Annotated in this window: 50 protein-coding genes and 5 pseudogenes (1 of these 55 cut by a window edge); 29 read left to right on the forward strand and 26 right to left on the reverse strand. The window is 67.9% G+C overall.

Annotated features, from left to right (window positions below; translation table 11 throughout):
- Positions 1–264, reverse strand: partial view of a GntR family transcriptional regulator gene (locus tag WBK50_RS34425; RefSeq protein ID WP_341339929.1) — the 5' end (the start) only. The gene continues 489 nt to the left of window position 1, outside the view; the window shows 264 of its 753 coding nt (coding positions 1–264); the start codon lies at positions 262–264; the stop codon falls past the left edge of the window.
- A gap of 1,356 nt (positions 265–1,620) precedes the next feature.
- Between WBK50_RS34425 and WBK50_RS34430 the strand changes: the two genes are divergently transcribed.
- The 16 genes from WBK50_RS34430 to WBK50_RS34505 all read left to right on the forward strand — a co-directional run bounded on the left by WBK50_RS34430 (position 1,621) and on the right by WBK50_RS34505 (position 19,121).
- The gene (locus WBK50_RS34430; RefSeq protein WP_341339930.1) at positions 1,621–2,481 is read left to right on the forward strand and encodes a VOC family protein; all 861 of its coding nucleotides are present in this window, start codon (positions 1,621–1,623) and stop codon (positions 2,479–2,481) included.
- Between the two features lie 581 nt (positions 2,482–3,062).
- The gene (locus WBK50_RS34435) at positions 3,063–4,259 is read left to right on the forward strand and encodes an FAD-dependent monooxygenase (RefSeq protein WP_341339931.1); all 1,197 of its coding nucleotides are present in this window, start codon (positions 3,063–3,065) and stop codon (positions 4,257–4,259) included.
- 52 nt (positions 4,260–4,311) lie between these two features.
- Positions 4,312–5,352 (forward strand): VOC family protein, encoded by a 1,041-nt coding sequence (locus WBK50_RS34440; protein WP_341339932.1) that lies wholly within the window; start codon positions 4,312–4,314, stop codon positions 5,350–5,352.
- A gap of 446 nt (positions 5,353–5,798) precedes the next feature.
- The gene (locus WBK50_RS34445) at positions 5,799–6,092 is read left to right on the forward strand and encodes a YciI family protein (RefSeq protein WP_341339933.1); all 294 of its coding nucleotides are present in this window, start codon (positions 5,799–5,801) and stop codon (positions 6,090–6,092) included.
- Between the two features lie 314 nt (positions 6,093–6,406).
- Positions 6,407–7,114, forward strand: a complete 708-nt coding sequence (locus WBK50_RS34450) for an MlaE family ABC transporter permease (protein WP_341339934.1) — start codon at positions 6,407–6,409, stop codon at positions 7,112–7,114.
- 12 nt (positions 7,115–7,126) lie between these two features.
- On the forward strand, positions 7,127–7,972 hold the full coding sequence (locus WBK50_RS34455) for an MlaE family ABC transporter permease (protein ID WP_341339935.1): 846 nt from the start codon (positions 7,127–7,129) through the stop codon (positions 7,970–7,972).
- 36 nt (positions 7,973–8,008) lie between these two features.
- Complete coding sequence (locus WBK50_RS34460; protein ID WP_341339936.1) at positions 8,009–9,178, forward strand: MCE family protein; 1,170 nt, start codon at positions 8,009–8,011, stop codon at positions 9,176–9,178.
- The gene (locus WBK50_RS34465) at positions 9,175–10,206 is read left to right on the forward strand and encodes an MCE family protein (protein WP_341339937.1); all 1,032 of its coding nucleotides are present in this window, start codon (positions 9,175–9,177) and stop codon (positions 10,204–10,206) included. The genes WBK50_RS34460 and WBK50_RS34465 overlap by 4 nt, the downstream gene beginning before the upstream one ends.
- A complete protein-coding gene (locus WBK50_RS34470) occupies positions 10,203–11,219 on the forward strand; it encodes an MCE family protein (protein ID WP_341339938.1) in 1,017 nt (338 codons plus the stop codon). Before WBK50_RS34465 ends, WBK50_RS34470 begins: the two co-directional genes overlap by 4 nt.
- Positions 11,216–12,448, forward strand: coding sequence for an MCE family protein (locus WBK50_RS34475; protein ID WP_341339939.1), 1,233 nt, complete (start codon positions 11,216–11,218; stop codon positions 12,446–12,448). The genes WBK50_RS34470 and WBK50_RS34475 overlap by 4 nt, the downstream gene beginning before the upstream one ends.
- Positions 12,445–13,722, forward strand: coding sequence for an MCE family protein (locus WBK50_RS34480; RefSeq protein WP_341339940.1), 1,278 nt, complete (start codon positions 12,445–12,447; stop codon positions 13,720–13,722). The genes WBK50_RS34475 and WBK50_RS34480 overlap by 4 nt, the downstream gene beginning before the upstream one ends.
- Complete coding sequence (locus tag WBK50_RS34485; RefSeq protein ID WP_341339941.1) at positions 13,719–15,107, forward strand: MlaD family protein; 1,389 nt, start codon at positions 13,719–13,721, stop codon at positions 15,105–15,107. The genes WBK50_RS34480 and WBK50_RS34485 overlap by 4 nt, the downstream gene beginning before the upstream one ends.
- A gap of 136 nt (positions 15,108–15,243) precedes the next feature.
- Entirely contained in the window at positions 15,244–15,720 is a 477-nt protein-coding gene (locus tag WBK50_RS34490; RefSeq protein WP_341339942.1) for a hypothetical protein, read from the forward strand.
- Between the two features lie 251 nt (positions 15,721–15,971).
- Positions 15,972–16,529 carry a hypothetical protein gene (locus WBK50_RS34495; protein ID WP_341339943.1) on the forward strand — a complete coding sequence of 186 codons (558 nt, stop codon included), beginning with the start codon at positions 15,972–15,974 and terminating at the stop codon, positions 16,527–16,529.
- Positions 16,530–16,539: 10 nt separating this feature from the next.
- Positions 16,540–17,541, forward strand: a complete 1,002-nt coding sequence (locus WBK50_RS34500; protein ID WP_341339944.1) for an ABC transporter ATP-binding protein — start codon at positions 16,540–16,542, stop codon at positions 17,539–17,541.
- An 860-nt stretch (positions 17,542–18,401) separates the two neighbouring features.
- Positions 18,402–19,121, forward strand: coding sequence for an SDR family oxidoreductase (locus tag WBK50_RS34505; protein WP_341339945.1), 720 nt, complete (start codon positions 18,402–18,404; stop codon positions 19,119–19,121).
- A 501-nt stretch (positions 19,122–19,622) separates the two neighbouring features.
- Here the strand turns inward: WBK50_RS34505 and WBK50_RS34510 are convergent.
- The 3 genes and pseudogenes from WBK50_RS34510 to WBK50_RS34520 all read right to left on the reverse strand — a co-directional run bounded on the left by WBK50_RS34510 (position 19,623) and on the right by WBK50_RS34520 (position 22,720).
- Positions 19,623–20,890 (reverse strand): annotated as a pseudogene (locus WBK50_RS34510) (IS3 family transposase).
- A 47-nt stretch (positions 20,891–20,937) separates the two neighbouring features.
- Positions 20,938–22,038: a hypothetical protein gene (locus WBK50_RS34515; RefSeq protein ID WP_341339946.1), complete on the reverse strand. Its 1,101-nt coding sequence runs from the start codon at positions 22,036–22,038 to the stop codon at positions 20,938–20,940.
- Positions 22,039–22,474: 436 nt separating this feature from the next.
- Positions 22,475–22,720, reverse strand: coding sequence for a hypothetical protein (locus WBK50_RS34520; protein WP_341339947.1), 246 nt, complete (start codon positions 22,718–22,720; stop codon positions 22,475–22,477).
- Between the two features lie 1,644 nt (positions 22,721–24,364).
- Here WBK50_RS34520 and WBK50_RS34525 point away from each other — a divergent pair.
- Complete coding sequence (locus WBK50_RS34525) at positions 24,365–25,822, forward strand: aldehyde dehydrogenase (RefSeq protein ID WP_341339948.1); 1,458 nt, start codon at positions 24,365–24,367, stop codon at positions 25,820–25,822.
- Between the two features lie 189 nt (positions 25,823–26,011).
- On the opposite strand, the gene WBK50_RS34530 is transcribed toward WBK50_RS34525, so the two are convergent.
- From WBK50_RS34530 to WBK50_RS34570, 9 genes and pseudogenes are all read right to left on the reverse strand, one after another.
- Complete coding sequence (locus WBK50_RS34530) at positions 26,012–26,518, reverse strand: hypothetical protein (protein WP_341339949.1); 507 nt, start codon at positions 26,516–26,518, stop codon at positions 26,012–26,014.
- On the reverse strand, positions 26,469–27,140 hold the full coding sequence (locus WBK50_RS34535) for a transposase (RefSeq protein WP_445942428.1): 672 nt from the start codon (positions 27,138–27,140) through the stop codon (positions 26,469–26,471). Before WBK50_RS34535 ends, WBK50_RS34530 begins: the two co-directional genes overlap by 50 nt.
- Positions 27,114–27,945: pseudogene (locus WBK50_RS34540) on the reverse strand (IS5 family transposase); the annotation flags it as partial. The gene WBK50_RS34535 and the pseudogene WBK50_RS34540, both read right to left, overlap by 27 nt.
- A gap of 168 nt (positions 27,946–28,113) precedes the next feature.
- Entirely contained in the window at positions 28,114–28,368 is a 255-nt protein-coding gene (locus WBK50_RS34545; RefSeq protein WP_341339950.1) for a Txe/YoeB family addiction module toxin, read from the reverse strand.
- Positions 28,365–28,628, reverse strand: coding sequence for a type II toxin-antitoxin system Phd/YefM family antitoxin (locus WBK50_RS34550; protein WP_341340014.1), 264 nt, complete (start codon positions 28,626–28,628; stop codon positions 28,365–28,367). Before WBK50_RS34550 ends, WBK50_RS34545 begins: the two co-directional genes overlap by 4 nt.
- A 167-nt stretch (positions 28,629–28,795) precedes the next feature.
- Entirely contained in the window at positions 28,796–29,140 is a 345-nt protein-coding gene (locus WBK50_RS34555) for a hypothetical protein (RefSeq protein ID WP_341339951.1), read from the reverse strand.
- A gap of 136 nt (positions 29,141–29,276) precedes the next feature.
- Complete coding sequence (locus WBK50_RS34560) at positions 29,277–29,747, reverse strand: hypothetical protein (protein ID WP_341339952.1); 471 nt, start codon at positions 29,745–29,747, stop codon at positions 29,277–29,279.
- 211 nt (positions 29,748–29,958) lie between these two features.
- Positions 29,959–30,963, reverse strand: a complete 1,005-nt coding sequence (locus tag WBK50_RS34565; protein WP_341339953.1) for a ParA family protein — start codon at positions 30,961–30,963, stop codon at positions 29,959–29,961.
- Positions 30,964–31,815: 852 nt separating this feature from the next.
- Entirely contained in the window at positions 31,816–32,658 is an 843-nt protein-coding gene (locus WBK50_RS34570) for a site-specific integrase (protein ID WP_341339954.1), read from the reverse strand.
- Positions 32,659–33,251: 593 nt separating this feature from the next.
- Between WBK50_RS34570 and WBK50_RS34575 the strand changes: the two genes are divergently transcribed.
- The gene (locus WBK50_RS34575; protein ID WP_341339955.1) at positions 33,252–34,031 is read left to right on the forward strand and encodes a hypothetical protein; all 780 of its coding nucleotides are present in this window, start codon (positions 33,252–33,254) and stop codon (positions 34,029–34,031) included.
- 37 nt (positions 34,032–34,068) lie between these two features.
- Here the strand turns inward: WBK50_RS34575 and WBK50_RS34580 are convergent, their stop codons facing one another.
- From WBK50_RS34580 to WBK50_RS34595, 4 genes are read right to left on the reverse strand one after another with little or no spacing between them, the layout of a single operon-like run.
- Positions 34,069–34,812 (reverse strand): 3,4-dihydroxy-2-butanone-4-phosphate synthase, encoded by a 744-nt coding sequence (locus WBK50_RS34580; protein WP_341339956.1) that lies wholly within the window; start codon positions 34,810–34,812, stop codon positions 34,069–34,071.
- The gene (locus WBK50_RS34585) at positions 34,809–35,258 is read right to left on the reverse strand and encodes a class I adenylate-forming enzyme family protein (protein WP_341339957.1); all 450 of its coding nucleotides are present in this window, start codon (positions 35,256–35,258) and stop codon (positions 34,809–34,811) included. Before WBK50_RS34585 ends, WBK50_RS34580 begins: the two co-directional genes overlap by 4 nt.
- A gap of 29 nt (positions 35,259–35,287) precedes the next feature.
- Positions 35,288–36,415 (reverse strand): AMP-binding protein, encoded by a 1,128-nt coding sequence (locus WBK50_RS34590; protein ID WP_341339958.1) that lies wholly within the window; start codon positions 36,413–36,415, stop codon positions 35,288–35,290.
- A gap of 29 nt (positions 36,416–36,444) precedes the next feature.
- Positions 36,445–37,485 carry a fumarylacetoacetate hydrolase family protein gene (locus WBK50_RS34595; protein ID WP_341339959.1) on the reverse strand — a complete coding sequence of 347 codons (1,041 nt, stop codon included), beginning with the start codon at positions 37,483–37,485 and terminating at the stop codon, positions 36,445–36,447.
- Between the two features lie 253 nt (positions 37,486–37,738).
- Here WBK50_RS34595 and WBK50_RS34600 point away from each other — a divergent pair, with 253 nt between their 5' ends.
- From WBK50_RS34600 to WBK50_RS34610, 3 genes are all read left to right on the forward strand, one after another.
- Complete coding sequence (locus WBK50_RS34600; protein ID WP_341339960.1) at positions 37,739–38,983, forward strand: LLM class flavin-dependent oxidoreductase; 1,245 nt, start codon at positions 37,739–37,741, stop codon at positions 38,981–38,983.
- Positions 38,984–39,021: 38 nt separating this feature from the next.
- Positions 39,022–39,567: a cupin domain-containing protein gene (locus WBK50_RS34605; protein ID WP_341339961.1), complete on the forward strand. Its 546-nt coding sequence runs from the start codon at positions 39,022–39,024 to the stop codon at positions 39,565–39,567.
- Positions 39,568–40,366: 799 nt separating this feature from the next.
- Complete coding sequence (locus WBK50_RS34610; RefSeq protein ID WP_341339962.1) at positions 40,367–40,957, forward strand: TetR/AcrR family transcriptional regulator; 591 nt, start codon at positions 40,367–40,369, stop codon at positions 40,955–40,957.
- Between the two features lie 79 nt (positions 40,958–41,036).
- Here the strand turns inward: WBK50_RS34610 and WBK50_RS34615 are convergent, their stop codons facing one another.
- Both WBK50_RS34615 and WBK50_RS34620 read right to left on the reverse strand, forming a co-directional pair.
- Entirely contained in the window at positions 41,037–42,086 is a 1,050-nt protein-coding gene (locus tag WBK50_RS34615) for a hypothetical protein (RefSeq protein WP_341339963.1), read from the reverse strand.
- A gap of 482 nt (positions 42,087–42,568) precedes the next feature.
- Entirely contained in the window at positions 42,569–42,748 is a 180-nt protein-coding gene (locus WBK50_RS34620) for a hypothetical protein (protein ID WP_341339964.1), read from the reverse strand.
- Positions 42,749–43,064: 316 nt separating this feature from the next.
- Here WBK50_RS34620 and WBK50_RS34625 point away from each other — a divergent pair, with 316 nt between their 5' ends.
- Positions 43,065–43,289, forward strand: coding sequence for a DUF2905 domain-containing protein (locus WBK50_RS34625; protein WP_341339965.1), 225 nt, complete (start codon positions 43,065–43,067; stop codon positions 43,287–43,289).
- A 529-nt stretch (positions 43,290–43,818) separates the two neighbouring features.
- Here WBK50_RS34625 and WBK50_RS34630 read toward each other — a convergent pair.
- A complete protein-coding gene (locus WBK50_RS34630; protein ID WP_341339966.1) occupies positions 43,819–44,331 on the reverse strand; it encodes a hypothetical protein in 513 nt (170 codons plus the stop codon).
- Between the two features lie 67 nt (positions 44,332–44,398).
- On the opposite strand from WBK50_RS34630, the gene WBK50_RS34635 reads away from it, so the two are divergent.
- Entirely contained in the window at positions 44,399–44,962 is a 564-nt protein-coding gene (locus WBK50_RS34635; protein ID WP_341339967.1) for a hypothetical protein, read from the forward strand.
- 58 nt (positions 44,963–45,020) lie between these two features.
- Here the strand turns inward: WBK50_RS34635 and WBK50_RS34640 are convergent.
- Positions 45,021–45,215: pseudogene (locus WBK50_RS34640) on the reverse strand (IS256 family transposase); the annotation flags it as partial.
- A gap of 343 nt (positions 45,216–45,558) precedes the next feature.
- Between WBK50_RS34640 and WBK50_RS34645 the strand changes: the two are divergent.
- The 6 genes and pseudogenes from WBK50_RS34645 (at position 45,559) to WBK50_RS34665 (ending at position 51,296) form a co-directional block, all read left to right on the forward strand.
- Positions 45,559–46,710, forward strand: coding sequence for an acyl-CoA dehydrogenase family protein (locus WBK50_RS34645; protein ID WP_341339968.1), 1,152 nt, complete (start codon positions 45,559–45,561; stop codon positions 46,708–46,710).
- 23 nt (positions 46,711–46,733) lie between these two features.
- Positions 46,734–47,582 (forward strand): enoyl-CoA hydratase, encoded by an 849-nt coding sequence (locus WBK50_RS34650; RefSeq protein ID WP_445942429.1) that lies wholly within the window; start codon positions 46,734–46,736, stop codon positions 47,580–47,582.
- An 83-nt stretch (positions 47,583–47,665) separates the two neighbouring features.
- Positions 47,666–49,636, forward strand: a complete 1,971-nt coding sequence (locus tag WBK50_RS34655) for a CoA transferase (protein WP_341339970.1) — start codon at positions 47,666–47,668, stop codon at positions 49,634–49,636.
- 95 nt (positions 49,637–49,731) lie between these two features.
- A pseudogene (locus tag WBK50_RS34660) lies at positions 49,732–50,514 on the forward strand (AMP-binding protein); the annotation flags it as partial.
- Between the two features lie 41 nt (positions 50,515–50,555).
- A pseudogene (locus WBK50_RS35575) lies at positions 50,556–50,792 on the forward strand (AMP-binding protein); the annotation flags it as partial.
- A gap of 27 nt (positions 50,793–50,819) precedes the next feature.
- Complete coding sequence (locus tag WBK50_RS34665) at positions 50,820–51,296, forward strand: class I adenylate-forming enzyme family protein (RefSeq protein ID WP_341339972.1); 477 nt, start codon at positions 50,820–50,822, stop codon at positions 51,294–51,296.
- Positions 51,297–51,369: 73 nt separating this feature from the next.
- Here WBK50_RS34665 and WBK50_RS34670 read toward each other — a convergent pair whose 3' ends face one another.
- The 5 genes from WBK50_RS34670 to WBK50_RS34690 all read right to left on the reverse strand — a co-directional run bounded on the left by WBK50_RS34670 (position 51,370) and on the right by WBK50_RS34690 (position 56,959).
- A complete protein-coding gene (locus tag WBK50_RS34670; RefSeq protein ID WP_341339973.1) occupies positions 51,370–52,608 on the reverse strand; it encodes a TetR/AcrR family transcriptional regulator in 1,239 nt (412 codons plus the stop codon).
- 19 nt (positions 52,609–52,627) lie between these two features.
- Positions 52,628–54,175, reverse strand: a complete 1,548-nt coding sequence (locus tag WBK50_RS34675; protein WP_341339974.1) for an acyl-CoA synthetase — start codon at positions 54,173–54,175, stop codon at positions 52,628–52,630.
- A 123-nt stretch (positions 54,176–54,298) separates the two neighbouring features.
- Positions 54,299–54,610, reverse strand: a complete 312-nt coding sequence (locus tag WBK50_RS34680; RefSeq protein ID WP_341339975.1) for a putative quinol monooxygenase — start codon at positions 54,608–54,610, stop codon at positions 54,299–54,301.
- 43 nt (positions 54,611–54,653) lie between these two features.
- Positions 54,654–56,342, reverse strand: coding sequence for a flavin-containing monooxygenase (locus WBK50_RS34685; protein WP_341339976.1), 1,689 nt, complete (start codon positions 56,340–56,342; stop codon positions 54,654–54,656).
- A gap of 86 nt (positions 56,343–56,428) precedes the next feature.
- On the reverse strand, positions 56,429–56,959 hold the full coding sequence (locus WBK50_RS34690) for a cupin domain-containing protein (protein WP_341339977.1): 531 nt from the start codon (positions 56,957–56,959) through the stop codon (positions 56,429–56,431).
- Between the last annotated feature and the right edge of the window lie 542 nt (positions 56,960–57,501).

Genomic DNA, 57,501 nt, shown 5'->3' on the forward strand with positions numbered 1-57,501 from the left:
ATCTCTCCGTGTTGTGACGCGGATGGTGGCACCTCGGTGTCGATGCAAGTCGATCACCCCATCTAGTGCTAGCCGTTTGAGGGCCTCGCGAACCGGAATACGACTCAGGCCTAAATCGGCCGTCAGTCGAGACTCCGTCAGGCGTTCGCCAGCACGGTACTTTCCTGTCAAGGTGTTGCGCAGGATCGTGGAGTACGCCCTGTCTGTAGCCGACTGCGCCGACGCCAGAGCTGCGCTGTCCTCGTCCGCTTGGCTTATCGCCACCGCGACGCTCCCTCCACTGCATGTCCCGAGTTCGGTCGCCCGATCTTCAACACGAAAATTCTACAAATTGTAGCGTAATCGACCCCCTCCTCCGGCAGATCCGCCGGCTGCTTGCGCGCGCCTGGTCTTCCGACTCACTCGTTTCTGCCGGCCGCACCTCTGGTCCCGGTAGTGCCGCCGCCGGGCTTCCGGCGAGCGGGACTGCCAACAGGATCGTAGCCAAGGCGGTGATCCGGCAGGCTGGAGCGGTTGCGGGCAGGATCCTTGTTTACCCAGGTGGGAGCTGCGGCGCCAGTCGCCGGCGAAGCTGGGGGCTCGACGGCATAGCCGCACAGGTCATCCGCCCCTAGCGTTTCCGTTCGCCGAACTCAGGACTGCGTCCGGGTCCGGTGCCGGGCTCCCAGCGATCTCGACCGAGATCCACCCGTTCGTGCCCGCTAACAGCCGCCAGCTGCCCCTACATGTGCACGCCCGTCGCCGCAGTCCCACCCGGCGGAACCGAGCTGCTACCAGCTAAAAGAGGTCACTTATGCCACCGGTCCGTACAGCAGCGTCCTCCTTCCTGTCGGTTTGCTCGAGGGACTCCGGCCTGAGCAGTCCTTGACAGCCCCTGGCCTGTCCGAGATTGTATAGCAACTTGAGCCGCCGGAGGGTTCCGTACTACGTGCGGCCTTCCTGGCTGACTGCGTTGCTCTCAAAGAGGAGGGGTTCGGGCATTGCCGCAGGTAGATGCACTGCACCGCGCGTCCTACCGGCCTGCGAGTTGTCTATCAATCCTCCAGGCCCGAGTCGTGCTCCACTTCGGAGCGTCGTCCCAACCCTCGCTGCCCAGGCGCGGTGCGATGAGGGGCAGGCCCATGGCTGGCACGCAAGAGGGTCTGGAGACCAGACGATCAAAACGGCGCTGGCGACCCGCGCATTTGTTCAAAGGCGAGCCCGGCGGCGCACCGAGGAGCCCAACTCCAGGAGGAGGCAGGTCGCCCCGTCCCCCAAGGGCGGCGGCGCGGTACGACCGGCCATCGAAACCTCGACATGCGGGGCAGCCCGATCCTGACGCTTCGTGACCGGGGTCGCGGCGTTGCGGCGGCGATCGAGGCCACGCAATGACCAGCCCAACGCGGCCAAACGTGGCGCGAGGCTGGTCATCGCCCGTCACGAGGTGACCCCGACACCGTGGGCGGCGACGTCTGACGGTTGTGCGTATTGGCGACCGACGAGGGCGACGGAACCTTCAGCGTCGATGGCCTGGGCGACGCAGCACGCAGCACGCAGCACGCAGCAGATGTCCTGGTCCGGGTCGCACCGGTTACATGGCCATGTTACTCGAATCGTTCTAACAAAGAAGGGTGGTCTTTCGTGAACATCGAACAGCTCGGGTACCTCGGGATCAACGCGCAGCAGCCAGAAGCTTTCTCCACCTACGCGACCGATATCTTGGGTCTACAGCCCGTGCGCGGGGATGGGGACCGGCGCTACTTTCGCATGGATGATCATCATCATCGCCTCATCGTAGAACCTGCCGAGGTTAATGGCGGGGCTTACTACGGCTGGCAGGTGGCTGACTCCGACGCGCTCACGGCCGCCGCCGACGAGGTGCAGCGCAGCGGCGTCGAGGTCACTGCTGCCACGCAGGAGGAGCTGGAGGTGCGCAGAGTTTCCAGCATGGTGCACTTTCAGGATCCCGGTGGTCATCGTGTGGAGCTGTACGCCGGCCCGAGTCGAACTAGCGATGGCTTCACATCACCTCGAGGGATTCCCGGATTCGTAGCCGGAGACCTCGGCTTGGGACACATCGTGCTCTTGAGTGACAAGTTTGCCGAAACCCAAAAGTTCTATACTGACATTCTTGGGTTCGACGTCAGCGACTATATGATCGAGAAGCCGTTCAGCGCAGTCTTCATGCGCACCAATCCGCGTCACCATAGCATCGCGATCGGCGACGCAAGCTTCTTTGGCGCACCGAATATCCTGCATCACTTCTTGCTTGAAGTGGAAGACCCGGACGACGTCGGCCGCTCCTGGGACCTCGTTGTAGAGCGAAACGTCCCGGTCACTATGTCCATTGGCCGCCACACGAACGACAATATGTTCTCGTTCTACGTTGAGTCACCGGCTGGGGTCAACACCGAATTTGGCTCGGGTGGCGTTCTTGTCGATGAGGACACCTGGCAGGCGTGTGAAATTCCCGGACCAGATGTCTGGGGCCACAAGCACTGACTGGTCCGCTACACCGCTCTCGGGCCCCGCCGTAGATCCCGGATCCGGCGGCCCGGCGACGTCAGCGATTTGATGGCTCTGATCGGCTCCCATTCGCCGCGATCGGCTCCCTAGATCGCGGACCCAGTGGGCCGGGCGAAACGGTCGCAGTCGCGCAGGCGCTGAGACCCCGGCACTTCGGAGGATGACTATGCTTGGCTCCAAAAGGGTTACTCGACCAGCGGTTTGGTCGACGGCCACTGACCACAATCGCACGACCCGCGCGACGTACCTCGGACGTGTATTCGTGGAGTGCACTACGGGCCCTCAGTCGTGGCGCGGTGGCCCTGCAGCCCGCGGGGGTGATAGCTCCGGTCGCGGCGTAATTCAGCTCCTCTCTCGCCCGAGGTCGAAGAATCGCGTCTGGGCTAGCGACGACATCGGCTCGCTGGAGGCCATCTGCCCACTAGAGGCCAGTGTCTCAAGCTACAGCCGAGGCGGCAGGGCCGTCCGCGGGCCTGTCCCGACCGCCGTCCTTGGGCTGTTGGGTAAACTGGTCGCCGGCCGCCGCAGCGACCGTACTTCGTTGTTCAGGTAAGCCGATGGACACCAAGGATGCTGCGCAAAGAAGTGTCGATGTTGCAATCGTCGGCGCCGGTATCGGTGGATTGACCCTCGCCCTGGCGTTGCGTCGGCACGGCATCGGGGTAGAGGTATTCGAACGTGCCCATGAACTCCGTGAGGTCGGGGCGGCGGTCGCGCTGGCGGCTAATGGTTCGCGGGTGCTTACCGATCTGGGTCTCGGTGACCAGTTGGCATCGGTTTCGACCGTCCCGTCGAGCCTCGTCTATCGACACTGGGGCGACGCTCGCCCGCTCGCTTCTCATACGGTCGGGGATTGGTACGCCGAGCGGTTCGGCGGGCCGTTCTGGGGCATTCACCGCAGTGATCTGCAGCGGGTACTTGCTGACGCGTGGGGCAGCGACGGGCTCCACCTAGGCCAGGCCCTCGTTGAGCTTCGGGAGCATTCAGCCGGGGTGGAGTTCCGCTTCGCCGGCGGTTCGCAGGTGCGCGCCCGCGTCGTGGTCGGCGCCGACGGCGTGCACTCGACGGTCCGGCGATCGCTCACCGACGACGTCCCGGTGTACTCGGGCACCACCGGCTTCCGGGGCCTGGTCCCAATCGAGGCCCTCCCCTCACTACCCGACCCACAAGCCGTTCAGTTTTGGATGGGGCCCGGAGCTCATTTGCTTCACTACCCGATCGGCGCCATGGTCAACTTCCTCGCCGTCATCGAGGGGCCGCCGATCTGGACGGAACCGCTCGGTACCGCGATAGCTGCAGACGGGGAGCTGGTCGGACACTTCACCGGCTGGCACCCCGCCATCATCGAGATGCTGACAGCCGTGCCGCAGAGCCCGCGCTGGGCTCTGTTGAGCCTGCCCTCGCTCGCCCGCTGGAGCCGCGATCGGATCGTCCTCATCGGGGATGCCGCGCATGCCATGTTACCTCACCACGGTCAGGGCGCGAATCAAACCATCGAGGACGCCGCCGTGCTGGCGGATTGCCTCGCCGAGGCCGGACCAGACCGATACACCGTGGCATTCGGATGCTACGAGCGGTTCCGGCGGGCACGTACCCGAGCGGTCCAGCTCAGTTCGTCGGCTACGTCGGGGCTTCTGCACCTGCCCGACGGGCCAGTCGCGCGCGCCCGAGACCGCGAGCTGTCCCGTCTCGTGGAGAAGTTCGGCTGGATCCACGCCTACGACGCTCGCAACGTGGTCATGGGCGCATCGTAACCGTGAATTGAACTAACGCCGTCTAAAGCCCGCCGTTTCGAAGGAGGATGGGATGACCTCAGTACAAAACGCAGCGCACCCCTCAGCGCATGCCGCTTCGCCGCCGCGGTTCGAGTTGGCGCACATGGCCCACGCCGAGCTGTTCACCCCGGACATGGAGGGCAGCCTGTGGTTCTTCACCCAGCTGCTGGGCATGCGGGAGACGGCCCGGAACAAGGGCTCGGTGTACCTGCGCTGCTACGAAGACCCCTACCATCACAGCCTCAAGCTGACCGAACGGGACCAGCCTGGGTTGGGGAATCTCGGCTGGCGGACCACCTCGGCCGACGCGCTAGAGCGGCGCGCTGCTGCGCTGGATAAGGCTGGTCTGGGGAAGGGCTGGACGAAGGGCGACCTCGGCGTCGGGCGTACGTTCGCGTTCGAAAGCCCCGACGGGCACCCGATGGAGCTGGTCTGGGAGGTCGAGAAGTTCAGTGCCCCGCCGGACCAGCGCAGCAAGATCCTGACGCGGCGGTCGAAGCGCCCGCTCCAGGGGCTGCCGCCACGCCGACTCGACCACGTCAACCTGATGGCGTCCGACGTCACCACCCAGAAGGAGCTCTTCGAGAAGACGCTGGGCTTCGGCACCCGGGAGCGGGTGGTCGACGCCGCGGCCGGCGGCACCGAGATCGGCGCCTGGATGAGCGTCAACATCCTCGGCCACGAGATGGCGATCATGCTCGACCAGACGGGGTCTCGGGGCCGGTTGCACCACCTGGCGTTCTGGTACGGGGTGCCGCAGCACAACACTGATGCGGCCGAACTGTGCCGGGAGTACGGCATCCAGATCGAGGCCGGTCCGGACGTGCACGGGATCACCCAGGGTGCCTTCCTCTATGTCTTCGAGCCCGGTGGTAACCGCATCGAGCTGTTCGGTAACTCCGGGATCCTGGAGATGGAGCCGGATTTCGAAACCGTCACCTGGGACCTGTCTGACTTCGACACCGCGCTCGCGATCGGCGGCGCGACACTGCCTGCCGAGACCTATTTTGTCTACGGCACCCCAGCCAACCCCGACCAGGACAAGCTGTTGACCCCCTGGAGTGCCCGCTAGCCGAAATAATGCTGGGTACAGCGTGCGACGAGGAAACTGGCGGCGTTGCGCTGACGCTGCGTGCCCCGGCGGAGTGGCAATCTACATTCGGGCCCTCGCCCGACACATTCGAAGCACAAAGCTGGAACCGGGATCCGTTCCCGGTTCACCCAGCCGAGGTTGAAGTCAAACTCGAGCGGTCTCAAAGAGACTGCGGTCGGTCGATCGGACGCCTGCGCACACGGGAAACGAGTGTGTCAATCACTTCCAGACGCCCCCGGAAGCTGCATCAGGGAACGAAAGATTGGCATGATCTTCAAAGCCATTCAGGAAAAGCGACTGCACGGCCAGGGACCATTTTAGGCGCGGGAGGTACGGATGATCCCGCACGGCGCGACCAGAAGACAAGACTTCTAGGACCACGACCAATGCGCAAGGCGAAACTTATATTAAATAGGGGGTCAAGGATGCCGCTGTTCGCAGTGATCTGGCGTTACACCGAGGACACGCAGCGGGTGGACGAGGTGCGTCCGCTCCATCGAAAGTACCTGAGCGATCTGGTTCAGCGGGGAATCGTGCGTGAGGCAGGGCCGTGGTCCGACGGCACCGGCGGCCTGTTAGTTTTTGATACCGCCGACGAGGCGGAGCTGAAATCGCTGCTCGATGACGATCCGTGCACCACCAGCGGGGTCCTCGTTGAGCAGCGGATTCACGAGTGGAAGGTCCTTGTGGGGCCATTGAGTGATAGATCGAGCGCATGATTTCGATGATCTTGCCCATCAGACGCCACAGAGGCAAGCCAGCCCGACGGCGCCGCGCCGAAACTTCGGCGGATGAATTGCAGGAACATGCACATCCTTCCTGACGCCCGGCGCCCGGCGTCGCCTCAGCCGAGGTATCCGTCACCCTGGGGAGAACTCAGTACAGATTGTGAGTCACTTTTTCTTCCATCGCTCGTTAACCGCTTGAGTGTGGACGAACAAGGCGCCACCGGACGGGAGAGATAGCTACGATGACGACGAGCTCGTCCTCACTCCTGGCGAGGCAATTGCGCCCTCTGGGCGGGCTGTTCGCCATGTCTCTGGACTCCCTGCAAAGCCTATTCAAGCGCCCGTTCCAGTGGCGCGAGGCGATCCAGCAGATGTGGTTCATCATTCGCGTCTCGATTGTTCCGACGTTGCTGGTGATGCTCGGCTTTACGCTGCTGGTGATCTTCGAGGTCAACCTGCTACTGAAGGATCTGGGGGCGCTGGACCTCGCCGGCGCGATCGCGGGCATCGCCTCGATCCAGCAGATCGGACCGTTCGTAACGGTCGTCGTCATCGCCGGTGCCGGCGGGACAGCGATCTGCGCCGATCTGGGCTCCCGGACCATCCGTGAGGAGATCGCTGCGATGCAGGTGCTGGGAATCGACCCGATCCAGCGTCTCGTTGTTCCCCGGGTGATCGCGATGGTCGTCGTCGGCCAGGTGCTCAACTTCATCATCGGCGCCGGCGGCCTCATTGGAGGGTACTTCTTCTCTATCTATCTGCAGGGCGCCACCCCGGGGGCGTATGTCGACAGTATTCCGATGTTCACCGGCCCGGCCGAGCTCGCTGTCAGCATGATCAAGGCGTTCGTCTTCGGGGTGATCGCCGCGCTCATCGCCTGTTACCGCGGGCTCACTGTCTCGGGTGGTTCCAAGGGTGTGGGAGACGCGGTGAACCAAGCGGTTGTCATCACGGTCACCGTCCTTGTTCCGGTCAGCCTGACCATCACGATCGTCCAATTCGCAGTCCTGTAGGGGGGTATTGAGATGGCACGCAGGAGTGCGACCAGCACGCTGAAGCGCGTCGCGGGTGGGCCCGTCCGGATCTTGGATGTGCTGGGCCAGCAGGGTCTGTTCTACGGACGAGTGGTGACCTCGTTACCGACCACTCTGCGCTTGTACAAGAAAGAGCTGATCCGGCTCATCGCCGAGTTGGGTATGGGATCTGGGGCGCTCGCGCTAGTCGGCGGCTCGGCGGCCATCGTTGCCTCGATAACGTACTTCGCCGGCGGCGTTGCCGCTGCGCAGGGCTTCGAGTCCTCCAACAACATCGGGGTCGGCTCGATGAGCCCGCTGCTCGCAGCCTACTTTACCATCCGAATCTCCACGCCTGTACTGGCTGGTGTCGCGTTGGCTGTGACCATCGGCGCGGCCACCACGTCGCAGATCGGTGCTATGCGGATCTCCGAGGAGATCGACGCGCTCGAGGTCATGTCGGTACCCCCGCTGCGGTACCTCGTCACGACGCGGGTGCTCGCTGGGCTGATCGTGATCACGCCGCTCTATGTCTTCGCCTCGTTGGCGGGCTTTCTCGCCGACTATTTCATCCTCGTCTTCTTCTACGAATCGGGCGCGGGCAATTTCAGGCACTACTTCTTCCTCTACCTTGACCCACTCGACATCGTCTTCGCCTACATCCAGATCGTGGCGATGGTAGTTGTCGTGATGTTCATCCACACCTACTACGGCTACAACGCATCCGGCGGCCCGGCCGAAGTCGGCGAGGCGGTTGGGAAGTCGGTGCGGTCTTCGTTGTCCGCGGTGATGGTTGTCAACCTGCTGGTAGCGATGGCCCTATACGCCAACTTCAACACCTTCCACCTGGCGGGCTGAGCAGCAATGGAGATAAGCACGTTCAAGGTCCGACTGGTGGGCGTCCTCATGATCGGCGTACTGGTTGGCCTGTTCGCCCTGGCCGCCGCGTTCTACGCGCAGGCCTTCCGGTCGACGGTTCCGGTCACACTTGTGGCAAATCGCGCGGGGCTGGTGATGGCCCCGGGCAACGACGTAAAGCTGCGAGGCATCAGTGTCGGCGAGGTAACCGCCATCCAGGAGGCCGGCGGGGACGCCGTTCTCAGTCTCGGCTTGGACCCGGACAGGGTCGCCGATATTCCGGCCAACGTCACTGCCCAGATCGTCCCCGCCACGCTGTTCGGAACCAAATACGTGGCCCTGTCCGAGCCTGAGCGGCCCAGCCGCGCCCGGATCGCGGCGAACGCGGTGCTCCGGAACGAAAGCGTCACTGTCGAGGTGAACAACGTCTTCGACAATTTGGCAATGGTGCTCAACTCGGTCGACCCAGCGAAGATCAACGCAACGCTCGGAGAGATCGCTCTTGCCCTTGACGGTCGGGGTGACGAGATCGCCGGGCTTGCCAGCAACGCGAACGCCTACCTGGCGCGTATCAATGGGAAGCTGCCCACCCTGCGTCGTGACCTCGTCGCACTCGCTGATGTCACGCAGATCTACGCCGGGGTCGCCCCCGATGTGCTCCGCGTCCTCGACAATGCGACCGCCTCCGGTCACACCATCGTCGACCAGGCCGAGGAGCTCGATGCGTTCCTGCTCGACGTGACCACGTTGGGGCAGGTCGGGCGTGAGGTACTAGCCCAGAACCAGCACGAATTCATCACTGCACTCGAGGTGCTGCGCCCGACCACTGGACTGCTCAGGGCGTACGAGCCGGGCTTGACCTGCTTCATCGAAGGGTTGGACTACACCCGCCAGGTACTGGAACCGGCCCTTGGCGGAGTATCTCCGGAGCTCCGGCTCGCGACAACGTTGACCATCGGCCAGAAGGCCTACGAGTACCCGCGGGACCTGCCCAAGGTCGAGGCTGATAACCCTCCTGCCTGTTACGGGCTTCCGGTGCTCGAAGAGCACGAGCGCCCGAGCCCATACGTTCCGACGGACACGGGCACCAACCCGAATGCGAGCAACAGCAATGAGTTCGCGGTCGAAGCCCCCCCGTTCGAGTTGCTCTTTGGTCCGCCCAGGCCCGGCTCCAGCCCGGCGACCACGACTGGGGGAGCCCGATGAGCGTGCGATCCGATGTGATAAAGGTTGTGGGCTTTCTGCTTCTGGGCCTGTTCTTCGGTGGCCTGCTGTGGGTGACCTTGGCGCGCTCTACCGTCGGCATCGGCTCGAGCTCCTACGTGGCGGACTTCACCGACGTCAGCGGACTGGAAGCGGGCGACGTTGTACGCGTCGCCGGTGTCCGGGTCGGTCAAGTCACCGATGTCGCCGTGGGAGGCGATGACCAGATCAAGGTGGAGTTCGAGGTCGCGCACAGCCAGCCGGTCCTGAGTGGCACCCGGCTGCTCGTTCGCTACGAGAATCTCCTCGGTGATCGCTTCCTCGAGCTCACCGACGGTCCCGGATCGACGAGCCTCCAGCCGGCGGACCGGATCATCCCGGCCAACCGAACCTCCCCGGCACTGGATCTCGACGTCTTACTCAATGGTTTCAAACCGCTGTTCCAGGGCCTGCAGCCGGACCAGATCAACGCGCTGGCCACCAACATAGTCAGTACGTTGCAGGGCAGGGCGGGCACTGTGGACTCGCTGCTGCGGCACACGGCGTCGCTGTCAGGCACATTGGCCGACCGAGACCAGGTTATCGGCCAGGTGATCACCAACCTGAACACCGTGCTGGGCACCGTCGATTCCCGTGACCAGCAGCTGTCCATGACTCTGGACCAGCTTCAGCGGCTGGTGTCCGGGCTCTCCGAGGATCATCAGGCCATCGGCTCGGCGATCGAGCAGATCAACGGTTTCGCCGGCGACCTGGCCGGGCTGCTCGACCAGGCCCGGCCGCCGCTACGCGGCACGGTGGAGCAGCTCAACCGCACTGCGACGGTCCTCGACGACAACCGCGACTCGCTCAACGCCGTCCTCGCGCAGATCCCGGTGGCTTACCAGAGCCTGACCCGCACCGCGACCTATGGCTCGTTCTTCAACTTCTACCTGTGCAGTGTCCAGGTGAAGGTGACCGGACCGGACGGACAACCGATCACCTCACCGGTAATCGGATCCAACCAGAACACACCGAGGTGCCGCCTCCCATGATCAGATTCAGCGAAAAGAACCCGGTCCTCCTCGGCGGGTTGGGTCTGGTCGTTATTACCATCGTGCTGGGGCTGGCGCTCAATACCGACAAACTCGTGAACCTCACCGGCTCCGGGTACAGCGCATTGTTCGGTGAAGCTGGCGGCTTGAAAGACGGGGACCCCGTTAAGGTCGGCGGCTTTGAGATCGGGCGGGTGACAGACGTTGTACTGGACGGACCGGACGTGCGGGTCGACTTCCGGGTGACGGACCGGCGTGTCCGGCTGGGCCAGGACACCTCGGCCAGCGTCAGCGTGGCCACCATCCTCGGCGAGAAGTTCCTCAAGCTCGTCCCGGGCGGAGACGACGAACTCTCCTCCGCGACGCCGATCCCTCGGACCCGAACCACGGCTCCCTACGACCTGCCCGACGCCTTGTCGACCCTGACCACCAAGTCCGAGGCTATCGACCTGCCCGAGCTGGCGAGTGCGCTGAACACCACCGCCACCACCTTGGACGGGACCGCGCCGCAGCTCAAGGCTGCGCTGGACGGGGTGAAAAGGCTGTCCCAGACGATCAGCTCCCGGGATCAATCACTGCGCGAACTCCTCAACCACACCAACGGGGTCACCGGTGTCCTCGCCCAGCGCGCCCAGCAGCTCAAGCTCCTGATCGGGGACGGCAACGTACTGCTCGCCGAGCTGCAGGCACGCCGGGAGGCAATCACCCAACTGCTGGCTAACGCATCGGCGCTGGCTCACCAGCTCAACGGGTTAGTCGCGGACAACCGGACACAGCTCGGGCCGATGCTGGATCGGCTGAACTCGGTCCTGGCGGTACTGAAACAGAACGAGGACAACATCGCCAAGATCCTCAAGGGGGCGGGCCATTTCGCGACAAGTATGGGAGACGCGCTGGCCACCGGCCCGTTCTTCCAGGCCTATGTGGAGAACCTGATTCCCGGCAACCTCATTCCGCTGTCCGACTACCTGCCTCAGGTCCCGTCGACTCCGGCACCGGGAGGCACCCGGTGAAGCGGCTCCTCTCGGCCCGAGTCCTGACCGCGGTCCTGGCCATCGCCCTGCTCGCCGGCTTAATCGTGTCCCTGGCTCCGAACCGGACCTTGCAGGCGGTCGCCTACTTCTCCTCGAGCACCGGAATCTACGAGGACGACGAAGTCCGGATCCTCGGAGTTCCGGTGGGCGCGATCGACAAGATCACCCCGGAGGGGCGCCAAGTTCGAGTGGAGTTTCACTACGACTCGGCGCAGAAGGTTCCAGCCGACGCGAAGGCCGTCATCGTCGCACCGTCGCTGGTCACCACGCGCTATCTGCAGCTTGCCCCCCGCTACGTCGACGGCCCGACGCTTGCCGACGGCGCGAGCATCCCGATCGATCGCACCGCCGTGCCCGTCGAGTGGGATCAGATCAAGGACCAGCTTTTCCAACTGTCAAGCCAACTCGGACCGCACACCGGCGACCCGAACGGCCCGCTGGCGGACGCGCTGCGGGTCGGCGCCGACACGCTGCGCGGACAGGGCAAGGACATTAACCAGACCATCGCGGAGCTCTCCTCGGCGATGACCACTCTCGCGAACGGCAGCGACGACATATTCGGCACCGTCCGCAACCTGCAGGTGTTCACCTCGGCGCTGGTGACTAGCGACGAGCAGATCGTCGAGTTCGGGCAGCGACTCGCGTCCGTGGCCACCACACTTGAACAGAACAAGGAACAGTTGGGAAGTGCGCTCTCCGACCTGCGCGGCACCGTCAGCACGGTCCAGCAGTTCGTCGCGGACAACCGAGATCGCCTCGACGGCACGGTCGACCAGCTGGCTGACGTGACTGGAGTGTTGGCCGCACAGCAGGAAGACCTTGCATGGGCCCTACACGTCGCACCCACTCCGGTCGTCGACCTCTACAACTCCATCCACTCCTCGACCGCCTCGTTGCATGGCAAGCTCGCGCTGAGCAACCTGAAGAACCCCGCCGATTTCGTCTGCTCGGCGATCGGCGCGGCGGGCAAGCTCGATCCTCAAGAGGCGGCCGAGCAGTGCGCGACCTATCTCGGGCCACTGCTGAACCTGCTCACCATGAACTACCCGCCGGTGGCGGTCCAGCCGCTGAGCCGGCAGGGCAGCGTCCCGGTCCCCGCATCACCCCGGGACGCGACACCATCGTCCGGCTCGTCCGACGTGGCCCCACCGGTGACTGGCCCCGGTGGCCTTTCCGAGCTGCTCATACCCCAGAGGAGCAACCGATGAGCCCCGCCATCGGACGGTCACCGCGGATCGGCGTCGCGGTCGCAGCAACCGTCATGGCTCTCACGAGCTGTCGATTCGCTGGCGTCGACACACTGCCGCTACCTGGCACGGTGGGCACCGGCGCGGGGTCGTATTCGGTGCAGGTGGAGCTGGTTGACATCGGCAACCTAAGGCCTAACGCCCAGGTCAGGGTCGGGGACGTACCGGTCGGTACGGTCACCGCACTGAGCACCAGGGACTGGCATGCCGTCGCCACCGTCCAGCTCGGCGCGGCGGTCCAGATGCCCGCCAACGCCACCGCAACCGTCGGGCAGAACAGCCTGCTCGGCGCGTCCTACCTCGAGATAACCCCGGCGACCGGGGAGCAGCCCACCGGCAGCCTCGCCGCCGGCGACATCATCCCGCTCGCCCGAACGAACGCCTACCCGACCACGGAACAGGTTCTCGCCGCGGCGTCGGTCATCCTCAACGGCGGTGGATTGAACCAGCTGGAGACAATCACCAAAGAGCTCCGGCGGGCGCTGGGCGGCGAGAACGGCGCCGTCAAAGACTTGATACCGCAGCTGGAGACATTCGTCGCCGGGCTGGACGCACAACGCGACGACATTGTCGACACGCTGGACGGCCTTAACCAACTCTCCACCACGCTGGCCGGCCAGACCCAGGTCATCGGGAACGCGCTCGAACAGCTGGGTCCAGCTTTGCAGGTACTCGAGCGAGAACGAACCGACATGACCGGAACGCTGGTTTCCCTCGACAGGCTCGGCAGCACGGCCTCGTCGATCATCGACGCCAGCCAGCAGGACCTCGTTGCCAACCTGAATGATCTGGAACCGGTCCTCCGTTCGCTGGCAGACGCCAACAAGTCCCTGGTCGATTCGCTGGGCCTCGCGCTGTCCGTCCCGTTCCCGGTCGCGACCGTTCCCAACGCATGCCGGGGCGATTACTGCAACATCAGCCTGACGATCGACCTGACGCTCAACAAGCTGGATGCGTCATGGTTGTCCGGCACTCCGCTGCAGGGCTCGCTCTATGCCGTGCAGAACATGCTGAGCGGGAGTGCGCCGGGTACCGCCGGCGAGGCGGAGAATCCGCTGCTCGCCCCACTGGGGTCGGGTAGCTCAGCAGGGCCAGCCATGCCACCGAGCGGGAACGAACCGAGCGCACCCGGCGACTCTCCGACATCAGGTGATCTCTCGCCTACCCCGACGCCGCAACCCGAGCCGCTCCCCGACGAGGGCGTCGTCGGCCGAATCCTGGGAGGCGGGCAGTGATCCTCACCCGATTCGTCAAGACCCAACTGGGGCTCCTGGTCGTCGCGACCTTAATCGGCTCGGCGATCCTCGGGGTAGTTTTCCTCCGCTTGCCGGCCTTCTTCGGCATCGGCCAGTACACGATCAGCGCGCAATTCACCGACGCGGCACGACTCTACGACCGCGCCGAGGTCACCTACCGGGGCCGACCCGTCGGAGGGGTGCAGGACCTGTCGTTGATCGACGGTGGAGTCCAGATCGCCATGAACATCGATAGCAGTGTCCAGATTCCGCTAGGCGCCCGGGCAAATGCCCGCAGCCTGTCCGCAGTGGGGGAGCAATATATCGACATCGTCCCGGACAGTGACTCCGGGCCCTCTATGACGCCCGGACAAGTAATCCCGATGGATCACACCTCGGTGCCGGTGCAGATCGGCTCGGTTCTGGAGCAGGTCAACGCGCTGGCGGCCGCGCTACCGCGAGACGACCTCAACACTGTGATCAATGAGTCCTACGATGCCTTCAAGGGCCTCGGCCCGGATCTACGGAGCATCATCGACAACGGGAACCGGCTCGTCACCGCCGCGAACCAGAACTATGAACCCACCGCCCAGCTCCTTGACGACCTCGGCCCGCTCCTCGGCACCCAGACCGAGATCGCCCCCGAGCTGCGCTCGCTTACCGCCGACCTCGCGGAGGTGACCGACCAGCTGCGTGCCAGCGACCCGGACATACGCGGCTTGCTGAACGACGGGCAGCCGTTCGCCCAGGAGGTCGAGGGCCTGCTCACCGATGTCCAGCCGGCCCTGCCGGTTCTGCTGGGCAACGTGGTGACCGTCGGTGATGTCCTGTTGACCTACAACGGGAGCATCCAGGACCTGCTCGCCGTTTACCCGCCGCTGCTCGCCGCCACCCAGTCCATTGTCGCGCCGAACGGAACCGACCACAGGGCCAACATCGACATTGTAACGGCGCTGAACGACCCACCGCCGTGCACCACTGGCTACCTCCCGGCAGACCAGCGGCGGGACCCGGCCGACACCTCAGTCGCCCCGCCGCCGAATGCGTACTGCCAGCTGCCGGCCAGCCACCCCAGTGCCGTCCGAGGTGCCCGCAACCTGCCGTGCGCCGAGTTCCCCGGCCGCCGCGGTGCCTCCCCAGCCGACTGCCGACGCGGCGGATCGCCGGTCGACGCGCTCGACGATCCTCCCTTCCCACGGGACTCCGCCGCCGGTCAGCTGCTCAGCGTCGGCCGCCCGGAAGCCGTCGGTTCTTACGACCCGCTCTCGGGGCGGGCTATCGGGCCGGACGGCAAGCCCTACTTCCTACGCAATGTCGGGAGCACCACGCCACCGACGGAGGACATGTCATGGCAGAGCCTGCTACTACGAACGGTCGGACGGTGAACCGCGAGGGCGGCGCGCTCGAGGAGGACCAGGACCCGGGGGTGACCGCCCCGGGGGTGCCGGACACCGACCTCGACAGCCGGGACGCCCCCCAGCGACGAACGAAGCCCCTAGGACGTCCGGGCCGTCCCGGCGGGTGCGCCTCACCGCGACTGTGCTGGGAGTCGTTGCCACCGCGGCGATCGCGGCGACGGCGGTCTTCGGAGTGCTGGCCTGGAGCTCGCAGGACCGCGATGCCGGTGCGCTCATGGCCATCGCCGCCGCACGTCAAGTTGCGCTGAACCTGACATCGATCAATGCCGATACCGCCGACGCGGACTTGCAACGACTCCTTGACAGCACAACCGGCGACTTCCACACGCAATTCGCGTCGAGACAGGAGCCTTTCGTGCAGATCGTGAGGCAGGCCAACGTGTCCACCACTGGCAACGTGACCGCCGCGGGCCTCGACACTATGAACTCCGACAGCGCCCGCGTCCTGCTCGCCGTGCACGCCGTGGTGACGAACTCAGGAGCGCAGCAGGGCGAGGACCGCAACTACCGCCTCGCCATCACCATGCAACACATGGACGACGGCCGCTGGTTGGCGTCCAGTGTGGACTTTGTCGCATGAGTAGGAGGGAGAACGACATGGCTATAACCGGTGCAGAGACGCACGACGAACGCGGACCCGACCTCGACCTCGACGCCCAGGCCTTGTCGGCTCCGGATTCCCGTGACGCCAGCGAGACCGGAGGTGCCAGCGGTGCCGCCGTTCCCTCTGACGGGCCTTCCGCCAGGGGCCGAAGGTGGGCACCGCGGAGCCGCGGGACATCAGCTGTGGCAGACAGTGCGCCCGGCCGGCTCCGCCGGACATTTTCGATCATGATGCGAGTCGCCGGCTCGTCCGCGCGGCTCCCCGGCACCGGGTGGCGCTGGCTCTCGGCCGGGCTCGCTCGCAGGCCGACAGTCGCACTCGGCGGGCTCGGTGCCGTCGTCGTGGTCTTCACGTTGCTCGCGGGCGGAGCATGGTGGGTCCAACACACCAGCGGAACCCAGCAGGCTGACCGGGCCGCCGCTCTAGCCGCGGCGAAAACCACGGTCTCAGGGCTGCTGACCTACGACTCCAGCAACATCGACGCACTTGTGGCCCGGGTCGACGACGATGTTACCGAGGGGTTCCGGACGGACTACCACACACTAATCTCGCAAGTCATCGAGCCGGCAGCCAAGCAACAGCAGATCACCACCAGCGCCGAGATCGTCGGATCGTCGACCATCTTGGAGGAAAGTTCGGCGGATCAAGTTGTGGCGCTGTTGTTCGTCAACCAGAGGACCCAAGCCGGGCCAAACGGGGCGCTGCAACAAAGCGGTAGCCGGGTCCGCGTTGTCATGCAGCACATTGAAGAGCGATGGCTCCTGGCGGACCTGAATCCGATCTGATGGGGATGCAATGAGTGGTGTCGCGGTAAAGGTCGAGAACCTGTCAAAGTCCTTCGGTCGCGCCAACATCTGGTCGGACGTGACCTTGACATTACCGCCGGGTGAGGTGTCGGTGTTGTTGGGTCCGTCCGGGACGGGTAAGTCGGTTTTCCTCAAGACCCTGATCGGGCTGCTCAAGCCGGAGAAGGGCTCGATTGTCATCCACGACACCGACCTAGTGCGGTGCAGCGAGAGTCGGCTGTACGAAATCCGCAAGCTGTTCGGGGTGCTGTTCCAGGACGGCGCGCTGTTCGGGTCGATGAACCTCTACGACAACATCGCGTTCCCGCTGCGCGAGCACACCAAGAAGTCCGAGGCGCAGATCCGCGACATCGTCGCGGAGAAGATGCACATGGTCGGGCTAGCCGGCGACGAGCGGAAGCTGCCGGGGGAAATCTCCGGTGGGATGCGCAAGCGGGCCGGGCTGGCGCGGGCGCTGGTGCTGGACCCGGAGATCATCCTGTTCGACGAGCCGGACTCGGGTCTGGACCCGGTGCGCACGGCGTACCTGAACCAGCTGATCATCGATCTGAACGCGCAGACGGACTCGACGTTCCTGATCGTCACCCACGACATCAACACCGCGCAGACGGTGCCCGACAACATCGGACTGTTGTACCGCAAGCACTTAGCTATGTTCGGCCCCCGCGAGGTGCTGCTCACCAGCGACGAGCCGGTCGTCTCGCAGTTTCTTAACGGTCGTCGGCAGGGCCCGATCGGCATGTCGGAGGAGAAGGACACCGCGCAGGCCCAGCGGGAGATGGCGGAGGCCGGCGAGCTGACCGGGCTGCCGCCGCTCAAGCCGCAGTTGGAGGCCACCGCCGGGCTGCCGGAGCGCAAGGCGGTGCGCCGGCGCACGGAGCGCGTGATGCGCCAGCTGCACACGCTGCCAGCAGCCGCCCAGCAGGCGATCAGCGAGTCCTATGCCGATGAACCGGGCCTCGCCGCCGCCGTTGGGGGCAGAAGCCAGTAGCCGCCATGGTCTCTCAGCCAGCTGGGCGGAGACATGCCGATCGAGGCGATTCCCCGCCCCTCCCCCGCGGCATCGGCCCCGCCCCACCGCGACCGTTCCTCGCCGCGCGAGCACCCCAGATCTCACCGGGGCGTCCTGTGGTCCCGCCGCGGTGAGATCCTTACCCTCTCCGCGGCCGACTTGGCCTGCTCAGGACATCTCGAGCATCGTACGTACGCCACCAAGCGGCGCGTGTAGTGCACGGGCGGGTCGCGGTCCTCGGCGTTGACTTCCAGGACCTCCCGATCAGCACAGTGTGGTCGCCGGCGTCGATGGTTTTGCGCAGCGTGGATTGGAGCATCGCCATCGCACCGGATATCACGGGCAGTCCGTGCTCGGACCTCGACCTTCGGAGTTTCTCGACCGTTCGGGCACATGTCGGACGAACGTGTGACACACATCCAGTTGGTCGTCAGCGAGGATATGGACCGCGAATCCCGGGCCGTGTGTGGATTCATTTGCAGAGTTCACCCGATGATCTATCGACCAGAGAACCTGGGTCGCATTCAGTGACGCCGAGGCGAACGAGTTACCCGTCAGCCCTACGCCGCCATCGACGTCGGGGCGCCGCGGCGACGAAGCTCCGCATTGGCGCCTGCACAGGGCGCAGCCGTTGTCGCCCACCGACCTGCGCGACGCCACCGCGGTGCTGGTCCGCATCTGCGAGCAGCTCCTCGCCGCCGGCGACACCCGTCTGGGGGTCGGGCGTGGCGGCGCTCCGGTCCGGGCCCGTTCGGATGGTGAGATGGCGGATCGAACACGGTGTCGTGCAGCGGAGAGGCGGATCGGTGGATCTTGGGATCACAGGTAGGCGAGCGGCGGTGGCCGCGGCGAGTTCGGGGCTCGGCTACGGGAGCGCGGCCGCGCTGGTGGCGAGCGGCGCGCAGGTCACGATCTGCAGCTCCGACGCCGGACGGGCCGAGGCGGCCGCGGCCGCGCTGGGTCACGGCACGTTGTCGGTCGTCGCCAACCTCGCCACGCCCGAGGGGGCCGAGGGCTTCGTCCGGGACGCGGCGGAGGTGATGGGTGGCGTCGACATCCTCGTCGTCAACGGCCCCGGCCCGGCGCCCGGCACCGCGCTCGAGACGCCGGCATCGGCCTACCCGGCCGCGCTGGACCGGAGCCTGCTTGCCGTGGTGCGCATGTGCCTGGCAGCGGTGCCCGGAATGCGCGAGCAGGGGTGGGGCCGGATCGTCGCGATCACCTCGCTCGGCGTGCGGCAGCCGTACCCGAACCTCGCGCTGTCGAACATCGGGCGTGCCGGCGCGACGGGGTTCCTGCGCACCCTCTCCCGGGAGATCGCCGCCGACGGGGTCACTGTGAACTCGGTGCAGCCCGGGCTGCACGAGACCGACCGGGTCCGCACCGTCTACAGCGACCACGACGCACGGGAGGCCGTCCTCGCTACGATCCCGGCCCACCGCCTCGGTGACCCGGCGGACTTCGGGGAGATCGTCGCGTTCCTGTGCTCCGAGCAGGCAAGCTACCTCACCGGGGCCGCGATCCCCGTAGATGGCGGGGCCTACCAGGGGCTGCTCTGACCGGGGAGGGCGCTCTCCAAGGCCACGTTTCACACGGATCCGCCGCCCCGAGGTGCTCGTCGGACCGTCCGGGGCGGGCTGCTCCTGGGCGCTGCTCCCCCACCGGTGATCACGATCAGTGTGCCATCGGGCACCGTCACCCGTCGGGTTGTGCGCCCCGAGGGTGCGGGCGCGTCGTGCGGCGCGGGTTTGCCGATGTGAGGGTTGGGACTCAGTAGGTGCTGGGTTCGCTCGCGAGGGCGTTGAGGAACACCACGCCCTCGCCCATCACCCGCTGCCCACGCGTGCGCGGTGTCCTCGTCGAGGGCCCGATCGGATTTGGCGATCAGTGCCGAGTCGGTGCGCTGGCTTCATCGGCCGTCGCTGTGCTGGTCGAGCTCGGTCATCCGGATTCGTCGATCCTGGCACGTCGGTGCTGACGAGCTGGGCCTCGTTCCTCAGAGGGCAACCGCGGGTACCTCACCGCCGGGACTTTTGAACCGCCCCGGCGTGTCCGGAGAGCTATCGGCTTGAGTTCTCTGGCTGCGGTGTGGCTGTTCGTTGACGGTAGTGGGCGGCCTCAAGTTGGGCGGGTGGGATGTCGCCGGCGGCGCTGTGTAGGCGTCGGTGGTTGAACCAGTCGACGTACTCAAGGGTGGCGATCTCGACCTGCTCGACGCTGCGCCAGGGCCCTCTCGGTTTGATCAGCTCGGTCTTGAACAGCCCGATGGTCGACTCGGCCAGCGCGTTGTCGTAGGCGTCGCCGACCGTGCCGATCGACGGTGCTGCGCCGGCCTGGGCGAGGCGCTCGGTGTAGGCGATGGATGTTGTACTGCGACTCGGCGTCGGTGTGCATGATCAAACCGTCCAGCTCGGCGCGGCCCTGTCCGGCGCGGGTCCAGACGGCGTGTTCGAGGGCGTCGAGGACGAGCTCGGTGCGCATGCTCGTCGCCGCGCGCCAGCCCAGGATGCGCCTCGAGTAGGCGTCGATGACGAACGCGACGTAGACCATCCCGGACCACGCGGGGACGTTGGTGAAGTCGGCGACCCACAGCTGGTCCGGGGCGGGCGGGTTGAACCGGCGGCCCACGAGGTCCCCGGCACGGCTCTGTCCGCCCGGCAGCGTCGTGCGCGCCCGTCGGCCGCGGCGTGCTCCGCCCAGGCCCTGGGCGCGCATGAGCCGCTCGACGGTGCAGCGGGCGACTCGGATGCCCTCTCGGTTGAGCTGGGCCCAGACCTTCCGCGCGCCGTAGACCCCGTAGTTCTCGGCGTGGACCCGCGCACCTCCGGTGCGAGGTACTCGTCGCGGACCTGCGCCCTGCTCGGCTCAGCGGCTCGGCGGGCGTAGTAGGTGGACGGGGCGATCGGTGCGCCCAGCTCGGCGAGCTGGGCGCAGATCGACTCGACGCCCCATCGCCGCCCACCGGTCTGGTGGGCGGCGTGCTGGTCGATGAACCTCACCAGCGTCGGTGTGGCCGGTCGATCTCGGCCGCGAAGAAGGCCGAGGCCGCTTTCAGGATGTCGTTGGCCCGCTTGAGCTCGGCGTTCTCTCGGCGCAGCCTGCGCAGCTCGTCTGACTCCTGCGTGGTCGTGCCGGGCCGGACGCCGGAGTCTGTCTCGGCTTGGCGGACCCACTTGCGCACGGTCTCGCCGGTGCCGACTCCGAGCTTGTCGGCGACGGCGTTCATCGCCGCCCACAGCGAGTCGTGGTCGTCGCGGATCTCGGCGACCATCCGTACCGCCCGCTCACGCAACTCCGGCGGATACGGCGGCTGGGAACGACGTGTCATGACTCCATCTCCTCAGAAGATCAAGTCTCCGGACACGCCGGGGCGGGTCACTTTCGATCGCTGGAGTGGCTGCGGGCGAGGCCTGGGTTCGTGCGCTTCTGGCGCCTTTTCCGGAGGGCACGCAGGTGGGCGTCGACGGTGGCTCTGGCGGCTGCGCGGGTGTCGGGGAGTGCCTGTGGCTGCTCAGTTCCCTCGGTCACGGGGGTGCTCACGTGGCCGAGGCGATGGCGGTAGTCGCCGCGGATCCCGACCACTGCGGCGGGGAGCTCGTCGAGCCGCCTGGTCCACGGGCGGAGGCGGTAGCCGAGCACGCGGAGGGGGTCTGTGGCGCCGCGCCGGGCGTCGCCTCGGTGATCGCCGGGGCGGTCGGGGTGGTGGTCGAGGGCGTAGAGCAGGCCTGCGACGCAGGCTCCGGCGTCCCACCACGTTTTGAGCAGGGCCCGGGTGCGCCAGAGGGGCACCGCGGATACCTCCCGGTGGCCTAGGCCGATTCTCTGGAGGAAGCAGAGCGTGGCAGCGGTTCGTTCTGAGGGGGACTGGGGGACCTGGAAGACGGGCCAGTTGCGGCTAGCAGGTGGGGTTGGCCGTCTGCCGCCCTGCAAGGGCTTACTACTCACGTAAGACATGGGGAGGTCGCCACTTTCATCCACAGGCGTGCTGGCGTGGGGTTGGTCGGTCGGGTGCGGGGGGAGTGGCCGGTTGCTGACGAGGGCGTAGCTGGGTGTGCGGTTGCGGCGGGCGCCGAGGAACTCGGCCGAGGCCCCGCACTCAATGACGACGAGCAGGCCGGCGTCTCTGGCCCAGGCCAGGACTCGGGAGACGGTACGAGTGGCTCGTGCTCCGGCGCTGCCGAGCTGCACGGCGGTGAGGCCAGTGACCAGACCGGTGTTCCAGTCCATGTGGTGGACGAGCCGGCACAGGATCTGCAGCCAGCTCGTGCGCTTGTCCGTGCGCCAGTCCTCGCCGTCGACGAGGTCCTTAATGTGCTGCAGCGCTTCGCGTTGGCACGTCAGGACTCGCCAGCCGGTGTCGATGAAGTGCCGCCAGCCCGGGTGTGGCTGGAATCGGCCGGTTTCCAGGCGCGCGAGAGTCCGTATCCGACCGTAGGCCATCGCCCGGGCTGCGGTGCGATCGAGCTGTCGCTGCACCGACCGTGGGCGTGCTCGGCCTTGTGTCGATGGAAGTGGAGCGACCCTGGCGGCGCGACCGCGGGGGGTCCGCGGCGGGCGCTGGCCTGGTCGTTGGATCGGCGCTGGTTGGAGACCGAACCTGGCTAGGTCGGCAGCACCGGTGCAACCGCCGTGGAGGAGGCAGGTCTGGCCGTCCGATGTGTGGGCGAGGACGAACGCGCCCTGCTCGTAGCACGGCTGGCACCAGCCGGTGCCCTGCTCAGGGCAGGTCGAACCGTGTCGGGCTCGCGCAACGTCCGGCCCAAGAGGTATCTTGGACACGCGAAAGCGCCCCTTATGGCAATGGGGGGAAGGCCCCAGCCGCGGCTGGGGTACGACGTCGACCCGGGTGGCGCCCCGGCCGGCGTGAGGACTAAGCGAGGCGGCCCCCTGGCAGGGGCCGCCTCGTTCGTTGTTATGAGGCCTTCGTCAGCGGCAGCTCCTCCTGCGCGCTCAGGGGCCGGGGGTAGCAGTATTCAGGCGCTGGCCGACCAAGAGATTCCGCGATCATCCGCGTCACGACGTCGGTGACCGGGATCCCGTCGCGCTTGGAAATTCGCTCCACCTCCGCGTGGAACTCGGCGGGCATGCGCACGGGCACCTGGACGCGCACGCCCTTGCTCTTGCGCCCGGGCTTGCGCCGCTGGCGGGTGGAGTCCATGGGCGGGAGTTATACCGGTGATCACTCAGGTGCAGCACGTGACGCGCCGAAGGTGAATCAGATTCCGTTGAAGCGGGTGCCAGCCACCTGCCCGGCGGCGTCTTCAGCGGTGGTGGACTGGCACGCCGAGGGGCCAGCGGCGCGGCGCATCCTCAGGCTGAGACGACACAGCGAGACCGCTGGCGCAGGGGATGGAGTCAACACTGCGGTCGCCGCGCGCGGCCGCCTGGCCCGCCCTTGCTGTCGGGCCACCTCAAGCGCCCGCTGCCAGACCTCGTCGCCTGCCGTCCCTGGCAACGACTCCGCTTCCCAAGCGGGCGGTGGCGGTTCGGCCGGTCCTGTGTCACCTGGCGAAGGAGTGGGCGGGTTCTCGGTGCCGCGGCCTGGCCGATCCGCTGGCAGATCTCCTCCCACATCCGGCGTGCGGTCTCTCGGCTCGCGATCTCCTCGGCCAGGCGATGGGCGCGCTCCCGGGGTACCGACCGCGACGTCCTCCTGCCGCGAGCCGCGCGGCCCGTAGGACTGCCACCGAGCCGCGGCCGCACCGTGCACGCGTTCCGCCGCGTGGCGGCGGCGCCGCCAGCGGTGCGCGCCGGTTGCGGCGCTCCGTCAGTACCGGTCCAACGCGCCAGCCGGTGCCGCTCCCAGCCGTCGGGCCGCCGCAACTCAGCCGCCTCGCACCGGTCGGATACCCGCCCGGCACCCGGCTCGGGGCTGTGCCCCATCGCCCGCAGGACGTCGCCGTTTGTCCACCCGGACCGCCACCACGGTCTACTCAACGACTGGATCTACCGCGGGCTCAACCGCCACAACGCCCCGGCCCGCAGCCTTGAACTGGAGCGCCGCGGCGGCACCCGCGGCCCATCCATCGGAACCTGATCGTGAAAGTACCGTTTTCTTCTCTTGGCTGCGGCCCGGAGGGCCGTCGTATACGTGTATGCGGGGGCTCCGACCGTTTGAGGGCAGGCGACACCTCCGTTGGCTATCGAGGTGCTACCCCGGCCGGCCTTGGCGACGATCTAGATGCCCGTGTAGCGCCGCTGCTCGGCCAGGTCGCCGGTGTGTTCGGCGAACTCCCGGCAAGCGAATGACCGCGGCCCCGTCCGAGCGCTACGACCACGTCCGTGCGCAGATCTCTTCGGTCACGCCGCTGCTAGTGGTGGTGGGCGGGGGCGCCGTGTCAGGCTCCCGATGGGTCTGTTTCCGTGGCCTGCGCCTTCGAATCGGACGAGGTCTCCCCACCCTCCGGCTCCACGTGCCTCGAAAGACCTCGTGCTCGAGATGATCGGCAACGGGGGCCCGCGGTCAGCCCGACGACTCTCTCCTACGCCCGGCACCGAAGCATGCAAGCTCACCGACGTCCGTAGCCGAGAGTTCGGGAGGCACTGAAAGCTGCGGTCCGGACGGCCGGGGCGACCCGGGTAGCGTCAAGCCGGGTCGCCCACCCGGTGATGAGACGGCGGCAATTGCGACGCCCGTTGCGTCCAATATGGGCGCGGCAAGGCAGGCGATACCGATCGTCGGCTCCTCATGTTCCTCCGCGACGGCTGGCCCCACTCCCCCGCGCGCGTTCAGCCTCCCTCGTTTCGCTGGCCGGAATGAACAGCTTCCGCGGGCCCCGCCCCGCTGCAAGCCTCGGACACCATGGGGACCAGCGCTGGGACGGATTTTTTCGGGCACATCATCGACGGCGAGGAGATCCCGTCCGCCGACGGGGCGACCTTCGACTCGGTGGACCCCTGGACCCGCGAGCCCTGGGCGCGGGCCGCGCTGGGCGGCGCGGACGAGGCCGACCGGGCGGTCACCGCGGCCCGCCGGGCCTTCGACGAGGGGCCCTGGCCGCAGACGGGTTTCGCCGAGCGCGGCGCGTTGATCCACAAGCTGGCTGACCTGATCGAGGCGCATGCCGACGAACTCGCGCTGGCCGACTCCCGGGACATGGGCAAGCCGGTCGCGGACGCGAAGGGCAAGGACGTCCCACGCACCGCCCAGAACTTCCGGTTCTTCGCCGACCACGCCCGGCTCGCGACCGCCGAGGCCTACCCGATGGACACCGGCCACCACGCCTACGCCCGCTTCGAACCGGCCGGGGTGGTCGCCGCGATCGCCCCCTGGAACTTCCCGCTGATGCTGGAGTCCTGGAAGATCGCCCCGGCGCTGGCCTGGGGCAACACCGTCGTGCTCAAGCCGGCCGAGGACTCCCCGGCCTCTGCGACGATCCTGGCTCGCCTCGCCCTTGAGGCCGGCATCCCGCCCGGCGTGCTCAACGTCCTGCACGGCTACGGCCCCGATTCTGCGGGCGAGGCGCTCACGACGGACCCGCGGGTCGACCGGATCACCTTCACCGGCGAGTCCGCCACCGGCCGGGCGATCACCGGTGCGGCAGCGAGGAACCTCACGCCGGTCAGCCTGGAGCTCGGCGGCAAGGGTGCGAACCTGGTGTTCGCCGACGCCGACCTGGACAACGCGGTCGACTGGTCGATCAAGGCGATCTTCACCAATGCCGGGCAGGTCTGCCTCGCCGGCAGCCGGCTCTACGTCGAGCGCACGATCCTCGACGAGTTCCTGGATCGGTTCGTTGCCGCGGCCGAGGCCCTGGTCATCGGCGACCCCCGGGACCCGGCTACCCAGATTGGCCCGCTGGCGTCAGAGACGCACTACACGAAGGTGCGCGGTCACCTGGAGAACGCGGCGGGGAAGATGCTCACCGGCGGCCTCGGCGACGGCTGGGTGGTCCGGCCGACGGTCATCGTCGACGCGCCCGCGGACTCGCCGATCCAGCGCGAGGAGGTCTTCGGGCCGGTCGTGACCGTGACGCCGTTCGACTCCGAGGCCGAGGCGGTCGGGCTGGCGAACGACTCCCCGTACGGCCTCAACGCGATGGTGTTCACTGAGAACCTCTCCCGCGCGCACCGGGTCGCCGCGGCGCTGCAGGCGGGGACGGTCTGGACGAACTGCTTCTTCATCCGGGACCTGCGGGCGCCGTTCGGCGGGTTCGCGGACTCCGGCTGGGGCCGCGAGGGCGGCACCTTCAGCCGGGAGTTCTTCACCGAGCCCAAGGCCGTCGTGATGGCCGTTTCCGCAGCCCACGACGGGTCGTAACGGCGTTACGGTGTCCCCGCCGCGCCCGCGCGGCCGCGGATCGACTTGCCGCCGGAGACCTCGCCCCGCGATAGCCCCCGGTCGCATTGGGGACCCTGCGTGGGCGTGGGCGTGGCTGTGCGTTCTCGTGGACTTGAGGAGCCAGCCTCGCTTAGCTTGATTTTTAACCCGGGCGTGACGGCTGTGCTGTCACGGTGAGGTCGGGTTTGCCGGTTTTCCCGACGTCGAAACGGGGTGCGGACCTGCGGTTGCGGGAGCCGGGTGGGCGCCCGGGGCCGGGTGAGCGGGTTTCGGTGCGCCGGCGGGCAGGGCGGTGCGCGGGCGGAGGTGCCGAAACCCGCGGCGGACCCGAGCCCCCGGTGTCAACCGGCCCGGCGGCGCGGGTTTCTCCCAGGGACGACGTAGGTCCTGGGCCAGCGGCCGGGCGAGGCGGAGCTGGGTGTGCGCGGCGATGATGACCCAGGTCCAGCGGTCCGCCGCCTGTGGGGATCGGATCTTCGGGGCGGTCCAGCCCAGGGTCTGCTTGAGCAGCCGGAAGGTGTGCTCGAGATCGAAGCGACGCAGGAACGACCGCCACCAGCGGTCCACGTCGGTGGTGCTGGCGCTGGTGGTCGAGGTCCACAGCCAGACCGGGTTCGGGTCGCGGTCACCGGGCAGGTGCTCGACCTGCAGCCGGATGAGGGTGCCCTCGAGCACGGGCAGCTCGCCGTCGTGGTCGGCCCGGCAGCCGCGGTGGGTCACCCCGCGGGTGCAGCCGGTCCCAGCTGGTCGCGGTCGCGGTGCCGTAGCGGGTGGTCTCGGTGATCGAGATGTGGGCGGGTTCGGGCCAGGTGGCTGGCTTGTTCAGAGCGAACTGCGGCCCGTGCCGGGGTGGGCGTCCGGTGCGGCCGGGCAACCGGGGCCGCTTCGGCATTCGCAGGACCCGGTCGGAGCGGATCCGGCCGAGAAGCTCGACCGGTAGGTCGGCCACGACGAACGCCAGCCGGGTGATGTCGTAGCCGGCGTCGGCCACGATCAGGATATGCGGATCACCGGCGCGCCAGTGCCCCGCCGCGATCAGCCTGCCGACCACCGCGCGGAGTTGGTCCGCGGTCATCGTGGTGGCGTCATCAGCCGGGCCGAGCCGGACCGCGTCCAGCAGCGCGGTCCAGGAGGTCCGGCCCGGTTCCAGAGCGGCGACGAACGAGTAGGGCCAGCCCGGGATCATCTGGGCCTGGCCCTCAGTCAGGCAGGTCGTGCTGGGCGAGCCGGTCGAGCACGACCCGATGCAGCCGCTGCCGGCGGCGAGGGCGCGTAGCCAGATGTTGATCGTGACGATGTGCACGGTGGCCTCGTAGCGCAGGGCGAGCTTGTCGTACCGGGTGGCGAGGGCGCGGTGCTGTTTGAGCGGGTTGATGCCGTCATTCGACGGCGTTGCGCTGCCGGTAGATCTGCTCGTCGAAGGCCGGTGGACGTCCACCGGCCGAGCCTCGGGCTTGTCGGTGAGCCTGCTGGTCGACCTTGACCGGAATCATCGCGGCGATCTTGCGGCGGCGCAGGTAGTCGCGGTTCGCCTTCGACGAGTAGGCCTTGTCGGCCAGCACCCGGTCCGGGCGCGTGCGTGGTCGTCCCGGCCCGAGTCGAGCCACCCGCAGCCCGTCGAGGACCGCGATGAACTGCGGTGAGTCGCCGCGCTGACCTGCGGCGATCAACGCAGCCAGCGGGCCGCGGCCCTGCTCACAGGCCACATGGATCTTGGTGGTCCAGCCTCCGCGGGAGCGCCCCAGCCCGTGATCGGCGGGTTCGTCACCGGGCGGTTCGACGTGCGCCTGCGGGTGGCGGCGGGCCCCGGCGGCGTGTTGGTGGGCGCGGTTGATCGTGGAGTCGACCGAGACGTCCCAACGGATCAGTCCGCCGGCGTCGGCCCAGCCCAGCAGCGTGGACCACACCAGCGCCCACACGTTCTGACGCTGCCAGCGTCGGAACAGCTGATAGATCGACTGCCAGTGTCCGTAGCGTTCGGGCACGTCGCGCCACGGGGCGCCGACGCGGGTCCGCCACCGGATGCCGTCGATCAACCTGCGGCGGGGCCACTTCCGCGGTCGGCCCCTGCCCATCGGAGCCGGGAGCAGCGGTTCCAAGATCCGCCACTACCGGTCCGTCAGGTCCTTACGCGCTCCGATCGATAGGCTGCGCAACGAGGTCTCCGGGCGGACGGTCTTCTTGGTCGTTGATCACCTACCGGAGACCTCACCCATGTCCGAGCACCGACACGCGCAGCCCGCGGGGCCAGACGACTTCCTAAACAGCTCCTAGTAGTGGTAGCGGCAGGCGGCGATACGGATCTCGTCGTCGACGATCTTGTAGATGAGTCGGTGCTCGTCGGTGATGCGTCGCGACCAGTAGCCCTGGAAGCCGTGCTTGAGGGGTTCGGGCTTGCCGATGCCTTCATTGCCGGTACGCGCGACGTCCTGGAGCAGCGTGTTGATTCGCTTGAGGACCTTACGATCCTGGGTCTGCCACCACAGGTAGTCGGCCCAGGCGTTCTCGTCCCAGACGAACTTCACTCGTCGGCGGAATCGAGCAGGTCACGGGTCGCGCCCGCGCCGTGTTCGAGGCGGTCGATCGCGGCGAGCAGCCGCCGTGCGTTCTCGGGGCTGCGCAGCAGGTAGGCAGTCTCCTTGAGCGATTCGTAGTCATCGAGCGCGACCATGACGACCGGCTCATGGCCCGCCCGAGTGATCACCACTTCTTCCCGGTCGTCGGTCACGGCGTTGAGGGTCTCGGCGTAGCGCGCGCGGGACTCCGAGTACGTCATCGTCTTCATGGCCACCTCCTACGTACAAGAAATTGTACGCCCAGTTCTGGGGCTGGGCAACGGCCCGTTGCTCGTCCCCGCCCCGCCGCCCCGGCGACGGGCATGGAGTTCAGCCCCGCCGCCCGGGCTCCGCAGGCGCGGTGGCGTCGAACGTTCGCGGATGGGTCGACTGGCCGTCACCGGGCTTGCCGCTGAACGGCCTCGTCCACGGCCGCCTGCCGGTGTACGTAGGCGTGGATCGCGGCCGCGAGCTCGGCCGGCGTGGTGTCGTCGCTGGTGAGCGCGACAATGAGGCTCGTGCCCGCGCGGGCCTCCTGATCGAGTTGGTCGGCGACGGCGGGCGCCCCGCAACGGCGTAGTGCCTCGAGGATGACCGTCGCGCGGTGGTCGGCGGCGACCAGCGCTCGTCGAGACTCCGCGGCCAGGGCGGCGCGTTGCTCGGCCTGAGTATGCCGGTGGGCGTCGACCAGTCCGTGGATCCGGCCGTGCTGATCGGTGAGGTCGGCGGAGAGCGTCGCCATCGTCGTTTGTCCTCCCGTCGCCGGTCCCGGTTCGGATCGGCGCTGTTTCGAGCTCCCGGCTGCGTCGCGCGGAACCCGCATCTCAGGGCAGAGCAACGGGCTCATATGTCGGCGCATATGGCGCCGCTTATGAGGGTTATGTAGTGGGCGGTGCCTCCAGCGCGTAGCGCAGCGCGCCGGTGGCGACCTCGGTGCGGGTGACCAGGCCGGGGTGGGTGGCGCGGACGGTGTCGGCGATCTCGTCGAGCAGGTCGCGTTCGGCGAGGGTGAGCCGCAGGGTGACCTGCACGGTGTCCGCGGCCAGGCGGCGGCCGCGGGGCCGACGGGAGCCCGCGCCCGGGCGCGCGGCGCGGACCTCGGCCGCGACCTCGTCGGGATGGTCCTCACAGGTCCAGAGCACCAGCTGGCCGTAGGAGGGCCGCTCCGGCCCAGCCAGCAGCTGGGTGTTGATGTCGTCGTAGAGCGCGCGCGGGATCCGCACCGCCACCGGGACCCGACCGGGATCGCCGATTTCGGCCGCGGCCGGTGCACTGCTGCGCGGGGGCCGGGCCGGGCGCCCACCCTGGCCGCGGGACTTCCGGGCGGGCGCCGGGCGCGGGGCGGACACGGGTTCCGCCCCCCGCTCCCCCGCTGCGCGGGACGCTCGTCGTCGCGGTGCTGCTCGGCGGAACGGTCCGGGACCGGCGGCGCCGGCTCGGGCTCGGGCTCCCGCGGCGGGGCCGGGGTCTTCAGCGGGGTCGGAGTGATCAGCGGGGCGGGTGGCAGCAGGTCGTCGATGTCATCGAGCCGACTCGGGTCGAAGGCGGGCCGACGGCGGTTCATGCCCGGGCCCCGCTCTCGGCGCCGGCGATGCGGGTCAGCAGCTCGCGGGCCAGGGCCTGGTAATCACTGGCCAGGGCCGAGGGGTCCCGGGACCACAGCCGCACCGGCTCGGCCCCGTCGGCGGCCGCCCGGTCGGCGCGGTGTTTACCGCCGCTACGGAGCCGGGCCAGCCGGGACTTGTTCTGCTCGGCGGTGGCCGCGACGAGCTCGGCCGGGGTCAGGTGGGCCGAGCGCAGATCCAGGGCCGCGGCGCGGTCGCTGCGGATGATCGTCTGGAAGCTGCTCGAGCCGGACCCGTCGAGCAGCCCGTCGAGGTCGGTCAGGACCTGGCCGTTGCGGGCGGTCGCCCGCGGGTTGGCGTCGAACAGCACCACCCCGAGCAGCTGCACCAGGGCGCCTTCCTGGCGCGCCTTGAGGTAGCGCAGCGCCAGCAGTTCCACCCCGCTCAGCGACGCGTCGTCGTCCTTGGTCGGGACCACCAGATAGCGGGTCACCCGCAGCAGCGCATCGAGCAGCGGCGCGTCCCCCGGCCCGGAGTCGATCAGCACGACGCTGTAGCCGCCGGCCACGCAGACCTGCGCCAGGGCCGCGCGCAGGTTGGCGACCAGGTCCAGTCCGGTCTGCGTGGCGGTCGCGGTGAGCGCCCCGACCTGAGCCAGCAGCGGCCCGCCGGCGACGAGGTCGAGACCGGGCCGCACGTCGCGCTCGACCTTCGGGGGCTCGCCGTACTGCAGCGCCATCATCAGGCCGCGGCCACGGTCGCCGTCCACCCCCAGGTCGCTGCTGGTGGCGTTGCCCTGCGGATCCGCGTCGACCACCAGCACCCGCCGGTCCGGGCGGGCGATCAATCCGGCCAAGGCGGTGACGATCGAGGTCTTGCCCACCCCACCCTTCTGGTTGGCCACCAGCACCACCCGCGCCAGTGCCGCGGACTCCACCCCCTGCGTGGACGTGTCGGGGTCCATCACCACCACCTTCTGCGTGCCTGTCGGGCTCGCCATCTCGCTCCCCTACTGATCCGTCATCCGCGCCGTCGTCATCGAGTCCCGCAGGTCCCGCGTCCGCGGCCGCCGCGGTCGGCGCCGCCGGCGCCGTGGCTGCGGCCTTGTCCGCGGGCTATGACGACGACCCCGCTGCTGTCGCAGCGTGTGCCGCGGAGGTCGCCACCGCCGCGGCCTCCGCTGCGGCGACAGCAGCGGTGCCGTGCTTCGTCAACGATGTGAAACCTGCTGTGGTTACGGCTGCCCCCTCAGCGATGAACCCGTCGTTGGGCACCGCTGTGGACGCAGCCGTGACCGAAGATAGCGACGGGGCTGCGGATCACGAAGTCGACACGCCTGCGGCGGCACAAGCGTCTACATCTGCGGCCGGGTCCGAGGGCGCGGATGTGGCCAGGGATGCGGACCTGTCGGAGTGCTCGTCAGGTTGCTCAGCTGTGGTGAGCGACTCGCACACGTCGGTTGCGTCTGCTGTGCAGTCATCGGTGTCCGATGCGGCGGTTCCTGATGAACACGGCTCCGTTGACTCAGATGAGGATGCGGACGGCGCCACGTCGGTAATCACCTCATCGGACTCTTCAGGTGCCTCGGATGTTGCAGTGGATGGGTAGTCGTCGGCAGCCACCTCTGTGGCCCCGGCTGGAACCGCTGCGATGGTCGTAGACGTGAATCAATCACTGAGCACCGATGGTGATGCGGACGTGGCCCCGCCTGCGGACGTATCGATGACCACGGCAGAGGAACCACGTGTCCCGCAGTACGTGGAGTCGTCAGGTAGCGCTGACGCGACAGCCCGTGAGGATGCGGCTGTGGACGCTGCATTGTCCACATGTGAGGAACATGCTTCGACCCGTGCTAGTGGCGTAGCCGTGCATGCGCATGAGCATGCCGATGTGGACACAGCCGAGGCGGCAGCTGACGACTGCGCAGCGGCCATATATGTGACCGCATATGTGAGTTAGCGAGGTGGGTTAGAGGCCGAGGCGGGTGGTGGGGTTGTCCGTCCACACGGTGCCCTCGTCGATGTAGCCGCGCATCGCCGAGCTTCGACCGCCAGCGGCCGTGCCGCATGATGGCGAGCTCGCTGGCCCCGGCGGCGTAGCCGGTGGTGGCAAACCCGCGGCGCAGCGAATGCCCGGCCCAATGCCCGGTCAGGCCGGCCGCGTCGGCCCGGGCACCGATGATCCGGGCGATCGACCGGTCCGACAAGGCCCGGGTGCCGAGCCGGCCCCACCGGTCCACCGCCACGAACGCTCCTGCGGAGGGCAGATAACGCGGGTCGGTCCCGGTGCCGGCGGAGTGCGGCGACGGGCCGTCGGCACCTGGGGCATCCTCGTCAAGCGCGGGGGAGGGCACCCGGTGGACCAGCCAGGCCCGCCAGGCCCGGACCGGGCACGACTCGGGGTGCGCGCCGTAGGCCAGCCCGCGGGTGTGCCCGGTGGCGGTCGGGTCGGTCTTGCCAGCGGCGATGAACACCCGCAGCCCGTCGGCGTCGACGACCAGGTCGGCGAGGGTGAGCGCGGCCAGTTCGGAGCGGCGCAGCGCCCCGGCGAACCCGATCAGCAGCAGCGCCCGGTCCCGGGCGTCCGCCGGCCGGGCCGGGTCCAGCGGGCTGAGCATGGCGCGCAGGTCATCCGGGCGGGCCGGGGCGACCCGGGCCGGGCGGGTGCGGTGGGTGCGCCGGATCCCGGCCAACACGGTGCGGACCTGTTCGTCGCGGGTGGGGGAGGGGTGCCCGGCCAGGTCGTGCGCGACGGCGATCGCCGAGCACCAGCGGGCCAGCGTGGCCGGCCGGCGGGCGCCGGCGTGCGCGGCGAGGTAGCGGGCCAGCGTCGCGGCCGCGGCCGGCAGCGCGACCGCCGCCGGGGCCTGCGCGTCGCACCAGCGCCGGAACCGGGCGAAGTCCGAGCGGTAGGCCCGCCAGGTGTTCGCCGACCGGGCCGCGGCGGCGTAGCTCCCGACCGCCTCGTCCAGGTCCTGCGGCCGGCGAATCGCCCCGCCGACGGCCGGCTCCGGCCGCGCCAGCGGCCCGGCGCGGAGCGACGAGGGCGTGGTTCGGGGGGACGGGGGCGGGGCCGCGGTCGGGTCCGCGGCGGGCTCGGGGCGCAGAGCGGGTCCTTCCGTATCCGGCCGACGGCCCGGGGAGGGTCGCCGAGTCGGACATTTCTCGCGTCCGATAACGCAACATTATCGGATGCCAGGCGCTGCCGGCCGGTCCGGCACCGCGACACGCCTGCGCGCGTCCATACCGCAGGAATCTGTCTGTTTCAGCGTGTGTGAAGATCTCACGCGTGAGCACTCCGCCGCGGATCACCGACATCGAGCTGTCCGCCGCGGTCGAGCGGATCGCCCGCCGGCACGACCGGATCGACGATTCCCGCAGGTCAGCGATGGGCACCGCACCCCGCGACGTGCTGGACTACCTGGCCGCCCGCAGCCCGGCCGGGATCCCGCGCTGGGTCGCCGCCGCCGACACCGCGGACGCGTTGATCCTGTCCACCTGGTGCTGGTGGGACGACCGCCGCCGGGAACACCGGCTGCTCCGCAACGGCCGCCACCTGGGGCTGTCGCTGTCCGAGCTCGGTGCCCCGCTCGGGATCACCACCCGGCGCGGCACCCAGGACCGGATCGACCGCCTCGACGCCCTGTTGCGCTACGACCGACCCGACGAACAACTCACCCGCGACGGCCGCCGCGACGCCCGTAACCGCGACGCCCGCCAGGACTGGATCGACGCGCACCGCGACGAGATCCGCGCGGTCCTCGCCGGATTCCTCGCGCAGGCCCGGCGCTTCGCCGACGCCGTCGCACCAGAGGAGCACGCGGGCGGCCCCGACGACGATCCCGACGACGCCGACCTGCCCTCCGCAGGAGCGGGGGAGTGGCTCGATGAGCTCACCGCCGACTACGACGCCGACGACCTCACCCCGGCAACCCTCGCCGTGGCCGGGCTCGCCGCCGCCGAGCTGCGCACCGCCCCGGCCGTCCTCGAGCTCGACGCCAAGCACCGGCTGCATACCGCGCTCCGTGAGGTCGAAATTCTGCGCGCCCGGTTGGCCGGGTCGGTGTAGGTAGGGGATGCACGACGCCCCTCGGGAACCATCTCGACTACCAGTCGACGAAGGCGGCGAAGGAGTGCGTGGCGACCCGCGGGTCGGAGTAGTCGCCGTGGCGGAGGCGGTGTCGGACGACGTCGGTGAGGTTCAGGGCGACGAGATCGTGGCGGGCCGCGAGGGACTTGGCCTCGTCCGGTTCGAGGAGGGGGCCGGTGTCGGCGACGAGTTCTGCGGTGAGCGCGACCCGGGGGAGGCCTGCGAGGTCACACAGATCGGCGGCTGCTTCGGGCAAGGCGGCTCGTGTGAGGACCCCACCCCGTTCGATCACTACCGGCAAGAGGTGCCCGGGTCGGATGAGGTCGGCGGGCCCGGACCCGGGGTCGGCGAGTACGCGGGCGGTGCGGGAGCGGTCAGCAGCACTGATGCCGGTGGATACGCCACGGGTGGCGTCCACCGAGATGGTGTAGGCAGGGCGCTCGTGCCGCTCATGGCGTGCCACCATCATCGGCAGATCGAGGTGGTCGGCGCGGGCTCCGTCCAGCGCGACACAGAGCACGCCAGACGAGCGCCGGACCATCCAGGCGGTCCACCTTGCTCGGGCGAGGCAGCCTGCGAGGACGACCTCGGTCCGGGTCGGGGTCCCCATGTCGTCGGTGACGAGAACCGGCAGCCCGGCGCGCAGCGCGGCGAGCGCCTCCGCCACACAGACGACCCCGTCGGCCAGAGGGTGCCGCAGCCCGCTGGCGTGGTGTGTGTCGCGATCACCACCGTTGCGGGTGACTGGCCGAGTGGTCATCGCGGCGACTCCGGGTCGCGGGTGAGCTGGTTGCGTAGCTGCTTCTTGTCGACCTTGCCGTAGGGGGTCAGCGGGAGCTGCTCGACCTGGCGGATGCACTTGGGGCGTTTGTAGGCCGACAGGGTTAAGCGGCAGCGGGCCGTGAGGTCGTCGACGTCAATCCTGGCGGTGCCAGGCGCGGGGACGACGACGGCGACAACGGCTTCGCCCCAGTCGGGGTCGGGGAGCCCGACGACGGCGACTTGTCCGACTCCGGGACAGGTCTGCAGGAACTGCTCGACCTCGCTGCTGTAGACGTTCATACCGCCGGTGATGATGATGTCATTCTTGCGGTCGAGCAGGTAGAGGTAGCCGTCGGCGGCGAGGTAGCCGATGTCGCCGGTGTGCAGCCACCCGTCGCGCAGGGTTTCGGCGGTCTTGTCGGGCAGGCGGTGGTAGCCGGCCATGACGTACGGGGAGCGGGCGACGACCTCGCCTACCTCACCGGGGGCAGGGGGTGGCCGTCGTCGTCGACGACGGCCACGGTGGCGAGCAGGACCGCCCGCCCGCAGCTGGTGAGCCGGTGGGCGAGGGCGGGGTCGGTGGTGTGGTCCTCGCGGCGGAGACGGGTGAGGAAGTTGGGCGCCTCGGACTGGCCGTAGAGCTGCATGAAGACCGGCCCGAAGGTGGCGAGGCCCTGGGCGAGCCGTTCACGGGTGACGGGCGCGGCGCCGTAGAGGATCGTGCGCAGCGCGCTCGCGGACAGGTCACGGCCGGCGGCGCGGTCGAGCAGTCGGTAGATCATGGTCGGGACCATGAAGGTGAAGGTGATGGTGCCGTCGGCGATGAGGCCGAGCACCTGTTCGGGATCGAAGCGGCGCTCGAGCAGCAGTGTCGCTCCGCGCAGCAGGCCTGCTTGGGCGAGGAAGCCGGCGGAGTGGGGTAGCGGCGAGGTGAGCAGGATCCGCTCATCGTCGCCGATCCCGGCTTCGATGATGTGGGAGAGCAGGTTGACGGCCAGCCCTCGCTGGGTGTGCGTCACGCCCTTGGGGCGACCGGTGGTGCCGCCGGTGTAGAGGATTAGGCCGAGATCGTCGAGCGCGGCCGGATCGGTTGATGCCGCCGTGCGCGGCGCGGCATTCCTGTCGTCCCCGTCCTGGAGCACGGTGCGCCACGGCGTGGTCCCCGGCGGTGTCTCCTCGAGGCTGTCAACGGTGATGAGCGTGTGGAGGGTGCCCGTGACTGCTTGCTGCGCCGCGGGCAGCAGGCCCCGGTCGGCAATGGCCACGGCGGCGCCGCTGTCGGCGAGGATATGGGCGATCTCGCCCTGCGAGAGCATGTCGTTGAGCGGGACCTTGATCGCTCCGCAGCGGATGACGGCCAGGTCGGCGACCAGGTACTCGGGCCGGTTGGACATCATCAACGCGACAGGTACTCCGGGGCCCACACCCAGGCCGATGAGGCCGCGGGCGAGCCGGTCGGCCTCGTCGACGAGGCGCTGGTAGGTCCAGGTGTCTCCGCCGAAACGGATGGCCGGCCGGTCGCCGAAGCCGCGCAACGCCTCGAACAGCGGCGCCAGGGTGGTCATGGTCGCGACGTGGGCAGGGAGGGCCGAGGAGAGCATCAGGGGCTCCGGGAGGGTCGAGTGACGGCTCAGTGTCCTGCCCGGGGGGCGCCCGTGTAACTGGGGATCCCGGCGCCGGCGGGGGTCTTCTCCTTCTCCGCGACGACGTTGCGCAGCGTTCCGATCTCGGAGGCCTCGAGCTCGAGGACGTCCCCGCTCTGGATCCAGCGATCCAGCTCGAGCCCGCAGCCACCACCGACGGTCCCAACGGCGAGGAACTCACCGGGGTAGACCGGCTCGCAGTAGGAGGCCCAGGCGAGTACCTCGGCGAAGGAGTAGCGGCGGCCACTGGTGTCGGCCTGTGCCCACACCTCGCCGTTGACCCGGGCGGTGCACTGCACGGCGAACTCGTCGACTTCGTCGATGGTGGTCACGCAGGGGCCCATCACGGTGCCGAAGCTCTTGCCCTTCGACGGGCCGATGTTCAGGCTCATCTCGAAGAACTGGATATCCCGGGCGCTGAGGTCGTTAAAGATCGTGACGCCGGCAATGTGAGCGGGCGCCTCGTCCACGGAGATGTTGCGGCCGCCCTTGCCGACGAAGAACCCGATTTCGAGCTCGAAGTCCATCTGGTCGGTGTAGGCCGGCCACGGGATCGGGTCGCCGGGGCCGAGGATGGTCCCGACGTTGCACTCGTAGCAGATCGGGACGCTGCGGAACGCCTCGGGAACGGCCAAACCGGACCCCGCGGCGTGCGCCTCGTAGGTCAGGTAGTCCCTGATCCGGCGCGGCCGCGGCACCGGGGCCAGCAGCCGAACCGCGTCGGCGACGGGTGCGACCTGCTCACCGCCCGGGTTGACCGGGTCCTCGCCCCGGTCCAGCGCCCCGACGACGAAAGCGACGGCGTCGTCAGCGCGTCGGCGCGCCTGCTCCCCGCCCTCGAAGAACGCGATCATGTCCCGGGGCGCCGCACTGGCCGCGGTGATCCGCGCGTCGCCCACCCCGCCGCCAGCACGCAGGACCGCCGCCGTGTGGGCCGCGTAGAGGTCGACAACCCGGTCCTCGTGCAGCACACCCACTCGTGGGCCCACCAGATCCGCGTGTCCGGGTTCGAACGTCACCAGCCGCATTCCGCCCCCTTGCGAAAGAAATTCGGACATGCGTCCAAATTCGTAGTCCGGTCCGGGTTCAGCATCCTGACCGTCCCGCGATCGGCTGTCAACCGCGCCCTGAGCTGTGCTCGGAGGTCCACCAGGGCCTTGCGGTAGGACACATGGGATCCGTTACATCCGTGCTTGACATCACTTCCCGACCTTGTCCAGACTCCGCGGTGGACATGAGTCCAGTTTCAGATCCGCATCCACATCTGCCTCGGAGGCATCGGTGCCTGTCAAGGTCTTGCTGCAAACCGCTCCGCACGGTGGCACGCCGGAGGAGATCGCCGAGCAACGGCCGCTGGGCCGTCAGCGCTACACGTTCCACACGATGCTCCAGCGGTTGGTCCGCGCGGCGAAGGCCGCGGACGAGCTGGGCTACTGGGGAATGGCTCACGCCGAGCACCATTTCCACTCCGAGGCCATCGAGTACTGCCCCAACCCGGGCCTGATGGCGATGTACCTCGGCCAGCACACCAAACGCCTCATGCACGGCGAGCTCGGCTACGTCGTTCCCGCGCGCGACCCCCTCCGTCTCGCGGAGGAGATCGCCATGATCGACCACATGCTCAGCGGCCGGACCTTCGTCGGCATGGCGCGCGGCTATCAGAGCCGCTGGACCAACGTTCTCGGCCAGCACTACCACGTCACCTCGACGACCTCGGACCAGGGCGAGCTCGACCGGCGCAACAAGGAGCTCTTCTTCGAGCACTACGAGCTGATGAAGAAGGCGTGGACCCAGGACTACTTCACCCACGACACCGAGCACTACAAGGTGCCCTTCCCCGCCGACGGGCTGAGGAACTGGCCGGCCGCCGAGGTCACCCGCAAGTACGGGACCCCCGGTGAGGTTGACGACGAGGGCACCCTCAAGCACATCAGCGTGGTCCCCCGGCCCTATCAGGAGCCGCATCCTCAGCTGTTCCAGGCCTTCTCAGTGTCCGAGTCCACGCTGCGCTGGTGCGGCGAGGAAGGCATCACCCCGACGATCCTGTGGTCGGACATCGCCAAGGTCGAGAACCTAATGCGGGCCTACTACGAGGCCTCGGCCGCCGCCGGTCGCCACTACGAGTGGGGACAGAACGTCGGGATCGTACGCGGCTTCCACATCACCGACAGCTCCGACGTCGCGGATGCCGTCGGCGAGCACGAGGGCTTCATTTGGACCAACTGGTTCAACTACTTCGGGTTCACCGAGGCATTGCGGTACCCCGACGAGGCCGATGGCACCCCGATCCCTGCGCCGGGCGAGACGATCGGTGAGCGCCTGATGAAGTCGGGCATGTTCATGGCCGGCTCGGTCGACGACGTGAAGCGCCAGGTCGAGCAGATGCTCGACCGGGCGCCGGTCGAGTACCTCATCTGGCTGGGCGACTTCACCTCCGACAACGGCATGCGCCAGCTCGAGCTGTTCGCCAAGCACATCATGCCCGAGTTCGACATGCAGGTGACGACCGAGCCCGCCGGCCAGTAGATCCCCTGCCAGCCGCTGTTTTGAGGAGAGTTCCCCACATGCCTGACATCCACCGCGTCGTCACCGGTCACAACGAGAAGGGCCAGTCGCTGGTCCTGTTCGAGGACGCCGGGACCAACAAGGTCACCATCGACTCCTGGCCCGGGGGCCTGAAGATTACCGAGCTGTGGGTCACCAACGAGGCCCCCGCCAACATGGACTCCGACGCCGACCGGTCCACTCGCCCGTTCCAGCACGACCCGGTGAACGGCGGCACGATCTTCCGCTGGCTGGAGTTCCCTCCCGAGTCTCAGGGCGAGTCCTTCGACGCAGGCGCGATCTTCACCCAGCTCGGCAGTGAGAACAAGCCAACCGGGGAGATGAGTCAGAAGCACTTCTCCATGCACCGCACCGACTCCATCGACTACCTCGTCGTGCTGTCCGGGCAGATGCAGATGGTCATGGACGAGGGCGAGGTCACCCTTCGGCCCGGATCCTGCATCGTGCAGCAGGGCACCAACCATGCCTGGGTGAACCGCGGCAGCGAGCCCTGTGTTGTCGCTGCAATCCTGGTGGACGGCGCCAAGCCCGCCGCCCTGGGCTGAACCCGCTTCACCGCAACCGCGCACATGGCTTGGCGGCGGCATCCATTCCTTCGGTGCCGCCGCCCGCCAGCACACTGAGCTGGCTGAGTCGTGGTCGCGACCCGGCATCCGCCAGCACCCGCGACTCCACGACTCCGCGAGTCACCGCCGCGCCCTGGACGAAACCAGCAAGGCCGCGCAGCGGCCACCTCGGCCGGCAACCCATCTTGTTGCCACCGGACGGCGTGGGAGGCCGCCCGGCCGAATGAACGGGAGCCGCTCCGGGCAGGTCGATAGCCGACGAGACGAGGCTGCCTTGGCAGGCGCAACCGTGGGCCTCGCTGGCCGAGCCGTAATCGCGACGGGCCGTCGAACGGACGGAAACGGGAACTGCTGCTAGGTTCTCGCGGCCGTCGCCGCGTGCCGAAATGTGCTGCTCCAGGACCCGCCCGGGACGTCGAAGTCGCCGATGCCGCCCGCGATCACTGGGGTGCTGTTCGTGCTGGTCAAGGGCAACACCGGACTGCGCCACCGCCCGCCCCGTCGCTCCTGTCCCACCGCAACCCTGCTCGCCGACGCCGGCCCCCCGCGACTTCGCCCTCGGTCACTCGTACCGGACAGCACAGCCCAGCGTGCCGCGACCAGACGGACGATACAAAAGACGCAACTCCGCCTCGACCGGCCCCCAGCATCGCGTGCTGTCTAAACTTGGACATGAGTACATCGTCGGTTGATGACCAGGTCGGAGAGAATGAGCGGGATGCCCAACAGCGTGCGAAGAGCAGCGTTCGGGGAGCCCGGTGCCCCTACGACGAATGACATGACGACCCGTCGCGAACGCAAGCGCCTCCACACTCGTCGACGCCTCTATGAAGCCGCCGTGCAGCTGTTCGAGGAACAAGGCTACGACGCCACGACCATGGATGAGATAGCCGAACTGGCCGACACCGCTCGCGCGACCGCCTACAACTACTTTCCCCGCAAGAGCAGCTTCCTCGACGAATGGATGCATCGCCGCCGCGAACAGGTCAGCGTCGACCTTGACGCCCAGGGGGGCGAATCCCAGCCCATCGGGGCCCTCCTACGTAGCTACCTCGACGAACTCGCGCGTATCAACCTCACTCAGGAACGGCTCACCCGCACCCTCCTCCCCGCCTGGGTCCGCGCCGGCGGACCGATCGACGATGCCCCTGCCCTTGCCGACGTGATGACCCGCTACATCAGGCTCGGGCAGCAACGGGGCGAGGTCCGGGAGGACTGCGACGCTGAACGCGCCGGGCACCTCATCCGCAACGCCTACCTCGGCAACCTCTACCTCTGGCTACGCGATGACGACTCCACACGATTAGACCTGCTGAATGCTGTCCACGAGAGCGTCGACATCGTCCTACGCGGCCTAGCACCCCGCTGACGGTCGTCGTCAATCCGTGATCGCCGAGGCGCACTTCCGTAGCCGGCCGAGAGCACACGTCGTTGAGACGTCTACTAATTCACGTCGTTGAGAGTCTCCGACGGCGGCGCAATGTCTCGAGGTGCGCTGCGACTGCAGCTTTCGCCTCGTTTCGGGCCGACCTGTCGCCTTCGGCTGCTCGGCCAGCTCCGCCGCGCGCTTGCACACCGACGTCCTCCGGGATCGTTCCGTCTCTGCCCCGCGTGAGGTAGTCCCGGTGGTGGCCGACGACAGAAGCGGGCAGTGAGTTGAGCCGGCCGCGCCATGGCTGAAGCCGTGAGCCGATGACGCGCAGCGGGTCGCGAGCTCCGCGCATGGCGTCGCCGCGGTGGACATCGGGGCGGTCCGGGTGGTGGTCGAGGGCGTAGAGCACTCCCTGGAGGCACATTCCTGCGTCCCACCACGGCTTCAGCAGCGCCCGGGTACGCCACAGGGGCACCTCGGATACCCCCCTGTGGTCTAGGCCAAGTCGTTGGAGAAAGGCAGCCGTTGCTGCAGATCTATCGCTGGGGGAGTCGGGGACGGCGAAGGATGGCCAGCGCTCGGTTTGGTGGGGGTTGGGCCGTCTGCCGCCCGTCAAGGGCTTACTACTTACGTAAGGATCGGGGAGATCGCCACTTTCATCCACAACCTCGCTGAGCTGCGCGGATGCTGACGGGAGGGCGGGCGCGGGGGAGTTGGTGACGAGGGCGTAGGTAGGGGTGCGGTTGGTGTCGGTTCCGAGGAACTCAGCCGACGCTCCGGGCTCGACCACGACCAGGAACCCGATGTCGCGGGCCCAGGCGAGCACGCGGGAGACCGTCCTGCTCGCTCGGTCACCGGCATCGCCGAGGCGTGTCGCCGTGAGGCCGGTGATGAGGCCGGTGTCCCAGTCCATGGCGTGGACGAGGCGACGCAGTATGAGTGTCCAGCTGCGGCGTTTGTCCGTCCGCCATTCCTCGGCGTCGACGAGTGCCTCGATGCGGGCGAGGGCCTCGGGCTGGGTGACGAGGACCCGCCAGCCGGCGTCGATGAAGTTGCGCCACCCGGGGTGGGGGGCCCATCGCCCGGATCGCAGGCGGTTGCGGGCGCGCTCGCGGCCGTAGGCCATGGCCCGGCTGACCCGTCGATCGAGCTGGCGTCGTTGCGCCCGCGGCATCCCGCGCCGGCCGTCGGATCGTGTCGGGGGTCGGGCCGGTGGTTGGACCCGAGCTGCTCGCCCGCGTGGGGTGCGGGGACAGGTGGCGAGGTTCGGCGCGGTGCTGTGGATGCCGAACGACGCGGGGTCGATGGGGCCGAGGTCTTCGTCGACGTGGAAGAAGCAGGACGTGCCTGAAGAGGTGGAAGCGAGGACGAATGCACCGTCTCGATAGCAGGCGGCACACCAGCCGGTGACGTGCGTGAGCGAGTCTGTCTCGTGTCGCGCTCGCGCAGGGACCGGCCCAAGAGGTATCTTGGACACGCGAAAGCGCCCCTTTGCCTGGAAGCGGGGGTTGCCCGGCCTCGGCCGGGTGTTGCGTCGATCGGGAGTCGCGTCCCTATCGGCGGTCAGCTAGACGAGGCGGCCCCTGGCAGGGGGCCGTCTCGTTCTCGTTAGGAGGCCTTCGTCAGCGGCAACTCCCCCTGAGTGTTGGCAGCCGCACGGGGCAGCTTCTCGCGGTGGCTCAGGCCGATGCGCACGAGCGCGGCGAGGGTGTCGGAGTAGGACCAGTCCAGCTCGGCCGCTAGCGCCCGGACCTGCTCGCCGTCGGCGATCGACAGTCGGGTCACCATGAGGTCGCGGGGGCCCTTGGAGGGCCTTCCGCCTCGCGCTTCCCGTTTAGCCATGGAGCGGATCATGGCGCAGTTTCTGATACGCCGTCGAGCGACACGCCGCGGCCGCCACGAAGTTTCTGATACGAGGCTGTTGGCCCGCCATGCCGGTTCGGTTGCGCCGAACGGAGTACGACTCGAACGCACCCCGTACCGCGCGACGACCCAAAGATCGAGGAAGGGTCCTGCCGCGGACCCGCTATGGGCGTGGCGACCCGGACCTGCGCTACGAGCCTGCGCGGACTCCCCCGGACGGCGGCGAGGAGCATCCTGGGGGATGGTCAGGGAGCTGGGGCCGTGGCTGATCGGCGGCGGGATCGTACTGCTCGTCGCTGGGTTCCTCGCATGGTCAGGAGCGCTGTCCTGGTTGGGTAATCTCCCGGGTGACATCCGGATCACGACCGAGAATGCCAGGATCTACATCCCGATCACCTCGATGCTGCTCGTCTCGGTCGTCCTGAACGTCGTGATCTGGCTCCTCCTCTGGCTCTTTCACCGCTGAACGCCCGCGGCGTGTAGGCGGCTATGTTCCCTAGGCGGCAGGAGAGCGACATCGGGTCTGCCGCCGGGCGCGACGTGCTCGCCCAGCTCGCCGAGAACGGGCGAGCGCCTGAGTCTGACCGACGCCGAGCACAGCGTTAGCTGATTGACCTTCGCGCCCCACGCCTCCGCTTGCTCGGCCACCCCAATTCCGGCGGCCCGCACCGACCCGGGTTGAACTGGCAGAGGCGCCCACGCCGCGCGCCGCCGAATCGGCGGCTCGTCGGTGGCGGCGATGTCGAGGACGATCTTCGCCCCCAGGCAGGGCTGCCAGCCTGACGACGAGGCCCGCAGCCTTCGATGACGGCCAGCTCAAGAAACCGCAAGCGCTGGTCCAGCTCCGACGACTCGAGGTGTGGCGGCTCTCCTCGTCGTCCTTGACCGCGCGGGGGTCGCCCTCGGGGAACAGCTCGGCGAGTGTCTGCAAGTCGAAGTCAGGCCTGCGAGCATCGCTCTCACCGTCGCCCCGTCCACGGTATGGCGGGTGATCGTCACTTCGGCAGAGACATGTCCTCCTTGGCGAGCACGACGAAGTTCTCCCGGGCGTCTGCGATGGCATCCACGAGCCGCCCATGCTCCTCCCAGGAGGTGTTCCGCTCGAGGGAGTCGCGCAGGTCGTTCACCCGCCGGCGCAGCTGGCGGGCCGCCTGCAGCGTCTTGTTCGGGGCGAGCAGGCGGATGCGCGTCTGGACGTGGATGAGCTTGTCTCGTTCCTCGTCGAGGGTCGCGATGAGCTTCTTCAGCTTCTCTGGCTCGGCGCACGCTGCAGCGGCTTTGAAGTAGTCCTTGCCTGCCTGGCCGGCGTCGTAGCTGCTGTTCACGAAGTCGAAGAACGCCTCGACAAGTGTCTCGCGTGCCCACTTCGTCCGTTCGCGCTTGCTGTTGGCCGTCGTCGTCACGACGAGTGTCGCGACGCTGATGACCGCGCCCACGGCGGCTATCCATGTGGTGACTGTCCAACCACCGCTTTCAGGCGCCGGGGCTTGCGCGAACCAGGTGAGCATCGGGCGATCGTGTCTGCAGACCCCGTCCAGATCAAGCTCGACACGGCCGCACTGAGATCCTCACGAAGTGGACATCGCAACGGTCTCGATCATTGCCACGGCATCGATCGGGCTCATGACCGTCGGCGGGACGATCTGGAACTCTCTGCAGCCCGCCAGGGTCGCTCGTGAGGGACGCATCGAGCAACGTCGCGCAGACGCTTATCTGGAGATTCTGCGCCTCGCCGAGCAGGAGAGCCTCTACTACACCGCGCGGATGACGAACCTGCTCATCGCCGCCATCGAGGACCAAGCGGGACTCGAGAGCCGGATCGAGGTACCCGAGCCACCGCCTGTGGAGTCCCGGGCCAGCCTCGCAGCCCACGTCGCTGGGTTCGCCTCCGCCGACGTGGCGAACGCCTACCGGACCTGGCGCACCCGCATGGACGAGGTACGTGGCGCGCACGAGGACATCGCGTTCCACTGGCGGGAGAACGTCGCTCCCTATGAGGTGGTCGAGCTGGAGATGCTGCAGCCGATGCGCGACATCCGACTCCCCGCGGAGAAGCAGGCCCGCATTGCGATGGCCGACCAGATCGCGGCCGAGCTCCGGCACCGCCGCCCGAAGCGCCTCGAGCGGCGGAAGACGTAGTGCACGTCATCGGCGGCACTACCGGCCGGAGGTCGCCCTGGCAACTCACGAGCGACTACGCCGTCTCGGTGCGCGCACCGACCGGCTCCAGCCCGACCCGGTAGCGGCGCGTCGACACGCCGGCGAGCATCCGCTCCGGTGCCAACCGCCCGAGGACCTCGGTGTCGGAGAACAGCTCATACGACGCCACGGCCAGCTCACCCGAGCCGTCGACCGCGCGTATCCGCGGCCGCTCGACCGGGACGCGGCGACCGCTGCGGACACCGTCTGGAGCAGCTCATCTCCCGACAGAGTGAGGCGCGCCCGCGCGCTGCGCTGCGGCATACGCCGCTGTTCACCGGCTAACTAACTTGGCTGACCCATGTTCGAGCTCCTTGAAAAAGCGCTCCAGCAGCCCCTCATGCGGCAGGTAGTCTGGTTAACACCCATTGACATGCTACCTGTGAGACGGCAGGCTGAGGAACATCTGAGCTCCTGGCCAACCTGGCTGATCTGCCAGTCGATGGGCGACGATCAGCCCGTAGATGGGCAACTGGAGCCAGTCGCCCATCGTCCGCACTCAGGCTTGGGCGCGACAGTAAGGAGTGTTTACGGTCATGTACATGTCGCCCTGGATGTCTGACGAGCTTGCGGCCCTCGAGGAGCTGACCGCAGACTTCATCGCGAAAGAAGCGCTACCGCGCCACGCCCAATGGGTCCTCGACAAGCGCATCGGGCGGGACTTCTGGGAGGCCGCGGGGGAAATTGGCCTGCTCGGCTGTTCCGTTCCGACCGAGTTCGGGGGCGGCGGCGCGACCGTACTGCACGATTTCGTTGTGCTGGCCGCGATGACGCGTGCTGGCCTCACGGCGTCGTCCTTGCAAGTGCACAGCGTGATCATGCCGCACTATCTGGTCCGCTACGGCAGCCCGGAGCAGAAGAAGCGATGGTTGCCCGACCTGTGCGCCGGGCGCGCGATCGGGGCAATTGCGATGACCGAGCCCGATGTCGGCACCGATCTCCAGGCGCTGCGCACCCGGGCCGTCCGAGACGGTGACGACTACGTCATTTCCGGTTCGAAGACATTCATAACCAACGGCACCACGGCCGATCTGGTGATCGTGGCCGCAACCACCGATCCGAGCAAGAAGGCTCACGGGATCACGCTGTTCGCGGTCGAGACCGCGAATAGCCCGGGTTTCCGGGTGGGTCGCGCCCTGCACAAGATCGGTCAGCACGAGTCCGACACCGCCGAACTGTTCTTCGACGGTGTCCGGGTGCCAGCGGCGAACCGGCTCGGCGCCGACGGGCAGGGGTGGGGCATGCTCATGGGGCAGCTGCCGCTGGAACGGCTGATCGTCGGCGTCAACTCGGTGGCCGCCATGGAGACCGCAGTCGATCTGGCCACCGAGTACGCCAACGAGAGGCGGGCATTCGGTCGGCCGCTCATCGACAAGCAGCACGTTCGGTTCGAGTTGGCCGAGTGCGCCACTCTCGCCCACGTCGCGCGGACATTCCTGGACAGCTGCATCGTCCGCCTGCTCGACGGCACCCTCGATTCGACGGTGGCGCCGATGGCTAAGTGGTGGCTGAGCGAGGTCGAGTGCCAGGTCGTGGACCGGTGCCTGCAGGTCTTCGGTGGATACGGCTACATGCAGGAGTACCCAATCGCGCGGCTGTATGTGAACGCGCGTGTACAGAAGATCTACGGCGGCACCAACGAGATCATGAAGGAAGTCATCGGTCGCGGTCTCGTCCAGTCGTCGTGATCAGCAAGGAAAGAGATGAGGAGATGGCCGTGACCGAGCAGCATGCACGAATCCGCACCGAGCACCCGGCGCGGGGAGTCGCGCGTATCGTCCTGGCGCGACCGGAGAAGCGCAATGCCCAGGACCCCCGGATGCTCTACGAACTGGACGCGGCGTTCGTGGCGGCGACTGCGGACCCCGATGTCCGGGTCATCATCCTGGCGGCGGACGGGCCGGACTTCTCGTCCGGCCATGACCTCGTGGCCGGGTTCGAGATGCCGGGGCCGCCGACCGCCACGCTGGAGGGTGACTTCGACGCCGAGGGGATCGAGGGGCACCTGTCCTTCGAGTGCGAGGCCTATCTCGGGCTGTGCCGGCGCTGGCGCGACATCCCTAAGCCCACGATCGCGCAGGTCCAGGGCAAGGTCATCGGCGGCGGCCTGATGCTCGTCTGGCCGCTCGACCTAATCGTCGCTGCTGAGTCGGCCTCGTTCTCCGACCCCGTCGCGGCGTTCGGGGTCAACGGCGGGGAGTACTTCGTGCATCCGTGGGAGCTGGGTGCCCGCCGGGCGAAGGAGCTCCTATTCACTGGAGAGCCCATCGGGGCACGTGACGCGTGCGCACTCGGGATGGTGAACCGCGTGGTACCGGAGAGCGACCTGGAAGCAGAGACGCTGTCGCTTGCTGAGCTCATCGCCACCCGGCCCTCGATGGGCCTTCGGCTCGCCAAGCGCAGCGTGAACGGCGCCCTCGACGCGCAGGGGCAGGCCACCGCCATCGACAACGCTTTCGCCCTGCACCACGTAGGGCACGCCAACAACCTGATCCGCTATGGCCAGATCATCGATCCCGCGGGCGTCGAGTTGGTTCGCCGCTCGGTGCGGAAGCCGTGACGATCCGGGCTGCCCGAACTCATGCCGGGAGCGTCGCGTCGCCGTCGCCGTCGCCGTCGGATCGGGCATCGGAAGCGGCGACCGTGGCGGGTCCCCTCGCCGGCATCCGCGTGATCGAACTTGCCGGCATCGGACCGGGCCCGTTCTGCGGTATGCTCCTCGCCGATCTGGGGGCGGATGTCATCCGGGTCGAGCGGGCGGGCGAGCCGTCGCCGTTCGCCCGGTATCACGAGATCCTCAACCGCGGGCGCCGCTCGATCGCCGTCGACCTCAAGCACCCCGAAGGCGCCGGCCTCGTGCTCGCGCTCGCCGAGCGCAGCGATGTCCTGTTCGAGGGGTTCCGGCCGGGGGTGGCCGAGCGGCTCGGCGTCGGCCCTGAGGACTGCCTGGTACGCAATCCCCGCCTGGTCTACGGCCGGATGACGGGTTGGGGCCGGACCGGCCACTACGCGGAGCGGGTCGGGCACGACATCAACTACCTCGGGTTGACGGGGGCGCTCCACGCCACGGGTCGACCAGGACAGGCGCCGGTCCCCCCACTAAATCTGGTCGGTGACTTTGGCGGCGGCGGCGTGTTCCTCGCGCTCGGCATCGTCAGCGCGGTGCTGGAGGCCCGCCGCTCCGGGGCCGGGCAGGTCGTCGACGCGGCGATCGTCGACGGGGTGAGCTCGCTCATGAGCACCGTGCACGCCTTGCATGCACTGGGTGAGTGGAGCGACGAACGCGGCTCGAACCTGATCGACGGTGGGGCGCCCTACTACGACTCCTACCGGTGCGCGGATGGCCGCTATATGGCGGTGGGGGCCCTAGAGGACCAGTTCTACGCCGAGCTGCTTGCCGGGCTACGACTGTCCGACGACCCGGACTGCACGGTCGCGCGCCATGACCCCGCCCGCTGGCCAGGCATCCGGCAGAAGCTGGCCGAGACCTTCGCGACCGCGACCAGGGACCAGTGGTGCGAGGTCTTCGACGGCCGTGATGCGTGTGTGACGCCCGTTCTCACCGTGTCCGAAGCGCTGGAGCACCCGCACAACCGCGAACGGAACGCCTTCACCACGGTCGGCGGCGTCGCCCAGGCAGCTCCTGCCCCGCGCTTCGGACGCACGCCGGGTGCCGTGCGGCGGCCCACGCCCCGGCCCGGCCAGCACACCCGGGAGGTGTTGCTGGAAGCTCGGTCTGGCCCCCGACGAGGTCCAGCGCACGCTCGACGTCGCCGCGGTGCGGGAGTGAACATGGACCATCGGGAGATCCGCTACACCCGGGAGGGCGGCGCCGCGCTGATCAGGCTCGCCCGTCCGACCCGGGGCAACGGGCTGACCGCCGTCATGGTCGGGGAGATCCTCGAGGCGCTCGACCGCGCGGAGGCCGACGGCACGGTGCTCGGCGTCGTCGTCACGGGGGAAGGGCCGTCCTTCTGCGTCGGTGCGGACGTGTCGGACGGCCCCGAGGCGCTCACGGTGCTGCTGGAGGAGGCCGGCTCCCACGACAGCAGCACCAACTATCGGGAGCCCGCGGGAAGAATCACGCTGCGCATCCATCACATGTCGAAGCCGGTGATCGCGGCGGTCAACGGCGACGCGATCGGAGGCGGCGCCACGATCATCAGCGCGATGGATCTGCGCCTCGCCAGCACGGAGGCCCGGTTCGGTTTCGTGTTCACCCGCCGCGGGCTGACCCCCGAAGGGGCCTCCACCTGGTTCCTGCCCCGCATCGTGGGCGACAGCCGCGCTGCCGAGTGGCTGCTCTGGGGTCGGTTGATCAGCGCGGACGAGGCACTGGCGGCCGGGTTCGTCAGCTCCCTGCACGCACCGGGCGACGAGGTCGCCGAGGCTCTGCGTCTGGTCGACGAGCTGGGCCGGCACACCTCGCCGACCGCGGTCGCGGCGACCCGGCGGTTGGTACGGGATGCGCACGGTGAGCAGACGCCGCTGCAGGCCGCTAGAAGGGAGTCGTGCGCGCTGCGCCGGAGCGCCATGGGAATCGATGGCAGGGAGGGAATCACCGCCTTCCTCGAACACCGGCCGGCGCAGTTCTCGGCGCTCGAGCGGCCCTGACGCGGCAGAAATGAACTGACCATGCGGTTGTCGCCACCGTGGTGGCCCGATGGGGCACCGCGACGTGCCGCACCCTGACGAGGAGGAGCGTCGTCGTGGATTTCGGATCGATCTTGCGCAAGAGCTGCCGCGTGTATCAGCACAACGTCGCGGTCACCTTCGAACAGCAGCACCAGACGTATGCGCAGTTGTGGGAGCGGGCCTGCCGGCTGGCAAACGCGCTGCGCGATCTCGGGCTCGAACCGGGCGACCGGGTGGCGGTGCTAGGCGACAACCAGCTCGAAACCATCGAGCAGGCCGCCGGCCTCGCACTTGCCGGGTTGGTGCGCTGCCCGATGTACGTGCAGAACCCACCCGAGAGCCACGTGCATTGTCTGAACGACGTGGGAGCCAGAGCCTGTCTAGTCCAAAAAGCCTACGTCCCCGACGTCGTGGCCATCCGCGACCGGGTTCCTGACCTGAAGCACCTCATCGGCGTGGGCTCCACCGAAGGGGTCGACCTGAACTACGAGCAGATGCTTGCCGCGGCCTCGCCCGTCGACAGCCATGACGTAACGCTGGGGGAGGACGACGACCACATCATCCGGTTCTCCGCGGGCACCACCGGACGACCGAAGGGAATTCTGCATTCCGTCCGGGGTTGGCGGGAGATGGGCAACGAGTTCGCTCTCGTCCTGCCGCGGATGCGGGATACGGACGCCTATCTCGTCGCTGCCCCATTGTCCCACGCCGCGGGCCTGCTGTTGTGGCCACTCATTGCGCACGGCTGCCGTCATGTAATCATGCCGGCATTCCATCCCGGTCGCTTCCTCGATCTCGTCGAGAGCGAGCGCTGCACGCTGACCTTCCTGGTCCCCACCATGATCCAGATGGTGGCCACCGAGCCGGGGCGGGCACCCGCGACCTGTCCAGCCTGCGGATGGTGCTCTACGGCGCCTCGCCGATCACCGAACGGACACTGCGCGAGAGCATCGGGCTCTGGGGCAACATTATGTATCAGGTCTACGGGCAGTCCGAAGCGCTGCCCGCCACCGTGCTTACGCCGCAGCACCACGTCCTCGACGACAGCGAGCAGAACCGCCGCTACCTACGATCAGCCGGGCGAATCACGCCGAACTCAGCCGTGGCGATCCTGGACGACCAGGACGTGGAGGTACCCAGCGGAGAACTTGGCGAGATCTGCGTGAAGAGCCCGGGTGCGATGAAGGCGATCTGGGGTGACCCGGAGGCGACCGCACTGCGGATCACCGCGGCGGGGTACGTGCGATCCCGCGATATCGGCTACCTCGATGACCGCGGGTTCCTCTACCTTGCGGACCGCAAGGAAGACATGATCATCTCCGGCGGTTTCAACGTCTGGCCGGCGGAGGTGGAGAACGCGCTGGCGTCGCATCCGGCGGTCCAGGAGGCCGCGGTCGTCGGCGTGCCGGACCAGAAGTGGGGTGAGGCCGTGCTGGCCGTCGTCGTGCTCCGTGAGCAGCAGCAGGCCACCGAGCAGGAGCTCATCGACTGGGCCCGGCAGAAGGTCGGGCGGATCAAGAAACCCTCCAGGATTGAGTTCTCCACCGAGCCGCTGCCCAAGAGCCCGGTGGGCAAGATGATCCGCAGGCTCGTCCGGGAGCGGTTCGGCAGCACCGGCCAGCACATCCACGGCGCATAGGCCGCCACTCCTGCCGGGAGGACCTCCGGGTTCGGGTGGGGGACCCGCCCGAACCCCGGAAGCACGATCCCGGCTACCGGATCGACGATTCAATCGACGGCAGGAACAGGACACGCAGGGCGATCTCGGTGAGCTCGTCCGCCAGCTCCGCGTGATCGAGGACAGAGGGCACGCGAACGGTGTCCTCGACGAGCGACATCGCGGTGTTCACGCGCAGGCGCACTGCTGCTTCGGGTATCGCGGGCCGCTCCCTGCTCACCCAACGCACCCATTCCGTACTCCGGTCGTGCCGTAGGCGCTGCAGACGTTCGGCCGCGGTGTCGGGAAGGTGCAACGACTCGGTCACCGAGACCGAGACGAGGTCAGGAGCCTCGAGCGCAACACGCACGTACCCGGCGACCAGTCCCCGCAGCGCCGTGACGTCGTCGTCAGCGCAGCGAAGAGCGCGAACCGACTCGAGCGTGAACCACTCCTCGAGCCGGCCGATCAACGTCACGAGAATATCGGCCTTGCTCTCGAAATAGCGGTAGAGGGCCGGCCCTGCTATCCCCTGCTGGGCCCCGATGTCATCGATGCTGACAGCGGCGTAGCCGTGCCGGCGGAAGGCGCGCGCCGCGGATCTCAGCAGCTCTTCCCGACGTGAGGAGAGCATCCTGACCGGCCGCTCGGCGGCCGCAGCGGCAGAGCTCGCGGACTGCGCGGAGGAGCCCACCTGCGCCGCGACGGCTGAGCGGCAGGCCGACAACAGGAACGACTCGAAATCCGCCCGCGGCACGGCGAGCTGGTGGTGGCCGGGGCTGGCGAGGATTCCGAGAATTGCCCACGCACGTATCTCTGCAACGGATTGGGGGACGTCGGGCAGGCAGGCATGGATCGCTGTCGCGATTTCGCCCGCGATGCCGGCCAGCCGGCGCCGCACTCCCTGGTAGTCGTCTGCGTCGAGGTAACGTGCTTCGCGCTGCCATAGGAGCGCCAGGTGACGAGTGTCCAGAGCCGCCGGCACCAGCCTCTGCAGGAGGCCCTCCAACTGGTGCGGCGCCAGACCCGGCGCCTCTGAAGCCGGAGCCGTCAGCGCTGCGAGGTATCGCCCCTGTCCTTCGGTGACAACGTGCGAGAGCAGCGCCTTCTTGTGAGCGTAATGACGGTACAGAGCGCGAACGGTGATGTCCGTCATCGCTGCGATGTCTTCCATCCGGACCGCGTGGAACCCGTTCCGCACAAACAGCTCGCTCGCATTGTCGGCGATCTGCTTCTTACGGTCTTTCGGTCGACGCTTGCGCTCAACGTCGACTCCAGGGGACCCCGATGCCACAGTCGATCCTTCCGTACCGTCAACTCACATCCCGTGGCGCGGCCTCCCAGTGACGCCGCCGCAGTTCCCGCTTGAGCACCTTCCCGGCGCCCGACTGTGGCAGCGCATCCATGAACTCGAAGGATCGCGGTGCCTTGTAGCCGGCGATGAGGCCCTTTGTGTGGGCACGCAGCGCTTCGGCTGTCACGTCGGCACCAGGTGCGGTCACCACCACGGCGTGGACCCGCTCACCATAGGTCGGGTCGGGAACACCGATGACGGCACACGCCGCAACTGCCGGGTGCTGGCTCAACGCGTTCTCTACCTCGGCGGAGTATACGTTCTCGCCACCGCTGACGATCATGTCCTTGATCCGGTCCACCACGTATAGGTAGCCGTCCTCGTCCATGTAGCCGCCGTCTCCCGTGTGCATCCAGCCGCCCCGGACCGCAGCGGCCGTGGCAGCGGGCTGCTTCCAGTACCCGAGCATGACGTGCCCACCTCGGCAAACGATCTCGCCGACGGTACCTGGGGGCACCTCGTTGTCAACCTCGTCGACGATGCGCACCTCGCTGTGCGGTGCTGCTCGTCCGGCGGAGCGCAGTCGGGCTGCGACGCCGCGGTGGTCATCGGGCCCGAGAAGCGTCGCCACCGGTGACAGCTCGGTCATCCCGTATGCCTGCGCGAGCTCGACGTCGGGGAGCAGGTGCATCGTGCGCTGGAGCACGGCTTCGGAGATTGGCGAGGCGCCGTAGCAGAAGCGTCGGACGCTGGAGAGGTCGTAGTCGGCCACCCCGGGATGGTCCACCAGCATCTGGATCATCGCGGGCACTAGGAACAGGTCAGTCACCTGGTGCCCCGACACGGCGGTGAGAACGTCAGCGGGCTCGAATTTCGGCACGATGACATGCGTGTTGCCCGCCAGCGAGTGTGCCATCCACAGGCACAGGTCGGCGAGGTGGAACATCGGCGCGGAATGTAGGTATCGGCCACCCGGCGTGACCCAGTAGCCCACGGCCGCGCAGCCGAGCGCGGAGACCGTGAGATTGGCGTGGCTGAGCATGACGCCCTTCGCGACGCCTGTCGTCCCGCCGGTGTAGAATAAGGCAGCGAGCGCGTCGCCGCCGCGGCGCGCATCCGGCGCTGGATCCGAGCCGGCCACCAGCTCCTCGTAGTCGATGACGTCGCCCGAGTTCTCGTCACCCACATGAATGGTGCGTCGGATACCGGGCACCGACGCCTGCAGCTCGGGCAGGATCGACAGGAACTCGTCGCCGATCAGTAGGACCTGCGCATCACAGTCGCGCAGCGCGTGCCCGATCTCGGCGACACTCCATCGCGTGTTTACCGGGACGAGCACCCCGTCGGCCCAGGGAACCGCGGCCAGGTACTCGAGATAGCGGTCGGAGTTCAGGGCGAGCATGGCGACTCTGTCGCCCGACTGAACGCCGAGTCGGCGCAGACCACCGGCGAGCCGCGCGACGCGGTCCGCAAACTCGGCAAACGTCCGCTCCCGCCCCGCATAGATGCACGCGATGCGCTCCGGGTGTTGTTGGAGTGCTCGGTGCAGGGACTGCGTGAAATACATGGGAACTCCAGGCGCAAGCAGCTGGGACGGCGATGGAAGATCAGACACACACCATGAAGTGGGTGCGCGCCGGAAGAACATCGGCGCGCACCCACCAGTAACGTCGGTCCTCGGAGGGCCTGGCTACGAATCACCCTCCCTCAGCACGATGCGGCGATTGTAGTGCGCAAAGGAGGAGGGGCCAGCGAAATACTTGCCGATCGCCGTCCGGAACAGTTGGAACTGTTCGGTGGCACGAAAAGTCTCATGTGCCTCGACACTGTCCCATTCGATCACGAACAGGAAGGCGTCCGATTGCTCGATTCCCTGGATCAACTCGACGGCCCGGCACCCCGAGTCATCCGCGAGAATCTTGGCGGCGCCCTGCGCGCTGTTGACGAAGGCCTCCTCCTCGCCGGCTTTTATCGTGAGGTGTGCAACCTCGAGAACGGTCATCTTGATCTCCAGTCTTGGAAGTGTACGGATCAGTGCTGTGAGATCAGTGCTGTGACTCGAGCTCGCGGGTCGTGGCGAGGTCGAACTCGTCGTATCCCTCGTCGACCGCGAGATCGCACCGTCGGCGGTACTCGACGAAGCCGCCAAGATAGTAGAGGCTTTCCCTGGGCTTCCCGGGAATGTTGGCAGCCATGTACCAGCTGTTCGCCTTGGGCATCAGGGTCTGGTCGGCCACCGCGTTGACGTGCTCCGTCCAGGCGGTCTCGGCCTCGGCAGTCGGCTCAATGGCCGAGGCGCCGATCCCGGCGAGATGCTGGATGGTCCTGCCCACCCAGTGCGACTGGTACTCGACCAGCAGCACGGGCTGGAAGAAGGCCGCGACGCTCTGCGGGCCGTCGAGAATGAACAGGTTCGGGAAGCCGTTGCTCATCATGCCTAGGTGCGTGCGCGCTCCGGCCGCCCAGTGGTCCTTCAGCGTGCGGCCCTGGCGGCCTCGGATGTCCATCCGTACGAGCGGGCCGGTCGCCGCGTCGTAACCGGTGGCACAGATGATCACATCCAACGGGTACTCGGTGCCGTCGGCCAGCCGCAGCCCCGTGGACGTGCACTCCTCGATCGCCGATTCCCGCACGTTGACGAGGGTGACGTCGTCGCGGTTGAACGCCTCGTAGTAGCCATTCTCGCCGCACAGCCGCTTCGTCAGGATCGGGTGATCGGTCGGAACAAGCGCAGTAGCGACGTCCTGGTCCTTGACGATGCTGCGGATCTTTGCTTCGAAGAAGTCACGGAGGGTCTTGTTGGCCTCCTCTTCGAAGAGGAGGTCCGTATAACTGGTGTAGTAGCTGAGTCCGCCGGACTTCCAACGGTACTCGTATTCCTTCTGCCGCTCCTCATCGGAGACGTCGAGCGCGCGCTGCGTATTGGGTGCGGCGATCTCGAAGTCGACGAGTGTGTACCCACCGAAGGCGTCGAGCTCCCGGCGGCGCAGCTCCGGGTAGTTGTCCTTGATGCTCTTCAGGTAATCGGGCGGCATCGGGACGTTCTGCAGCGGCACGCACCAGTGCGGGGAACGCTGGAAGACGAACAGCTCGTCCGCCTGCTGCGCGATGATCGGGATCATCTGGACCCCCGAGGCGCCCGTTCCGATGAGCCCGACCCGACGACCCGCCAGATCGACGTGGTCGTGCGGCCATGAGCCGGAGTGGTAGAGCTCGCCCGCGAAGGTATCCAACCCTGCGATGTCGGGCAGGTTCCGGGCGGAGAGGATACCCACCGCCATCACGCAGTACGTGGCGCGGACGCTCTCACCGCCAGCTGCCGCGACGACCCAGGTGTCGGTCGTCTCGTCGAACTCGGCCGAGGTGATGTGGGTGTCGAACTGGATATCCCGACGTAAATCGAAACGGTCTGCTACGTGGTTGAGGTAACGGAGGACCTCTGCCTGGCCCGCGTACCGCTCAGTCCAATCCCACTCCTGCTGCAGCTCCTCGGAGAAGCCGTAAGAGTATTCCAGGCTCTCGATGTCGACGCGGGCGCCGGGATAGCGGTTCCAGTACCACGTCCCGCCCACTCCACCTCCGGCCTCGAAGAGGCGGCACCGCAGGCCCAGGCCGCGCAGATGATGGAGGGCGTAGAGGCCCCCGAAGCCGGCGCCGACGACGACGACGTCGAAGTCGACATTCGAACCGTCGTCAGAAATCGTGGATGGGCTGTTCTGTGACTGGAGCGCCATTGATTACACAACCTCTTTCGTGGGGTGACTCAACTACTTTTGATTGCCCTGAAGTTGTTGTTGGGCCTGTGCCGTCGACGCAGATTTCAGCGCGTCGCGGAATACATGGTCGCCACGATGGTGGCGGGCCCGGACGTACGGTTGCTCCATGCGTGTTTGGTGCCGCGTTGCACCATCGTGTCACCGACACGGAGGTGCACTTCTTCGTTCTCGAGAACCGCGTAGATCTCGCCCTCCACAACCGTTACGACATCGACGGTGTCGGTGGCGTGGACTCCTGCGGTATCCCCGTCGTCCACGTGCGAATCGGCGCCCCCGATCGCGGCCATCGCGTCCTCGTAGCCCCCGTTGCTCTGCCACTCCGCGTCCGGTGGAAAGGTCACGAACCGGACTAGGACGCCCGCCTTCGGCGGGTCGAGGGCAACGATCCCGGTCAGTGTGTCCTCGGCGTCGACGCGCGGCGGAACCGTATCGGTCTGCCAGAGGTCGACGACGGTGAACGTGGGAGTGGCCGCACGAGTGGGGGCCAGCTCATCGACTACCACCCGGGATCGTCCTTTCTCGTCGGTTCCCGTGACTACCCGTCGTGCCTGGAAGTTCTCGACGCTCGTTGGCATGGTCGATCAACCCTTTCTCTGGGACTTTCGCTGGTTGCGGATGCCGCGGCCTCGGGTCTTTCCGAGCCCGAGCTCGCGGTCGGCTGGCATGGCGTCGGTCGCTCTTCGCCTCCGCGGTCATTGGCCGTGCCGGCGCCGTGGCGGTGGCAGCACTCCGCGGACGATGGACGCCGATCGTCCTTCCCGGGGTCGCTCCGAGTGGCTCCGCGCTGATGGCTGCGGGTGACGAACCTCTCCGTCGTGCCGGTGTGATGTTGCCCTCCCTGACGCAGCAAGGTTAACCGATGTTGACAACCCTAGCAAGAGTTCGCTCTGACCTGCGGTTCACTGGGTTATGGTGAGACCTGAGCTACGTGAGCGAATACGGACATAGCTGCTCGGTGGGGGTTCGGTCACGGGGGTGGAGCCGAGGCTGGTGAGGGAGCACGACGGGCGTAAGCAATGGCACTTGCACCACGGCCTCCGGCCTCGCAGCGGACAGCTCGCCGGGCGGGGTTGCGGTCTCGGAGAACGACGCCGGCCCGGCGCAGGTGCACCACTTC

It is taken from the genome of Pseudonocardia sp. T1-2H (assembly GCF_038039215.1).
Classification (GTDB): Bacteria; Actinomycetota; Actinomycetes; order Mycobacteriales; family Pseudonocardiaceae; genus Pseudonocardia.

Excerpts from the sequence above, each read along its gene's own strand:
- WBK50_RS34435 (WP_341339931.1), top strand. The coding sequence starts at position 3,063 with ATGGACACCAAGGATGCTGCGCAAAGAAGTGTCGATGTTGCAATCGTC.
- WBK50_RS34440 (WP_341339932.1), top strand. The coding sequence starts at position 4,312 with ATGACCTCAGTACAAAACGCAGCGCACCCCTCAGCGCATGCCGCTTCG.
- WBK50_RS34445 (WP_341339933.1), top strand. The coding sequence starts at position 5,799 with ATGCCGCTGTTCGCAGTGATCTGGCGTTACACCGAGGACACGCAGCGG.
- WBK50_RS34450 (WP_341339934.1), top strand. The coding sequence starts at position 6,407 with ATGTCTCTGGACTCCCTGCAAAGCCTATTCAAGCGCCCGTTCCAGTGG.
- WBK50_RS34455 (WP_341339935.1), top strand. The coding sequence starts at position 7,127 with ATGGCACGCAGGAGTGCGACCAGCACGCTGAAGCGCGTCGCGGGTGGG.
- WBK50_RS34465 (WP_341339937.1), top strand. The coding sequence starts at position 9,175 with ATGAGCGTGCGATCCGATGTGATAAAGGTTGTGGGCTTTCTGCTTCTG.
- WBK50_RS34470 (WP_341339938.1), top strand. The coding sequence starts at position 10,203 with ATGATCAGATTCAGCGAAAAGAACCCGGTCCTCCTCGGCGGGTTGGGT.
- WBK50_RS34480 (WP_341339940.1), top strand. The coding sequence starts at position 12,445 with ATGAGCCCCGCCATCGGACGGTCACCGCGGATCGGCGTCGCGGTCGCA.
- WBK50_RS34495 (WP_341339943.1), top strand. The coding sequence starts at position 15,972 with ATGATGCGAGTCGCCGGCTCGTCCGCGCGGCTCCCCGGCACCGGGTGG.
- WBK50_RS34500 (WP_341339944.1), top strand. The coding sequence starts at position 16,540 with ATGAGTGGTGTCGCGGTAAAGGTCGAGAACCTGTCAAAGTCCTTCGGT.
- WBK50_RS34520 (WP_341339947.1), bottom strand. The coding sequence starts at position 22,720 with ATGGACTCCACCCGCCAGCGGCGCAAGCCCGGGCGCAAGAGCAAGGGC.
- WBK50_RS34525 (WP_341339948.1), top strand. The coding sequence starts at position 24,365 with ATGGGGACCAGCGCTGGGACGGATTTTTTCGGGCACATCATCGACGGC.
- WBK50_RS34550 (WP_341340014.1), bottom strand. The coding sequence starts at position 28,628 with ATGAAGACGATGACGTACTCGGAGTCCCGCGCGCGCTACGCCGAGACC.
- WBK50_RS34555 (WP_341339951.1), bottom strand. The coding sequence starts at position 29,140 with ATGGCGACGCTCTCCGCCGACCTCACCGATCAGCACGGCCGGATCCAC.
- WBK50_RS34565 (WP_341339953.1), bottom strand. The coding sequence starts at position 30,963 with ATGGCGAGCCCGACAGGCACGCAGAAGGTGGTGGTGATGGACCCCGAC.
- WBK50_RS34580 (WP_341339956.1), bottom strand. The coding sequence starts at position 34,812 with ATGACCACTCGGCCAGTCACCCGCAACGGTGGTGATCGCGACACACAC.
- WBK50_RS34585 (WP_341339957.1), bottom strand. The coding sequence starts at position 35,258 with ATGGCCGGCTACCACCGCCTGCCCGACAAGACCGCCGAAACCCTGCGC.
- WBK50_RS34590 (WP_341339958.1), bottom strand. The coding sequence starts at position 36,415 with ATGCTCTCCTCGGCCCTCCCTGCCCACGTCGCGACCATGACCACCCTG.
- WBK50_RS34595 (WP_341339959.1), bottom strand. The coding sequence starts at position 37,485 with ATGCGGCTGGTGACGTTCGAACCCGGACACGCGGATCTGGTGGGCCCA.
- WBK50_RS34605 (WP_341339961.1), top strand. The coding sequence starts at position 39,022 with ATGCCTGACATCCACCGCGTCGTCACCGGTCACAACGAGAAGGGCCAG.
- WBK50_RS34610 (WP_341339962.1), top strand. The coding sequence starts at position 40,367 with ATGACGACCCGTCGCGAACGCAAGCGCCTCCACACTCGTCGACGCCTC.
- WBK50_RS34615 (WP_341339963.1), bottom strand. The coding sequence starts at position 42,086 with ATGGCCTACGGCCGCGAGCGCGCCCGCAACCGCCTGCGATCCGGGCGA.
- WBK50_RS34620 (WP_341339964.1), bottom strand. The coding sequence starts at position 42,748 with ATGGTGACCCGACTGTCGATCGCCGACGGCGAGCAGGTCCGGGCGCTA.
- WBK50_RS34625 (WP_341339965.1), top strand. The coding sequence starts at position 43,065 with ATGGTCAGGGAGCTGGGGCCGTGGCTGATCGGCGGCGGGATCGTACTG.
- WBK50_RS34630 (WP_341339966.1), bottom strand. The coding sequence starts at position 44,331 with ATGCTCACCTGGTTCGCGCAAGCCCCGGCGCCTGAAAGCGGTGGTTGG.
- WBK50_RS34645 (WP_341339968.1), top strand. The coding sequence starts at position 45,559 with ATGTACATGTCGCCCTGGATGTCTGACGAGCTTGCGGCCCTCGAGGAG.
- WBK50_RS34650 (WP_445942429.1), top strand. The coding sequence starts at position 46,734 with ATGGCCGTGACCGAGCAGCATGCACGAATCCGCACCGAGCACCCGGCG.
- WBK50_RS34675 (WP_341339974.1), bottom strand. The coding sequence starts at position 54,175 with ATGTATTTCACGCAGTCCCTGCACCGAGCACTCCAACAACACCCGGAG.
- WBK50_RS34680 (WP_341339975.1), bottom strand. The coding sequence starts at position 54,610 with ATGACCGTTCTCGAGGTTGCACACCTCACGATAAAAGCCGGCGAGGAG.
- WBK50_RS34685 (WP_341339976.1), bottom strand. The coding sequence starts at position 56,342 with ATGGCGCTCCAGTCACAGAACAGCCCATCCACGATTTCTGACGACGGT.
- WBK50_RS34690 (WP_341339977.1), bottom strand. The coding sequence starts at position 56,959 with ATGCCAACGAGCGTCGAGAACTTCCAGGCACGACGGGTAGTCACGGGA.